A 56,283-nucleotide genomic window follows, 5' to 3' on the forward strand; every position below is an offset into this window, starting at 1 on the left:
TGATCCAGCGTCTGCGCGATGCCGGGCGCGGCGACGAAACCCAGGTCACCCGTTCGCAGACCCAATTCAAATCCCTGCGCGCCGACATGCCGCGCTATGAGGCGGCGCGGCAGGCCGGGTTGTTCCGTCTGTCGATGCTGCTGGCCAAGCCTGTCGATCAATTGCCGGCCGGCACCGCGACCTGCGCCGAACTGCCGAAAATCGCCCAGTTGGTGCCGGTGGGCGATGGCGCTGCGCTGCTCAAGCGTCGGCCGGACATCCGTCAGGCCGAGCGGCGTCTGGCGGCTGCGACGGCTGGTATCGGTATCGCCACCGGCGAGCTGTACCCGGACATCAGCTTCGGCGCGACGATCGGCACTGTCGGCATTCTGGACAACCTTGGCAAACCGTCCACCAACCGCTGGGGCTTCGGCCCGTCGCTGAGCTGGAGCGTGCCGACCAACGGCGCCCGGGCCCGAATCCGCGAAGCCGAAGCCACGACCCAGGGCGCGCTGGCGCATTTCGACGGCGTGGTGCTCAACGCCATCCGCGAAACCCAGACCGGCCTGTCCCAGTACTCCGCGCTGCTGCAACGCCGCGATGCGCTGGCCGATGCCGAGCAGTCGGCGAAGCTGGCGGCCGACCAGACGCACCGCTTCTTCCAGGCCGGCCGCGAGTCGTTCCTCGCCGACCTGCAGGCCACCCGCACCTACACCGATGTCACCGCGCAACTGGCCGCCGCCAACACCCAGGTTGCCATGAGCCAGATCGATTTGTTCCTCGCCCTGGGCGGCGGTTGGGAAAGCGGACGAACGCAAGCCTCGAGCGCCAGCAAACCCTGAGGCCGTTGCTATGCTTTGAAGTATTGAAAGGGCGCCCCGAACCAGGCGCCTTTTCAGTGCACATCGCTAGCGCAGGTCTAGGGGAAACCAATAATGAAAAACCCTTACGCTCTCGGCTTCTGGTGCGCCCTGGTAGCCCTGGTGCTGCTGTCGGCCACCTATTTCTACGGCATCATGCTGGCCCACCAGATCGACAAGGCAATGGTCTTCCTCGACAGCACCGTGGCGCTGATCGCGGTCATGGCGATCGTGGTCGTGGCGTCGGCGCTGGTGCAGACCCAGCGACTCAAGAAACGCCAGCTCGAGCAAAGTAAGACATTGCTGCTGATCTGGGACACCAAGGTCGCGCTGCGCAAAGTCGAAACCGTATTCGACCGCTACTTCTGGGGCGGCTACTGGCAACCGGGGCGGACCTTCGCCGAAGTCATGGGCGAGCTCACCGGCACGCCGCTGGAAAAAAGCCTCGAAGCCCTGAAAAAACAATGTCTGGCCCTCGACCGACAAGTCGCCGGCGACGGCTGGCACTGGCTCAACAACGCCCGCGAACTGTCGGACGTCGCAACCGCCATGGCCCGTGAGCGTTATCAACTGGATTTCTGCGACCCGCGCAGCGACGGGCCGGGCGGAGCGGTGATCGACCGGGATTTCGAAGTGCTGGTGTACACCTGGACCGCACGGCTGAAAAGCTTCGACCATCAGCTCGATGAGATCGAGGTGCAATATTCCTGATCATTAAAAGATCGCCGAACCCGGCGATCTTTTTGTTTGTCCATGTCTCGTGGACATTCTTTAACCTTTAAACATTGGGCCGCGTCGCACTGCCAGTGCTAATCTCCACCGCTAAATTCAGCGGAGTCGCGCCACGGCCCGGTCACGGGTTCAGGGAAGACGACCACACTTTCAGCCACGGAAATCGATCAGGTCATTCATGAATAAATCAGCAGGCGTGCTTCTCGGAATTGTTGTGGCCATTGGCGCCATCAGCGTAGGCGGGGCCTGGTACACGGGCACCAAAATCGAAGGCGTGCTGAACAACGCCGTCGCCAACGCCAACAGCGAGTTGCAGACCGCCATGGCCGGCTCCAACGGCAGTGCATCGCTGGAGCTGGTATCGCTTGAGCGCAACACCTTCAGCAGCACCGCGCACTATCGCCTCAAGGGCGAGGGTGAAATGTTCGGCGAAGCGCCGGTCGAGTTGCTGTTCGTCGATCACATCGAACACGGTCCGTTGCCGTTCTCGCGACTGGTGTCGCTGAAATGGCTGCCGGTCATGGCCACCAGTCACTACGAGCTGGAAAAGACCCCGATCACCGAAAAATGGTTTGCCGCCACCAAGGGCGCGGCGCCGCTCAAAGGTGTGGTCAACATCGGTTACGACCAGTCCACCACCGGTAACCTCGAACTGCTGCCACTGGAAACTGCGCTGGATGACAAGTCGAACCTGAAGTTTTCCGGCCTGAACATGGACATTTCCGCCAGCGCTCAGGCCCAGAAGGTCAAGGCCGACGGCTACATGGACAGCCTGCGCCTGACCACGGTCGCCGAAGACCAGACCCCGGTGCAGATCGAACTCAACGGCCTGACCCTGGCCAGCAACCTCGCCAAGAGCACCTACGGCTACTACACCGGCGAGAACACCCTGGAGCTGACCAGCAGCAAGACCACCTTCGGCGCCAAACAGTCGGTACTGGGCGTGAAGAACTTCGAGATGAAGAACCGCACTGAAGAGAACGGCAGCAACGCCTCCGGCCGTGCCGACTACAAGGTTGCTGAAGTAACCCTCAACGACAAGAAGATCGGTTCGGCCAACCTGGCCATGAGCCTGAAAAATCTCGACATCCCGTCGGCCATGTCGCTGATGCAGATCTACCAGACCAAGCTGCAGCCATACGAAAAAGCCGCTGCCGAAGCCACCGCCGCCGGCCTGCCGGCACCGGAGCTGAACCTGACCGAAGCCGAGTCCACCCAGGTCAAGGCCGACCTGCAGAAACTGCTGGCGGTCGGGCCGCAATTGGCGCTGGAAGACCTGTCGCTGAAAACCGCCAACGGCGAAAGCCGGGCGAATCTGGTGCTTGATCTGACCAAGCCTGCGTCGATGGACCTGCCACCGGATCAACTGGGCAAACAGTTGATCGCGCTGCTGGACATCAATGTGTTGGTGTCCAAGCCGATGCTGGTCGATCTGCTCAGCGTCCAGGCGCAAATCGATGGCCAGACCGATGCCAAGGCCATCGTCGACCAGGCCAGCGCTGGCGCCGACATGTTCGCCGGCATGGCCGTTGGTTCGCAGTTGGCGACACTGGATGGCACCAACGTTGTCACCAAGCTGCATTACGCCGCCAATCAGGTTGAATTCAACGGCCAGAAGATGACCGTCGAGCAGTTCGTGGGCTTCCTGATGAGCAAGTTCGGCAGTATCGAACAGCCTCAGTAAACGCCTCGCGCGTCACCGAAACGCCCGGCCTCTGCACCCGCAGACGCCGGGCGTTTTGCTGTCTGGCATCCGGGTTAACGGTTAGCCGGGGCCAGTCATCGTCACGAATCTGAACAATTATTGTGTTCTGAATATTGATCTACGCTTGCGTGCAAGACTGCTTGGATAAGCTTGGCTGAGCGTTTTTTGCTTGGCCTCCGTTACGAAATGGGCAAGGGGGGGCGTTGCTACCCGGCTGGCCATGTAAGGATGCTGACGAATGCCGCGTATTGATGTTCCTGTATTACATCGTGGTTTACGCCCTTTGTTTCGAGTCGCGCTGTGCAGCCAGTTGCTCTGGCCGGCGTTCGCGTTCGCCGACACGGCCTACGATCAAATGGTGCTCGACGCCCGGGCCGGGCATTACACGCCCGCGCTGACCGTTTTGCGTCAGGTACCGCCGGCCCAGGCCACCACCGGCCAGGTCAGCGATCACCTGCAAATTGCCGGTTGGGCCGGGCTCGACGCCGAAGTGGTGCAGGTCTACGAGACTCAGGGTCGTGGCCGGGCACTGCCGGTTCAGGCGCTGACCGCCACCGCCCGGGCCTACCGCAACCTCAAACGCTGGGATCAGGCGATCGAGGTCTACAACAAGGCCCTGACGCTGGAGCCGGACAACGCCGACCTGCAACTCGGTCTGGCGCTGACCCAGGCCGACTCCGGCAAGCCCGACGAAGGGGTGATCCGCGCCCGTTCGCTGGTCGCCGCCAAACCCGATGATCCTTCCCGCCGACTGGCGCTGGGCTACGCCCTGAATCGCGCCGGCAAGCCGTACGACGCGCTGTTCGAATACGACCAGGCTTTCGTTCGCGCCGGCAACAAACCCGAGGTCGCTCGCGAATACGTGGTCGCCCTGCAAAAGGCGCGTCTGCCGGAGCCGGCACTGCGGCTGGCCAAACAGCGTCCAGGGCTGATCGATCCCGTCACCTTGCGCCGTCTTGAAGGCGATCTGGCTGCGGAACGCGTGCGACTCGCCGAATTGGCCACCCGCAGCGAAAAAGAACGCTACGTGATCGCCGACCGCGCCCTGGCCGACTACGACCAATTGCTCGCCACCTGGACCCCGGACTCTACGGCCCACGACGACGTGACCCGCTGGCGCATCGACCGCATGGGCGCGCTCAAGGCCCGGGCGCGCACCGCCGAAGTCATCAGCGAATACCAGAAGCTGCAAGCCGAAGGCGTGAAGATCCCGACCTACGCCCTGCGCTGGGTGGCGGCGTCCTATCTGGATCAGCGCCAGCCGGAAATCGCCACCGATCTTTACCGTCAGGTGCTGGCAGCGCCGGACGCCGATGTCGGCGACCGACTCGAAGACACCACGGCTCTGTATTACGCGCTGCTGGAAAGCGACCGCGCCGAAGAGGCGCGCAAAGTCGCTGAAGATCAGGCCAGGGCGCAGAAGCCGCGCGTCGAACTCAAGGGCCTGCCGATCGGCAACCCCAACGACGAATGGATGGACGCCCAGCAACTGGCGGCGCAGGCCGGAACTTACGGTTCCGACCTGCCCCACGGCGAAGAACGTTTGCAGACCCTGGTGGATCAGGCGCCGGGCAACATCGGCCTGCGCCTGGCCCAGGCCGATCTGTACCTGGCCCGTAACTGGCCGCGCCGCGCGGAAAACCAGCTCAAGGAAACCGAGAGCATCGCGCCGCGCGACATGGGCCTCGAAGTCGCGCAGGCCCGCACCGCCATGGACTTGCAGGAATGGCGGCAGATGGATGCGCTGACCGATGACGTGGTGGCGCGCTTTCCTGACAACCGTCAGGTCCAGCGTCTGGCCCGTGAACGCGAAGTGCACGACATGTCCGAGCTGCGCGTCGAAGCCTATGGCGGCAAGGCCAACGGAGGCAGCGGTGGCGATGCAGGCGCGGTCACCGGCAGCCGGGATTTCGGCATCCAGACTACCCTTTACAGCCCGCCGATCGATGAAGACTGGCGGGTGTTCGCCGGGGCCGGATACGCCACCGGCGATTTTGCCGAAGGCACCGGCCACCACCGCTTCCAGCGTGTCGGTCTGGAGCGTCGCACCCGCGACATGACCCTTGAAGCCGAGGTGTCGAATCATTCCTATGGTTTCGGTGACAAGCAGGGCGCGCGTCTGGCGATTGCCCGCGACATCGACGATCACTGGCAATACGGCGGCAGCCTCGAATACCTGTCGGCCGAGACCCCGCTGCGGGCTCTCAACAGCGACATCAAGGCCAACGGCGGCAGCGGTTTCATCCGCTGGCGCGGCAACGAGAGCCGCGAGTGGCGGCTGGCGGTCAGCCCGTCGCACTTCAGCGACGGCAACAACCGTGTCGAAGCCTTGCTGACCGGAAAAGAGGGCGTCTACAGCGCGCCGAACCTGCAAGTCGATGCGGGCCTGGAAGTGGGCACCAGCCACAACTCCAAGTCCGATGACGTGCCGTACTTCAACCCGAAGTCGGACTTCAGCGTCATGCCGTTGCTGAACGTCAATCACGTGCTGTACCACCGCTACGAAACCGTCTGGAGCCAGCAGTTCCAGGCCGGTGCGGGTACTTACAGCCAGCGTGATCACGGCACCGGCGGCATGGCATTGCTCGGTTACGGCCAGCGCTACGCCTGGAACGACGTGTTCGAGGTGGGCGGTTTGTTCAGCGTGATCAACCGGCCCTACGACGGTGACCGGGAAACCGATCTGCGTCTGCTCGTCGACCTCACTTTCCGCTTCTAGAAGAGTTTGAAGATGCCTTTGATTTCGCGTTTCATCCTTCTGCTGGGAGTGCTGCTGGTCAGCGCCTGCGCCCAGCAAGCCCCGGCCTTTGTGCCGCCGTCCGAGCGACCGGTGGCAGCCAATGAAAAGCCCTGGCCGAAAAACCACGTGCTGGGCATTGCCTACCACGACGTCGAAGACCGTGATCCCGATCAGGCAGTGGTGGCGGTGCGCACCGAGCGGCTGCTCGAACAGCTCGCCTGGCTGCGGGAAAACAACTACCAACCGGTGACGGTCGACCAGATCATGGCCGCGCGCAAGGGCGGGCCGGAACTGCCGCCCAAGGCGATCCTGCTCAGCTTCGACGACGGTTACTCAAGCTTCTACACCCGCGTACTGCCGGTGTTGCGCGCCTACAACTGGCATGCGCTGCTGGCGCCGGTCGGCACCTGGATCGATACGCCGCTGAACCAACCGGTGGACTTCGCTGGCACGCCGCGTCCGCGCTCGGACTTCCTGACCTGGGCTCAGGTGCGGGAAATCTCGCAATCGGGCCTGGTGGAAATCGCCGCCCACACCGACGCCAGCCACAAAGGCATCCTCGCCAACCCGCAAGGCAACCTGCAGCCGGCGGCCGCGACCCGGCGCTACGATCCGGTGAGCAAACGCTACGAATCCGAAGCCGATTTCCAGGCGCGGATCCGCGCCGACGTGCAGGCGATCTCGGAGAAAATCCGCAAGAACACCGGTAAAAAACCGCGTATCTGGGTCTGGCCTTACGGGACGGCGGACGGCACGTCGCTGACCGTGGTGAGCGAAGAGGGCTATGAAATGGCCCTGACCCTGGATGACGGTCTCGATGCTCTCGACAACCTGATGAGCGGGCCGCGTTTCCTGGTCGCCTCCGACCCTGACGGCGAGCACTTCGCCAACAGTGTGGTCGGCGTGCAATCGGATTTCACCATGCGCGTCGTGCATGTGGATCTGGACAACGTCTACGACCCGGATCCCGCGCAGCAGGAAATCAACCTCGGCAAACTGATCCAGCGCATGGCCGACATGGGCGCCAACACCGTGTTCCTGCAAGCCTTCGCCGATCCGAAGGGCGATGGGCTGGTGCATTCGTTGTACTTCCCCAACCGTCATCTGCCGATGCGCGCCGACCTGTTCGACCGCGTCGCCTGGCAATTGCGCACACGGGCTCACGTGAAGGTCTTTGCGTGGATGCCGGTGCTGAGTTTCGAACTGGATTCGAAGCTGCCACGGGTGACTCGCTGGGATCCGAAGACCGGCACGACCGCTGTCGACCCGGATCAGTACAAACGCCTGTCGCCGTTCGACCCCGAGGTGCGGCGGATCATCGGCGAGATATACGAAGACGTGGCACGCCTGACTTCGGTCGACGGCATTCTCTATCACGACGACGCGGTGCTTTCGGATTTCGAAGATGCCGGCCCTCAGGCGCTAAAGGCCTATGTCGCGAACGGCTTGCCGGGCTCGATCGCCGCTCTGCGTGACGATCCGGCAGCCATGCAGCGCTGGACGCGCTTCAAGAGCCGTTACCTGATCGACTTCACCAACGAACTGACCGCCAAGGTGCGCGCGATTCGTGGCCCGCAAGTGCTCACCGCGCGCAACATCTTCGCCGAGCCGGTGCTCAATCCGCACAGCGAAGCGTGGTTCGCGCAGAACCTCGACGACTTCCTCGGGACTTACGACTGGACGGCGCCGATGGCCATGCCGCTCATGGAAAAACAGACCCAGGCGCAATCCGGCCCGTGGCTCGAAGCGCTGGTGGCGAAGATCAAACAGCGCCCCGGTGCGCTGGATCGCACGGTGTTCGAACTGCAGGCCCGGGACTGGACGAAAAAAGACCAGGCCGACATCGACGGCGCACAACTGGCCGACTGGATGAGCCGCCTCAAGCGTCAGGGCGCCACCAGTTTCGGCTACTACCCGGACAACTTCCTCGAGAATCTGCCGGACCTGAAAACCGTGCGGCCTGCACTCTCCAACAAATGGAACCCATGACATGCTGGATAGACTGCTGGCCCTGCTTGTTCTGGCGATCGTCCTCGGCGTCCCGCTGGGGCTGATCTTCCTGGTCACCGGGCAATTCCTGATGGACTTCGTGTTCTTCTACCCGCTGTTCATGTCCGGGTTGTGGATTTCCGGTGGCCTGTATTTCTGGCTGCACTGGGAGCGGCACTGGCCGTGGAAGGACGACACCCTGCCGCCACCGCTGGAAGGCGAACCGCTGATTTCGATCCTGATCCCTTGCTACAACGAGGGCGACAACGCCGCCGACACCATCCACGCGGCGCTGGCGCAGCACTACCCGAACATCGAAGTCATCGCGATCAACGACGGCTCCAAGGACAACACCGCCGAAGTGCTGGATGCGCTGGCCAAGGAAGATCCACGGCTGCGTGTGCTGCACCTGGCGGAAAACCAGGGCAAGGCCGTGGCCCTGCGCATGGGCGCCATCGCTGCGCGCAGCGAATATCTGGTGTGCATCGACGGTGACGCGCTGCTGGCGCCGAACACCGCCGCTTACCTTGTGGCGCCGATGCTGGACAACGCACGACTGGGCGCGGTGACCGGTAACCCACGGATCCGCACGCGTTCGACTCTGGTCGGGCGGGTTCAGGTCGGCGAGTTCTCGTCGATCATCGGGCTGATCAAGCGTACCCAGCGGGTGTTCGGGCGAATCTTCACCGTGTCGGGTGTGATCGTCGCGTTCCGCCGCACCGCGCTGAACCGGGTCGGCTACTGGAGCCCGGACATGATCACCGAAGACATCGACATCAGCTGGAAGCTGCAATTGGATCACTGGAGCATCTTCTACGAGCCCCGTGCCCTGTGCTGGATCCTGATGCCGGAAACCCTGCGCGGTCTGTGGAAGCAGCGCCTGCGCTGGGCCCAGGGCGGTGCCGAAGTGCTGTTCAAGAACATCCGCGGGATCTGGCAGTACCGTCACCGTTACCTGTGGCCGCTGCTGTTCGAATACTGCCTGTCGACCGGTTGGGCGTTCACCTTCCTGTTGTCGGTGATCTTCTGGGCCGTCGGCAAGTTCGTGGTCATGCCTGAAGCCATTGCCGTCGATCACCTGATGCCCCCGGCGTTTACCGGTCTGCTGCTGGCGTTTGTCTGCCTGGTGCAGTTCGCGGTCAGCATCATCATTGACCGTCGTTACGAACCGGGCCTGGGCAAGACCATGTTCTGGGTGGTCTGGTATCCGATCGCGTTCTGGTTCGTCAGCCTGCTGACCACGCTGGTCAGTTTCCCCAAAGTCTTGTTCGGCCAACACCAGAAGCGTGCGCGCTGGGTCAGTCCCGATCGGGGTATCAAGCCGCTCGGGGACGATGAAGAGGAGGTTATCAAATGAAAATCATCCGGACCCGCCAACGGCCGTTTCTGGTGGTGGTCGATGCGTTCTTCACGGTGCTGGCCTGGATCGGTCTGCTGTATCTGCTGGCGCGCGGTTTATGGCCGCTGATCGAGACCCACGAAGGCGGGCCGCGCATCGACAATTCGGCGTTCGAAGCCCTCGGCACTTTGCAGATTTATCTGTGGGTGGCGCTGGTCAACGCAGTTATCCTGATCGGCTGGGCGCGCTATCAGCAACGCAAGAGCCGAAGCTTCGCTCAACGCCGCCTGCCGTCCCCGGTGGTCGACGATGAGGGGCTGAGCCGCAGCTTCAAACTGTGCGACGAGCGCTTTCAGAAGCTGCGCGGGCCGGGCGTGATGACCATCCACAACGATCAGGACGGCGATGTCAGTCATGTGGTGCCGCATCTGTGGCCGGTTCAGCCGCAGGAGCTCCCGCCACCGCTGGCCCCGCTGGAGCATCCTCGGGTGATCTTTCTGCACGCCGAGGACGACGACAACCGCGAGCCGCTGAACCGGATCACCTGACGGCGCGAATCAGCCGCCAGGCTTCATCCATCGGCAGCGGTTGTTTCATGCGTTCGGCCAGCAACGCCATCGCCCGTTCCTGCTCACAGGCCACCGCCGCCACCACCACCCCCTTGCTCCCGAACAGCCCGATAAACGGCGGCTGTTCGGGTTCACCGATAAATTCGACCGCATCCCACGCCTCGGCGTGACCGAGATAGTCGTAGTTGCGGCCGAAATGCCAGGTCCAGAAATACGGCACGTCGAGGTAATGCTCATCGCCACCGAGCAGGTTCGCGGCGGCGATCCGCGCGTGCTGCTGGGCCAGGCGCCAGTGTTCGATGCGTTGTGGTTTGCCGTTCAGCGGGAAGGTGGCGATATCGCCAATCGCCCACAGACTGTCCGCGACGCGCAGGCTGGCATCGACCAACAGTGATTGATCGTCCTCGCGCGGCAAATCGCCGAACGCTTCGGTGGCCGGATGCACGCCGATTCCCGCCAACACCAGATCCGCCGACAGGCGCAGGCCGTTGTCGAGCAACACCGCCTCGACCTTGCCGTCGCCGGTGATCTCCCTGGCTTCGTGATCAGTGATGAATTTCACGCCGTTTTCTTCGTGCAGCGCACGGATCGCCTTGCCGACGGCTTCACCGAATTGCGCCGCGAAGGGAATCGCATGGCGCGCCAGCACCGTCACCTCGAGCCCGTGCTGGCGCAGGGCCGAAGCGCATTCGAGCGCAATGAAACTGTCACCGATGATCACCGCGCGCTGACCGGGTTGGGCGGCGTCCATGATGGATTGCGCCTGGGCTTTGGAGCGCAGGACAAACACCTGGGGCAGGTCGGCACCGGGCAGTTTCAGCGCGTTGGGCGCTGCGCCGGTGGCCAGCACCGCCGCGCTGTAATGCAGTGTGCGGCCATCGCTCAGGTGAAGGGTTTTGGTATCGGCATCGAGCCCGGTGACCTCGCCTGAAACCCGGTTGATGTGCTGTTCGCGGTAAAAATCGTCATCGCGCAGGGGCGGGGTTTCCGGCGGCGGCATTTCCCCGGACAGCACGAATTTGCTCAGCACCGTGCGGTCGTAGCCGGCGTCCGGCTCGCGGTCGATCAGCACGATCCGCCCGCCGAAGCCTTTTTCCCGCAGGGCGGCGGCGCAGGCCGTTCCCCCGGCACCGGCGCCGACGATGACAAAGGTGCGCGGATCGTCCTGCGGCGGAGTGTGCGGATCCGGCAGCGGCTGGTCATCGACCCATACTTCGTCGCCGCGCAGTTCCAGCGGATAGCGCTTGAGACTGTCCAGCGCCGGAGGCTCGCACAACGCGCCATCTTCGGCGCGAAAAGCTGCCTTGTGCCACGGGCAGATCAGCCGGCCGTGGCACAACGCACTTTCCGCCAGCGGCGCGCCGGCATGCGGGCATTGCCCCTGAAAGGCGCGCAACTGGCCGGCGGCGCGCAGCAGGACGATCTTGCAGTCGCCGATCTGTACCTCCAGCCCACGGTCTTCAGGCACATCGGCGAAACGGGCGACACGGTGCAGGGTCATGGTCGTGCTCCTCACAGGCATTTCTCTTACGAGTTTGGGCCGCATTGCGAGGTTCAGCCATTTCCCACTGCCACGGCACGAACGGTACGGCTATAGTTTGCAGGCCGACGAAGGCCCAACTGCACAAGGTGCTCCCGGAATGACCCGATTGACCTCTCTCAACCCTTGGCTGGCGGCCGTTGCCGTCGCCCTTTGCGTGCAGTTTCCGGCGCAGGCCCAGGAGCGTTTCACCCTCAGCATTCCCGGTGTGTCGGATAACCGCCTGTTCACCTCGGCGGCGGCCAGCGATGCGGCCGGTTGCGGCGGCAAGAACCAGTCGCCGGCCCTGAGCTGGAATGCCGGCCCCAGCGGAACCCTGAGCTACGCCATCGTCATGCACGATCCGGACGGCCAGAAAGGTTCGGGTGTCGATCACTGGATTCACTACGGGATCAAGGCCACGACCCGGCAGATTCCGGCGGGTGTCGGCGCCAAATCGGCCCTTGAAGGCGTCGGTGGCACCAACAGCAAAGGCACCACCAGCTACATCGGCCCGTGCCCGCCGGTTGGCGACAGCGCGCACCACTACATCATCCAGATCTACGCCCTGGATCTGGCCCCGGACGCCTTGCCGGCCGGCCTGACCCGCGCCCAGCTGATGGAAAAGATCAAAGGCCACGTGCTGCGCAACAGCAGTGCGGTGCGGCGTTATCACCGCTGAAAAAATTTCGGCGAGGTTTAACCCGAACTGACAGGGCTGCCCGTCTCAGGGGATGAATGGATCAATTCTTCCCCGAGGTCAGCCCCCATGTCCCTTCCTTCCACGCTTCTGCGCCCCCTTGCTGCCAGTGTGTTGCTGGTGGTTGCCGGTTGCGGTGTTTCCTCCAGCCCGGAGACCACCGTCGCGCCGCCTCCGGCGCAGACCGAACTGAAATCCTCCGTGCAGCCCGAATTGGTCATGGCCGATAGCGCGATGGCCAAGCGCAGTGCACTGGCGGCGCCGATCGCCAGTTTTGCACCGATGCCGGCCAGTGAAAGTTATCCACAAGGCTATCGTGACGAACAACGCGAGCAGTACGCCAAGCTGGCCGACAACCCGATCCACAGCGTCGCCGAAACCCCGGTCTCGACCTTCAGCGCCGACGTCGACACCGGCGCCTACGCCAATGTGCGGCGCCTGCTCAATCAGGGTCGACTGCCGCCGGAAGGCGCGGTGCGGCTGGAAGAAATGGTCAATTACTTTCCCTACGACTACGCGCTGCCGAGCGATGGCTCGCCCTTCGGCGTGACCACCGAACTGGCCGCTTCGCCGTGGAACCCACACACACGCTTGCTGCGCATCGGCATCAAGGCCTCCGACCGCGCGGTGGCGGAACTGGCCCCGGCCAATCTGGTATTTCTGGTGGACGTGTCCGGCTCGATGGACCGTCGAGAAGGCTTGCCGCGGGTCAAAAGCACCTTGAAGTTGCTGGTCGATCAATTGCGCGAGCAGGATCGGGTATCGCTGGTGGTGTATGCCGGCGAATCCAGAGTGGTACTGGAGCCGACTTCCGGACGGGAAAAGGCGAAAATTCGCACAGCCATCGAGCAATTGACCGCCGGTGGCTCGACCGCTGGCGCTTCAGGCATCGAGTTGGCTTATCAGATGGCGCAGCAGGCGTTCATCCCCAAAGGGATCAACCGCATCCTGTTGGCCACCGACGGTGACTTCAACGTCGGCATCAGCGACTTCGATAGCCTGAAACAAATGGCTGTGGATAAACGCAAGACCGGGATTTCCCTGACCACCCTGGGTTTCGGTGTGGATAACTACAATGAACACCTGATGGAACAACTGGCCGATGCCGGTGACGGCAATTACGCCTACATCGACAACCTGCGCGAAGCGCGCAAGGTGCTGGTGGATCAACTCGGTTCGACCCTCGCCGTGGTAGCGAAAAACGTCAAGTTGCAGGTCGAGTTCAACCCGGCGCAGGTCAGCGAATACCGCCTGCTCGGTTACGAGAACCGCGCGTTGAAGCGTGAGGATTTCAGCAACGACAAGGTCGATGCCGGTGAAATCGGTGCAGGCCATACGGTGACGGCGTTGTATGAAATCGTCCCGACAGGCGAGAAGGGCTGGCTGGAACCGCTGCGTTACGGAAAAACCGATGCAGTGGTTTCCGAAAAGAAAGGAGAATTGGCAATGCTGCGTGTGCGATATCAAAAGCCTGAGGGTGGGAAAAGTCTGCTGATCGAGCGGCCGATTGCCAGTCAGGTTGCTCCGGCCAGTGAAGACCTGCGCTTTGCTGCCGCCGTCGCCGCGTTTTCCCAGCAACTCAAGGACGGCCGCTACACTGGCGAATTCAGCTTGAAGGACACCGAAGCCCTGGCGCGAGGTGCCCGTGGTGATGACCGCTTCGGCCTGCGCAACGAATTCGTGCAGCTGGTTGAACTGGCGCAGAGCCTGCGTACTTCTACTGCCTCCAGCGCGATGTCCACTGAGCGACGGATTGAATAGTGAGCCGCCTCAAAGGCTTCATCACACAGCTGTTTGCCTCCGCCGACAGCCTTGAGGCCAGCAGCGACGAATCGCTGCTGGCCCGTTATCGCGAGGGTGACGGCAAGGCGTTCGAGATCCTGTACGCCCGTCATCGGCAAAGTCTTTATCGGTTTCTGCTCGGTTTGAGCGGCAAACCTGAACTGGCCGACGAGGTTTTCCAGGAGACCTGGCTGAGCCTGATCCGCAGTGCCAGTCAGCCACAAGGCCGGGCGACCTTTCGTACGTGGTTGTTCCAGATTGCCCGCAATCGCCTGATCGACCACTGGCGCAAACACGGCGCCCGGCAACCGTTGCATGACAGCTACGACGAACAGACCCACGCCGTCAGCGACGACGCCTCCGATCCCGAACAACTGCTCAACCTCAGCCGCGACAGCCAGCGCTTGGAGAGCGCTCTGCAATCCTTGCCCGCCGACCAGCGCGAAGTGTTCATGCTGCGCGCCCACGGCGACCTCGATCTGGCGCAAATCGCCAGCCTCACCGAAACACCGCTGGAAACCGTCAAGAGCCGCTTGCGCTACGCCCAGCAAAAACTGCGTCGGCTGCTGGCCGAGGAGGTACTGACATGACGGACGCCCGCCCGACACCCGAAGAGCAAGTGCTCAAGCACGTGCGCGAACAGCACAACGCCGAGCCGCCGGCGCATCTCGATGCGCTGATCCTCAACGCCGCCCACCGTGAAACCCCGGCACCACGGCAAAACCTGTGGCAACGCTGGCTCAAGGCCTGCCAGCAACCGCGCTATCAGGTGGTTTTTGCCAGTCTGGTCGGCATCGCGCTGATGCTGTCGCTGGTGCAACGCGCGCCGGAACCCGTGGCTCAATACGATTTCGCCCCCGCCGCGAAACCGGCTGCGCCAGTGGCCCGCCAGGAGGCCCGATCATTGTCGGCGCCCGCCGGCGCGCTTTCTGCGCCTGCACCCGCAATGGCTCCCGCGCCAATGGCGGAAATGGCCGCACCGATGCAGAGCGAATCGATCAGCGCCGACACGGCGGACGAAGCCAAGGTCAGCAAGCGCGCCGCCGCCCCGGTCAACGGTCTTGACGCGCAACTGCGTGAAGTCCTGCGCCTGCGCGAGTCCGGCCAGTCGCAAGCGGCCGACAGCCTGTTCAACAACCTGCACATGCGCTACCCGAACGTGAATCTCGACCTGCGACTGGAAAAAATCCGCAAGAACTGACCGTATCAGCCATCCGCCATTTGGCATTGACCCGCAAAAACGCGCACTATCGGGTCATTGCCGATGCGCTGGAGGATGCCGTGGCCCAAAAAATCGACCGCATCGCCCAAATGCTCAACTGCCCGGTGAAGGGTGAGGAACTGCGGCGGGCAGTGACGGAGAGTCGCAAGGAGTTTCTTCTGGCCAAGCAGGCCGAAGAGGATCTGGAGGAAGACGTTCTCGATGATGACTTGATCGAGGACGAAGAAGACGATGATGAATACGACGAGTTTGACTGGACGACGGAGTGAGTCGCCAGCCAGCAGGCACAAAAAAGCCCCGGACCTTGCAGTCCGGGGCTTTTTCGTTTTGTTCATGGCGCACCAGGCGGGATTCGAACCCACGACCCCTGCCTTCGGAGGGCAGTACTCTATCCAGCTGAGCTACTGGTGCAGCGGGCGACATCATACCTAGGTCGGCTCGGGGCGTCCATGCCGGGTTTTGGTGCGTATTGTCAGTGCGCATGTCGGTTGAAAAGCACTGCATTCCATAAAGCTGTAACGTCCTGCAAAAGGCTCGCTTGGCGCTTTTGAGAGGCTGTTCTATGGTTTCCCTGCGACCCGAGCTGTTGGTACGTTGATCTGAAATGTTCAGCAATTGCGGCGTTTTTGTTCTTTTTTTCGAACGCCCTATTGTCCTTCAACCCCTTTGAACCTAGGATTCGTTTGAGATTTCAAACGCTCCTTATCCAGGTGCTGAGCCGCACGCGTTTTGAGTCGTGCGCTATTGATGTGCCAGCCCGGTGAATGATTTCCCTGACGGCAGCCTTGCGAGGCGCCTTTCTACAATCATAATTTTGCTCCGCGCCTTGCGCGGTGCTGTTAAGGAAAGCCGACATGCAGCTTAAAGACACCCAGTTGTTCCGCCAGCAAGCCTTCATCGATGGCGCATGGGTCGACGCGGACAGCGGTCAGACGATCAAGGTCAACAACCCGGCCACCGGCGAGATTCTGGGCACCGTGCCGAAGATGGGCGCTGCCGAAACCCGCCGCGCCATCGAAGCCGCCGACAAGGCGTTGCCGGCCTGGCGTGCACTGACCGCCAAGGAGCGTGCAGGCAAGCTGCGTCGCTGGTTCGAACTGATGATCGAGCACCAGGACGACCTCGCTCGCCTGATGACCCTCGAGCAGGGCAAACCACTGGCCGAAGCCAAGGGCGAAATCGTTTACGCCGCTTCGTTCATCGAGTGGTTCGCCGAAGAAGCCAAGCGCATCTACGGTGACGTGATTCCGGGCCACCAGCCGGACAAGCGCCTGATCGTGATCAAACAACCGATCGGCGTTACCGCTGCCATCACCCCGTGGAACTTCCCGGCGGCGATGATCACTCGTAAAGCAGGTCCGGCGCTGGCCGCCGGTTGCACCATGGTGCTCAAGCCTGCTTCGCAAACTCCGTTCTCCGCATTCGCTCTGGCCGAACTGGCCCAGCGCGCCGGCATCCCTAAAGGTGTGTTCAGCGTGGTGTCCGGCAGCGCCGGCGACATCGGCAGCGAGCTGACCAGCAACCCGATCGTGCGCAAACTGTCCTTCACCGGCTCGACCGAAATCGGTCGTCAGCTGATGTCGGAATGCGCCAAGGACATCAAGAAAGTCTCCCTGGAACTGGGCGGCAACGCGCCATTCATCGTGTTCGACGACGCGGACCTGGATAAGGCCGTCGAAGGCGCGATCATTTCCAAGTACCGCAACAACGGCCAGACCTGCGTCTGCGCCAACCGTCTGTACATTCAAGATTCGGTCTACGATGCGTTCGCCGAGAAGCTGAAAGTGGCAGTCGCCAAGCTGAAAATCGGCAACGGTCTGGAAGAGGGCACCACCACTGGCCCGCTGATCGACGAGAAAGCCGTGGCCAAGGTGCAAGAGCACATCGCTGACGCGGTGAGCAAAGGCGCAACCGTTCTGGCCGGTGGCAAGCCGATGGAAGGCAACTTCTTCGAGCCGACCATCCTGACCAACGTGCCGAAAGACGCTGCCGTGGCCAAGGAAGAAACCTTCGGTCCGCTGGCGCCGCTGTTCCGCTTCAAAGACGAAGCCGACGTGATCGCAATGTCGAACGACACCGAGTTCGGTCTGGCTTCGTACTTCTACGCTCGCGACCTGGGCCGTGTGTTCCGTGTGGCTGAAGCCCTGGAATACGGCATGGTCGGCGTCAACACCGGGCTGATCTCCAACGAAGTCGCGCCGTTCGGCGGCATCAAGGCCTCGGGCCTGGGCCGTGAAGGCTCCAAGTACGGCATCGAAGATTACCTGGAAATCAAATACCTCTGCCTGGGCATCTAAGCCTCGGTAGAAGATCGCTGTAAACGCAAAGGGCACGAGAGCGCTGTCCCTTTGCGTCGTTTCAAACCGGAATTTTCTCTGCGGCCGGGAACGCCGTGGCAGTCGATCATCGCATGCTGCCACCGCCGATTCCTCCCGCTTTATCCTTGAACCACGCCGCCCGATGAGCGGCGAATGAGGACTGTAATGAGCAAGACTAACGCTGAACTGATGGCCCGTCGTACCGCAGCTGTTCCACGTGGTGTTGGCCAGATTCACCCGATCTTCGCCGAGTCCGCGAAAAACGCGACCGTGACCGACGTTGAAGGTCGTGAATTCATCGACTTCGCTGGCGGTATCGCTGTACTGAACACCGGCCACGTGCACCCGAAAATCATCGCCGCCGTGACCGAGCAGCTGAACAAGCTGACTCACACCTGCTTCCAGGTTCTGGCTTATGAGCCGTACGTTGAGCTGTGCGAGAAAATCAACGCTCGCGTACCGGGCGACTTCGCCAAGAAAACCCTGCTGGTGACCACCGGTTCCGAAGCCGTTGAAAACGCCGTGAAGATCGCTCGTGCCGCCACTGGCCGCGCTGGCGTGATCGCCTTCACCGGCGCTTACCACGGTCGCACCATGATGACCCTGGGCCTGACCGGTAAAGTCGTGCCTTACTCGGCCGGCATGGGCCTGATGCCAGGCGGCATCTTCCGCGCGCTGTACCCGAACGAACTGCACGGCGTGAGCATCGACGACTCGATCGCTTCCATCGAACGCATCTTCAAGAACGACGCCGAGCCGAAAGACATCGCCGCGATCATCATCGAGCCTGTACAGGGTGAAGGTGGTTTCTACGTCGCACCGAAAGAATTCATGAAGCGTCTGCGTGCCCTGTGCGACCAGCACGGCATCCTGCTGATCGCTGACGAAGTGCAGACCGGCGCTGGCCGTACCGGCACGTTCTTCGCCATGGAACAGATGGGTGTTGCTGCCGACCTGACCACCTTCGCCAAATCCATCGCTGGCGGCTTCCCGCTGGCCGGTGTGTGCGGCAAGGCCGAGTACATGGACGCCATCGCTCCAGGCGGCCTGGGCGGCACCTACGCCGGTAGCCCGATCGCTTGCGCCGCGGCCCTGGCCGTGATGGAAGTGTTCGAAGAAGAAAAACTGCTGGACCGCTGCAAGGCTGTCGGCGAGCGTCTGGTCACCGGCCTGAAAGCCATCCAGGCCAAGTACCCGGTGATCGGCGAAGTCCGTGCCCTGGGCGCCATGATCGCGGTCGAGCTGTTCGAAAACGGCGACAGCCACAAGCCAAACCCGACCGCAGTCGCTGCCGTCGTGGCCAAGGCGCGTGACAAGGGCCTGATCCTGCTGTCCTGCGGCACCTACGGCAACGTGCTGCGCGTCCTGGTACCGCTGACCTCGCCGGACGAGCAACTGGACAAAGGTCTGGCGATCATCGAAGAGTGCTTCTCGGAGCTGTAATCCGTAGCACCGCGTGATCGGATCGACAAAAAACCCGCTTCGGCGGGTTTTTTCATGCCTGGAGAATCACGGGCGCGGTTTTCAGGTTGTACCGAATCGCCAGCATTGGCTAAGGTTCAAGCATTGCAAGGGAGGGCGAGCATGACGGCCGTCGATTTACCCGCTGTACCAAGAGTCCTGATTGCCGAGGCCGACCCGTGGTCTCGTGACCTGCTCAAACAAGTGTTGCTGAATGTGCGCTGCGATGCGCGGCTGGACCTGTGCGCTGATGGCCAGGAGGCGATGACGCTGCTCAGCGAAGTCCCCTATGACCTGGCGATCGTCGACTGGGAGTTGCCCGGCGTCGATGGCTTGAGCGTGTTGCGCAGTGTCCGCCAGCGCAAACGCAATCCGCCGCTGCCGTTCATTCTGATGAGCAGTCGCAACGACAGCGCCAGCGTGCGCGAAGCCCTGCCGCTGGCGCCGACCGCCTACCTGGCCAAACCCCTGAACATGGAAAGCCTGACCGAGCGTTTGCAGGGATTGCTGCTGAATGCCGGCGAAGAAGTGTTCTGTGAAGTACCGGCGCTGGCGCCGGGCATGACCCTCTCGGTTTTCCTCGAACGTCGCCGCGAGCAGGCCGACGGCGCACCGCTGATGACTGACGTGCAGGTGGCGGTCAAACGCAGCCTCAACCCCAACGGCCTGGACCTGAAGCTGCTGGAAGAGGAAATCCGCACCGATCCGCAGATCACCGCCGTGTTGATTGCAGCGTCGAACAGCGCCGCTCAGCATCATGGCGCGCCGGTGCAGACCCTGGCGCAGGCGCTGCATCGCCTGGGCACCGGGCAAAGCATGAATCTGATTCTTGGCCTTGCACTCAAACGCAGCGCCCGACTTAGCGACCCGTGCCTGGCGGATTACGCCGAGCGCTATTGGGGCTTGTCGCTGCACACCGCCGAGTACGCCCGCACCTTGGCGCGTCTGCTCGATCTGGATCAGGAACGCTGCTACTGCGCCGGGATGCTCCATCGCCTCGGCGATCTGGCGTTGCTGCGTTGTCTTCAAGAGTGGAAGCAGGCCGGCGGCGAGCTGGATGAACTGGAAGAAGTCGGCGATGCGCTGGCGGAATTCGGTGCGGCGTACGGTTCGGCGTTGCGCACTCGCTGGCGCCTGCCGCTGGAACTGCGCGAGCTGATTGCCTCGGTCTACCAGCTCGGTGGCGGGGTGTATTCCCGCGAGGCACTGGTGATGAACATGGCGGCGCAGATGGCGCGGCTGACCGAGCATGAGGGCGTTGAGGAGCTGGCGAAGAGCCGCACGGCGCGCTTGCTCAAAATCGGCTTGCCGGAGCTGATGCGGATGCGCAAATAGCGGCTTGATTGCGCATCCGCTCTTGAATCAGGCGGAAATGATCCGGTTCTTGCCCTGCCGTTTGGCCTCGTACATCGCCGCGTCTGCGCGGGCGAACAGGGTGTCGAGGCTTTCATCTTCCGGGGTAAGGCTGGTCAGGCCCTGGCTGACGGTGATGCCGAACGTCTGATCACCGTGGTTGAAGTTCAAGCGCTGAATTTCCCGTTGCAGCCGCTCGGCCACCTGCATCGCCATGTCCGGCGCACAGCCAGGGAAAACCGCAGCAAACTCTTCACCGCCAATCCGCCCGAACAGGTCTCCCCGGCGTAACGACGCACGACCGCATTCGGCGATTCGTTGCAGCACGTTGTCGCCTTCCGGGTGGCCGTAGGTGTCGTTGATCACTTTGAAGTCATCGATGTCCAGCAGCAGGAACGCCATTTGCGCACCTTGCAGGCGGGCTTGTTCAAATTCCCGGTGGGCGCATTCGAAGAAGTGCCGGCGATTGCTGCTCTGGGTCAGCACGTCGGTGGTGGCCAGTCGCTGGAGCTCGGTTTCCATCTGCTTCTTGTCGGTGATGTCTTCGGCGATGCCGACGATGATCACCGGTTGCCCTGGTTCCTCCTGACGGTTTATGAAGCACTTGTCGCTGATCCAGCGCACCTGGCCGTCGGCGGCGATGATCCGGTATTCGCGGTCTTCCACGGCGCCTTTGTGCAGCACTTCGGCGAGGCTGCGTTCGGCGTATTCCAGATCGTCCGGGTAGATGCTGTCGCGCCACTGGTTGTAGTCGGCCAGCAGCAGGGCGGCGGAGCGGCCGAAAATCCGTTCGTAGGCGGGGCTGACGTACAGCACCTGACGGGTTTCCCAGTTGAAGGCCCAAAGCACGGCGTTGACGCTAACCAGCAGCGAACTGAACAGCTGCTCGCGTTCGCTAAGCCGGGCGACTTCGCCCTGGGCGTGCATCAATGCCATCAGGGTTTGCGCGGCCTCGGGCCACTGGGGAGGGGATGAGTCTTTTTGATTGTTGTTGACCATCGACACGAATCTCAAAGGGCGTGCCGGGAAGTCGACAACGGCCACGGGAAAGCCCGCCGGGGGTGGCGAAGTGTCTTTGAGATAGGGGAACGGGGGTGAAGTTCCGAAGGGTGCGCCCGGGAATGGGGCGCACCGATCAACGGCATCAGACGGCTGTTGGGCGCAGCGAGTAGGTTTTCAACTGGTCGGCGAATTCACGCAAGGACTGGATGCCACTGGCCTCGGCCTCGTGTACCCATTCCTTGATGGCGGCGAGCATGTCGTGGCCATTTGCGCTGGTCTTGACCCAGATCTGCTGCAGGGCCAGACGTTTCTCGTAGATTACCTTCAGCGCCTGGCTGTGCTCGAGCATGTTCTGGATGCGCGCGTGGTGGCGATCTTCCAGCAGGCTGGTTTCTCGCGACAGCAGGCGTTTGGCCCGGTGGAACTGGTGGCGTACGGAATGATCGACCTTGGCCAGTTCCTGTTTGACCAGCGGGCCGATCACCAGCTTGCGGTACTGGGCCATGATCTGGAAGCGGTTGTTGAGGATCGCCATGGCGGTGTCCATGTCCAGGCTGCCCTTGCCTTCGACGCGGTGGGCGATCGGGGCGACCCGTTGCACCTTGGCCAGACGCAGGAAGCTGAAGACCTGGATCCACGCCCAGCCGAGGTCGAACTCCCACTTCTTGACCGACAGCTTGGCCGAGTTGGGGTAGGTGTGATGGTTGTTGTGCAGTTCTTCGCCGCCGATCAGGATGCCCCATGGCACCAGATTGGTCGCCGCGTCGCGGCATTCGAAGTTGCGGTAGCCGACGGCATGGCCGAGACCGTTGACCACGCCGGCCGCCCAGACCGGAATCCACATCATCTGGATCGCCCAGATGGTGATGCCGATGGTGCCGAACAGCAACAGGTCGACGACGGCCATGATCGCCACGCCCAGCAGCCGGTAGCGGCTGTAGAGGTTGCGCTCGATCCAGTCTTCGGGGCAGTTCTTGCCGTAGATGCGCAGGGTTTCCGGGTTCTGCGCTTCTTCGCGGTACAGCTCGGCACCTTTGCGCAGGACCGTGGACAGACCCTTGACGACCGGACTGTGCGGGTCATCTTCGGTTTCGCATTTGGCGTGGTGTTTGCGGTGGATGGCGGTCCACTCGCGGGTGTTCTGCGCCGTGGTCAGCCACAGCCAGAAACGGAAGAAATGCTTCAGCCCGGCATTCAGCTCCAGGGAGCGATGGGCCGAGTAGCGGTGCAAGTAGACCGTGACGGCAACGATCGTCACGTGGGTCATCACCAGGGTGACGGCGACCAGCGACCAGGCCGACAAGCCAAGAAAACCTTCGTACCACATAGGCTATAGGGCCCTCGATAAAGAAAAAACAGCCGTTGCATTATCACCAAGCACACAGATAAAACCAGTCGCCCTTTCAGATAAGAGATGGCTGGATGTTTCTTGACCTATAATCCCGACATTTTTGTAGGGACATGGACGGCCGAATGTCTGCCACTTACCGCGATGCCTTGCGTGCAGCGCTGCTTTACCTGGTCCTTGCCGTGGTCTGGCTGCAAGGTACTGGTTATTTATTGAACAGTTTCTTCGATAGCTCTGACGAGTTGCTGCGCTGGCAACTGATCAACGGCTACCTGTTCGTGGCGCTCAGCGCCGGGTTGATCTTCCTGGCCCGGGCGCGGCTGTTCGAATGCCTGGGCATCGGCGCCCGATTGCGTGAACGCCAGGCGGATCGCGAACGCCTGCGTCAGGCCGCTGCGGTATTCGATTGCACCCGCGAAGGCGTGCTGGTCACGGACCGGCAGGGGCTGATCGTGCACGTCAATCGCGCCTTCATGGAAATCACCGGTTATCAGCGCGAGGAAGTCATTGGCCAGCAGCCCAGCCTGTTCAAGTCCGGGCACCATCCGCCGGGGTTCTATCAGGCGATGTTCGCTTCTTTACAGGCGCGGGACGAATGGAGCGGCGAGATCTGGAACCGGCGCAAGAGTGGTGAAATCTACCCGCAATGGCAGACGATCCGGGTGATCCGCGATGAAGACGGTCGGCTCAGCCACTACGTCGCGGTGTTCTCAGACATCAGCGCGATCAAAGATTCCGAGCATGAACTCAAGCACCTGGCCCACCACGATCCGCTGACCGACCTGCCCAACCGCCTGCTGTTCAGCGATCGCGCCGAACAGGCGCTGGCATCGGCGCAGACCCACAAGCGCGGTTGCGCGCTGCTGATGATCGATCTGGACCATTTCAAACTGATCAACGACAGCCTCGGCCACAATATCGGTGACCGTCTGCTCAAAGCGGTCGCCGCACGTTTGCAGGCATTGTTCGGGCCGGGCATCACCCTGGCGCGGCTGGGCGGCGACGAGTTCGCGGTCCTGCTGGAAAGTTGTCCACAGCCGGCGCAGGCGGCGGCGCTGGCTCAGCGCATTCTCGATGCGCTCAAGGAGCCGTTCTGCCTCGACGGACATGAGCTGTTCATCAACGCCAGTCTCGGTATCAGCCTGTTTCCCAGCGATGCACTAAGCGCCGAACAGCTGTTGCGCAACGCCGATGCGGCGCTGTTCAAGGCCAAGAGCAGTGGCCGTAACGGTTACGCGCTGTACACCGAAGAACTCACGGCCCACGCCCAGCAGCGGGTCGAAATCGCCTTCGAATTACGCCGCGCGCTGGAACAGCAGGAGCTGCGGGTCTACTACCAACCGGTACACGACCTGAAAACCAGTCGCCTGATCGGCGTCGAAGCGTTGGTGCGCTGGGAGCATCCGCAGCGGGGGTTGGTATCGCCGGCGGAGTTCATCCCGATTGCCGAGCGCACCGGGCTGATCTCGGAAATCGACGCATGGGTCATGCAGCAGGCCTGCCGGCAGATGTGCCAATGGCAGCAGGCCGGGGTGGTGCTGTCGTTTGTCGCGGTGAACGTGTCGTCACGCTTGTTCGCCCGCCGCGAGTTGTACGAGCAGGTTGCACAGGTGCTGCACGAAACCGGTCTGGATCCGGCCTATCTGGAACTGGAGGTCACCGAAAGCGCGGTGATGGACGATCCGGAGGTCGCGCTGGAGCAGATGCATCGTCTGCGCGAGCTGGGCATTCGTCTGGCCATCGACGACTTCGGCACCGGTTATTCGTCGTTGCTGCGGCTCAAGCGCCTGCCGGTGCAAAAGCTCAAGATCGATCAGGGATTCGTCGCCGGCCTGCCGTGGGACGAGGACGACGCGGCGATCGTCCGGGTGATCATCGCCCTGGCCCGCAGCATGGGCATGCAGGTGCACGCCGAGGGCATCGAGCAGGCGGAACAGGCGGCGTTCCTGCTGGGCCAGGCCTGTGATCTGGGGCAGGGCTACTGGTTCGGGCGGCCGGTTCCGGAAGCGCAAATCGACTGGAATCGGGCGCCCTTGATCGGTTAAGGGCGGCCTGCGGCGGGTTTGTAGGCGGGCAAATCCGCCGCAAACCCTTGCTGCATCACATAATGTTTTCCAGTTATATAAACATTCTTAAATAGTCTTTTTAAGAATATCCAAAGCTCTCTTATATTGCTTCCACGCCGAACGCAGTGCCGCCCACTGCCAGGCATATCCCATACAAAGGAGCAGCACCATGAGCGCATCCCTGCGTAGCGTTGACGGTCAGGACGAAAGCACCATTTTGCGCGAAATCCAGAGCGCCTTGCGCGACCTGCGTTTCGGCGCGGTGGAAATCACTGTGCATAACGCCCAGGTGGTCCAGATCGAACGCAAAGAGAAATTCCGTCTGCAGCAACCGGGTAACAAACCGGCCTGATTCGTAGTCTGCGGCAGCTCCTGCGGGGAGCTGTTGGCAGAAGCTGCCACAGGCTGCGGTCGTTGAATGAGCAACCCGATTCCAGCAATCCATAAGAAAAAGCCACCACCAAGAATTCCAGGAGCTTTCACCATGTCGTCGATTCGCCGTTACGCTTTGGCCGCCCTGGCCAGTGCTGTGTTTGCCGGTTCCGCGGTTGCCAAGGATTACGAACTGCTCAACGTGTCGTATGACCCGACGCGCGAGCTGTATCAGGACTACAACGCCGAGTTCGTGAAGTACTGGCAGTCGGAGCACGCCGGCGACACCGTGAAAATCCAGCAATCCCACGGCGGTTCGGGCAAGCAGGGCCGTGCGGTGATCGATGGTCTGCGCGCCGATGTCGTGACCCTGGCCCTGGCCGGCGACATCGACGAAATCGCCAAACTCGGCAAGACCCTGCCGGCTGACTGGCAGAAGCGTCTGCCGGAAGCCAGCACCCCGTACACCTCGACCATCGTATTCCTGGTGCGCAAGGGCAACCCGAAAGGCATCAAGGACTGGGGCGATCTGATCAAGAACGACGTCTCGGTGATTACCCCGAACCCGAAAACCTCCGGCGGTGCGCGCTGGAACTTCCTCGCGGCGTGGGCCTACGGCCTGAAAGCCAACGGCGGCAACGAAGCCAAAGCCAAGGAATACGTACAGACCCTGTTCAAGCACGTTCCGGTTCTGGACACCGGTGCCCGTGGCTCGACCATCACCTTCGTCAACAACGGTCAGGGTGACGTGTTGCTGGCCTGGGAAAACGAAGCCTTCCTGGCGCTGAAAGAAGACGGCGGCAAGGACAAGTTCGACATCGTCGTGCCTTCGCTGTCGATCCTCGCCGAACCACCGGTGGCGGTGGTCGACAAGAACGCCGAGAAGAAGGGCAACGAGCAGATCGCCGAAGCCTACCTCAAGCACCTGTACAGCCCGGCCGGCCAGGAAATCGCGGCGAAGAACTTCTACCGTCCGCGTGACAAGGACGTGGCCGCCAAGTACGCCCAGCAGTTCCCGAAACTGGAGCTGGTGACCATCGACAAGGACTTCGGCGGCTGGAAAACCGCACAGCCGAAATTCTTCAACGACGGAGGCGTGTTCGACCAGATCTATCAGGCGCAGTAAGTTTCAATAGCCTAAAACGAGCCCCGGATTTATGTTCGGGGCTTTGCGCGTTCTCAAACCAAGGACTTTTATGTCGCGTCGTATCTCCCCCGTCATACCCGGCTTCGGGCTGACGCTGGGCTACACCTTGGTGTACCTCAGCCTGATTGTGCTTATCCCGCTGGCGGCGATGTTCGTCCACGCCGCCCAACTCACCTGGGATCAGTTCTGGACGATCATCTCCGCGCCCCGCGTTCTCGCCGCATTGAAGCTGAGCTTCGGCACCGCGCTGTGCGCCGCGATCATCAACGGCATCATCGGCACGTTGCTGGCCTGGGTGCTGGTGCGCTACACGTTCCCGGGACGCAAGGTGATCGACGCGATGATCGATCTGCCGTTCGCCCTGCCGACCGCCGTGGCCGGTATTGCGCTGACGGCGCTGTACACGCCGACCGGGCTGGTCGGGCAGTTCGCCGCTGACCTCGGTTTCAAGATCGCCTACACCCCGCTTGGGATCACGTTGGCGCTAACCTTCGTGACCCTGCCGTTCGTGGTGCGCACGGTGCAGCCGGTGCTGGCCGACATCCCGCGTGAAGTCGAAGAAGCCGCGGCGTGCCTCGGTGCCAAACCATTGCAGGTGTTCCGTCACATCCTGCTGCCGGCGCTGTTGCCGGCCTGGCTGACCGGTTTTGCACTGGCGTTTGCCCGTGGCGTCGGCGAGTACGGTTCGGTGATTTTCATCGCCGGCAACATGCCGATGAAAACCGAGATCCTGCCGCTGCTGATCATGGTCAAGCTCGACCAGTACGATTACACCGGCGCTACCTCCATCGGCGTGTTGATGCTGGTGGTTTCCTTCGTCCTGTTGCTGCTGATCAACTTGCTGCAGCGGCGCATCGAAACCCCATAAGGAGGCGCGAACCATGTCCCAATCGTCTATTGCGGCCGCTTCCTCGGCCAACGCCGCCCGCCGTGGCAGTGCCACTTCGCGGCGGATCCTGATCGGCCTCGGCTGGCTGATTTTCTTCCTGTTTCTGCTGCTGCCGCTGTTCATCGTGGTGTCCCAGGGATTGAAGAACGGCCTCGGCGCGTTCTTCACTGCGATCTTTGAACCGGATGCCTTGTCGGCGTTGAAACTCACCGTGATCGCGGTGCTGGTGTCGGTGCCGCTGAACCTGGTGTTCGGTGTCAGCGCCGCGTGGTGCGTGAGCAAGTACTCGTTCCGCGGCAAGAGCATGCTGGTAACGCTGATCGACCTGCCGTTTTCGGTATCGCCGGTGATCGCCGGTCTGGTCTACGTGTTGATGTTCGGCGCCCAGGGCCTGTTCGGGCCGTGGCTGCAGGATCACGACATCCAGATCGTCTTCGCCCTGCCGGGCATCGTGCTGGCGACGATCTTCGTCACTGTGCCGTTCGTGGCCCGTGAGCTGATCCCGCTGATGCAGGAACAAGGCACTCAGGAGGAGGAAGCCGCGCGTCTGCTCGGCGCCAATGGCTGGCAGATGTTCTGGCACGTGACCGTCCCCAACATCAAATGGGGCCTGATCTATGGCGTGGTGCTGTGTACTGCGCGGGCCATGGGTGAGTTCGGTGCGGTGTCGGTGGTCTCCGGGCACATTCGCGGGGTGACCAACACCTTGCCGCTGCACGTCGAGATCCTCTACAACGAATACAACCACGTGGCCGCGTTCGCCGTGGCGAGCCTGTTGCTGATCCTGGCGCTCTTCATCCTGCTGCTCAAGCAGTGGAGCGAAAACCGTATCAACCGCCTGCGCGCCAGCGCCGCGGAGGAATAATTCATGTCGATCGAAGTGCGTAACGTCAGCAAGAATTTCAATGCGTTCAAGGCGCTGGACAACATCAGCCTGGACATCCACAGCGGTGAACTGGTAGCGCTGCTCGGCCCGTCGGGCTGCGGCAAGACCACGTTGCTGCGCATTATTGCCGGTCTGGAAACTCCGGATAACGGCAACATCGTGTTCCACGGCGAAGACGTGTCCGGCCACGACGTGCGGGATCGCAATGTCGGTTTCGTGTTCCAGCACTACGCTTTGTTCCGCCACATGACGGTGTTCGACAACGTCGCGTTCGGCCTGCGCATGAAGCCGAAGAACCAGCGCCCGAGCGAAAGCCAGATCGCAACCAAGGTTCACGAGCTGCTGAACATGGTGCAACTGGACTGGCTGTCGGATCGTTATCCGGAGCAACTGTCCGGCGGCCAGCGTCAGCGTATCGCCCTGGCCCGCGCCTTGGCGGTGGAGCCGAAAGTGCTGCTGCTCGATGAGCCGTTCGGCGCCCTCGACGCCAAGGTGCGTAAAGAGCTGCGCCGCTGGCTGGCGCGCCTGCACGAAGACATCAACCTGACCTCGGTGTTCGTGACCCACGACCAGGAAGAGGCGATGGAAGTGGCCGACCGCATCGTGGTGATGAACAAGGGTGTGATCGAGCAGATCGGTTCACCGGGCGATGTCTACGAAAACCCGGCCAGCGATTTCGTCTATCACTTCCTCGGCGATTCGAACCGCCTGCATCTGGGCGATGACAATCACGTGCTGTTCCGTCCGCACGAAGTATCGCTGTCGCGGCATGAGCTGGAGGATCACCACGCCGCTGAAGTCCGCGATATCCGGCCGCTGGGCGCGACCACGCGGGTGACGTTGAAGGTTGAGGGGCAGAGCGATCTGATCGAGGCGGAGGTGGTGAAGGACCACGACAGCCTGACCGGTTTGGCGAAAGGTGAGACGTTGTTCTTCAAGCCGAAGGTCTGGCAGAAAATCGCCAGCCTTTGATCTCGCTCGTTCCCACGCTCTGCGTGGGAACGCCGCTATGGACGCTCCGCGTCCACTGTGACGCGGAGCGTCACGGGATTCATTCCCACGCAGAGCGTGGCAACGAGCGAGCCGGGCAGTGGTTCAGACAGCCGCACGATTCGGATTGACCCGCACCACACCCGCCCGCGCCTCGATCTGCTCTTTCAGCTCATGCCGCATCCCGAGCATGAACGCCAGCTCGGCCACCACAAACAGCGGCCCGACAATCAACCCGCTCAAGTCATCCACAAACGCCGGTTTGCGCCCTTCATAGTGGTGCCCGACAAACTGGATCACCCAACCAATCACGAACATCGCCAGACCGCTGCTGAGCCAGACCATGGTGCTCTGCTGCGCGAGGGCATGCCCGGCCCAGACCGACAGCCCCATCAGTACGGTCATCAGAACCCCGAGCTTCAGCTCCAGACGCAGGTAAAACCACGCCGAAGCAAGGGCAGCGATCACCGCCGGGGAAATCCACAATCCGCCCACCGACCATTCCGGCCGCGACAACAGCACGGCTACCGCCACCACAATCAGCGGAATCCCGATAAAGTGGCTGGCGATGTTGCGCGGGTCACGGTGGTAAGCGGCGTATTGACTCAAATGATCGACGAGGCTTTTCATTGTTGTTCCTCCTGTAGGGTGATCGAATCATGCCCCGGGTTCACGGCTCGCTCTGTCAGGCAGGCGACAATCTTTAGGAGAACGCATGGATAAGGTCTGGCGCGAGCGCCTGCTGACCGGGCAATGGTTCAGTCATCTGCCTTCGTCCTTTCAGGATAGTCTGCTGGCAGCGGCCCGGGAGCGGCGGCTGGCGGCGGGGCAGCGCTTGTTCCAGCGCGGCGATGCGCCGTGCGGGCTGTACGCGGTGCTCGATGGTGCGGTGCGCATCAGCGCGGTCAGCGAGCAGGGCAAGGAGGCGTTGCTGAGCCTGGTGGAGGCGCCGCACTGGTTCGGTGAAATCTGCCTGTTCGACGGCCAGCCCCGCACCCACGATGCCTACGCGGTCGGGCCTTGCACCCTGCTGAACATTCCCCAGGCCACGCTGCTTAAACTGCTCGACGAACAGCCCGTCTACTGGCGCCATCTGGCCTTGCTGATGAGCCACAAATTGCGCCTGACCTTCATCAACCTCGAACAGCTGAGCCTGCTGCCGGCCCCGGCGCGTCTGGCTCATCGCCTGCTGATGATCGCCGAAGGCTACGGCGAACTGGATCCGCCACGCCGGGTGCTGCAACTGCCCCAGGAGCAGTTGGCGTCGATGCTGTCGCTGTCGCGGCAGACCACCAACCAGATCCTCAAGGACCTGAAAGATCAGGGAATTATTGGTCTCGGCTATGGGGAAATCGAGATTCTGGACATGGAAAAACTGCGTGCCACCTGTCAGATCTGACAGTGGTGGGCTCCTATTGGGCGGTGTACAACAAGTGTGTCAAATACGACCGCCCAAGGAGTTGGAACCGATGAACAGTAAAGCTACCGGCACCGCTGATTACTCTAACCTCCCTATCAATAAAAGCGTCCCGGCACCAGTCGTTGTCAAACCCCAAGGTGACGTCAACAACCCGGTTGAATTTTCGGGTACTGGTCTGGCTGGGTGGTGGGTATGGATCATGAAAGTTCCGATTGATGGTGACTCGTTTGCTTCAACTCAAGTCGGCCCGGATGGTATTTGGTCTGTGAAAGAGAAACTGCTTGCAGCTGAATATGAGGCTTTCGCTGTGCAGACGGATAATCGTGAAAGGTCTGATTGGAGCCCGTTTTTCAAGTTCAAGGTCGAATAAGGACGCACCAGCCGCAAGCTGATTTCCAACCCTGCCGCACTGGGACGGTTAGTGAAGTAGAAAGCCCCTGAACATTCAACATTGCTGTCGATGGGCAGGGGCTTTTTTGAGGAGTCTGTTTGAGTTACGAACCGCGATAAGTGGAGAAACCATACGGGCTCAGCAGCAACGGAATGTGATAGTGCTGATCCGTCTGCTTCACTTGAAAGATCACCGGAATCTCCGGAAAAAACGTCTCGTGCTTCGTCTTCTCGAAGTACTCGCCTGTCTTGAATACCACCCGATATTCACCCGCCTCGAACGTTTTGTTCGCCGGGAACAGTTCGGCGATCCGCCCCTGTTCATTGGTGGTGCCCTGCGCCAGCGGCTGCCAGTCCTGGCCGACATGGCGCTCCAGCGTCACGTTGATGCCCGGCGATGGCAGGCCGTTTTCCAGATTGAGTACATGCACGCTCAGCGGATTGCCGGCGGCCAGCGCCAGGCTCGAAAAAGCGCTCAGGCCGAGCGCGGCAAAAGTCATGCGCAGTGGGGTCATGGTGATGCTCCTGGGTTCAAATACGGTTGATGGAAAGGCCGACGATGTCGGCAGCCTTGATCGCGCAGTTCTCGTCTTGCTCGCCGCCGCCGGAACCGGCCACGCCCATGGCGCCGACCAGTTCCTTGCCAGCGAACAGAGGGATGCCGCCGCCGAGCAAAAGCAGCTCGTCGAGGGTGTTGAGGTTGGCGGTTTCCGGGTTGCTGCGGGCGCGCTCGGCGAACAACCGGGTCGGAGTTTTCGTCGACAGCGCGGTGTAGGCCTTGCGTTGGCTGGCGACGGTGTTGTGCGGGCCGATACCGTCGCCGCGCAAGGTCACCAACAGGTTGCCGCCACGGTCGAGCACCGATACCGTGCCGGTGCAGCTTTCCAGCGCTGTGTCGGCCAGCAGCCGTGCGGTTTTCAGATCGAGATCGGCGTGACGGGGTAGCTCAGGCGCGGCGATTGCGGCAGTGCCGAGGCCGATTGCCAGGCTGGCAACCAAGTATTTAGCGGACATGGGCAGGCTCCAGAAGCGAAGGCCGCCACCTTATCCGCCGGTCCCCGTCGAAACCTCGTCAGCCGGATTACAAGTTTGTAATGGGCAACGGCGGCGAAGGGGCCTAGCCTGTGCCTCTGATCAATCGAGGTGTGCCATGCGTTTGCTGGTCGTAGAAGATGAAGCCAAAACTGCGAATTTCCTCGCCAAAGGGCTGGGCGAGTCGGGTTTTGCCGTGGATGTGGCGCTCAATGGTCTCGACGGGCGCTACTTCATCGAGCAGCAGGAATATGACCTGATCATCCTCGACGTGATGTTGCCGGGCCTCAACGGCTGGCAATTGCTGCAGTTGATCCGCCAGCGCGGCGCCACGCCGGTGCTGTTCCTGACGGCGAAGGACGCTATCGAAGACCGCGTGCGTGGCCTCGAACTGGGGGCGGATGACTATTTGCTCAAGCCATTCGCCTTCGCCGAACTGCTGGCGCGGGTGCGCACGTTGTTGCGGCGCGGGCCGATGCGCGAGGCCGAGTCGTACAGCATCGCCGACCTGGAAATCGACGTGCTGCGCCGCCGGGTCAGCCGTGGCGGCCAGCGCATCGCCCTGACCAACAAGGAATTCGCCCTCCTGCATTTGCTCGCCAGCCGACAGGGTGAAGTGCTGTCGCGCACGCTGATTGCTTCGCAGGTGTGGAACCTGAATTTCGACAGCGACACCAACATGGTCGAAGTCGCGGTGCGCCGGCTGCGTTCGAAAGTCGATGATCCGTACATGCCCAAACTGATCCACACCGTGCGCGGGGTCGGCTATCAACTCGAAGCGCCCGACGATGCGCGCTAGATCCATCGCTTGGCGCCTGGCCCTGGCGTTCGCCGCCGTCTGTGCGTTGGTGCTCAGCGCGATTGGCGTGTTCCTGTATCGCTCGCTGGCCTCGGAAATCGCCTGGCGCGACGACATGGCGTTGCTCGGTCGTTTGGAACAGGTGCGCGCGCTGCTCGCCGACAGCGACAGCCTCGACGCCTTGCAGGCGCGGCCACGGCTGTACCAGAACATGCTCGGCAATCTCGACAGTCTGCTGCTGGTGCAACGCGCGGACGGCTCGAATGTGATCACGATCAACCCTCGCCAACGCGCACTGCCGTCCGTGCAGGCCATCCCCCGGGATCAACCGCCGCAACGCCGCGATGTGCTGACCTGGCAGGCAACGGACGGTGTCGAGCTGGCCTTGTTGTCAGGTCAGGCCCAAGGCCCGAACGGCGAAGCGCTGACCGTGATCGCCGGCAAGGTTCTGAGCGAGCGCGAGCAGATGCTCGGCAGCTATCGCCTGCGCTTGTATCTGGCCGTCGGCCTGGGTGCCGTGCTCGCCTTCACGCTGGGCCTGGTGCTGTTGCGCCGTGGTTTGCGGCCTCTGCGCAAGCTGAGTGAAGCGCTGCGCGGCATCGACCTGCGCAGCCTCGACCAACGCGTCCCCACCGCCGGCACGCCAGCGGAATTGCTGGAGCCGGTGCACGCGCTGAACGGCATGCTGGTGCGGCTGGACGACGGCTTCCAGCGCCTCTCACAGTTTTCCGCCGACCTCGCCCATGAAATCCGCACGCCGCTGCACACCTTGCTCGCAAGCAACGGCCAGGCACTGAATTATCCGCGCAGCAGCACCGAGTATCAGGAAGTGCTGGCGTCGAACATGGAAGAGTTCGAACGGCTCAAGCGCATGGCCGAAAACCTGATGTTTCTCGCCCGCGCAGAGCAGGCTGAGCGGGCGCTCGATCTGCGCACGCTGGAACTGCACGAAATCGGCGATGAGTTGTGCGACTACTTCGAAGCCCTGGCCGATGACCGGGAAATCCGCCTCGAAAACACGTTCAGCGGAGAGTTGCTGGCGGATCAGCAACTGCTGCAACGCGCCTTGGGCAATCTGTTGGCCAACGCCGTACGCCATGCCGATGCCGGCTCGGTCATCAGCCTGCGCCGACGCGATGAGCCAGGCCTGTGCTGGCTGCAAGTGCACAACCTCGGCCCGGTCATCGCGGGTGAGCATCTGGGCAAACTGTTCGACCGCTTCTACCGCGTCGACCCGTCCCGCGCGGAGCCGGGAGATTCCGGCGGATTGGGACTGGCGATCGTGCAGTCGATCATGCAGTTGCATGGGGGCCGGGTGCGGGTCAGCAGTGATGCAACGGGTACGGTTTTTGAGCTTGGATTTGCAGCGATCTGAATGGCTTCTTCGCGGGCAAGCCCGCTCCCACAGTAGTCGAGGTGTGACGCGGATTTTTGTACGCCCCAATCCTTGTGGGAGCGGGCTTGCCCGCGAAGAGGCTGGTCGATTCAGAACAAATTCCAACCCCTTCAGCGCAACTGATCCCGAAACTGCCCCGGCGTCATCCCGGTCCAGCGTTTGAACGCGCGGCTGAAGCTGCTGGTATCGGCAAATCCCAACAGATAACTGACCTCGCTCAGCGAGCATTGCGGATCGCGCAGGTGCAGCAGCGCGAGGTTCTCGCGGCTTTCATTCAGCAGGGTGTCGAAGCGACAACCCTCGTCCGCCAGGTGCCGTTGCAGGCTGCGCAGGCTCAGGTGCAGGGCCTGGGCGATGCGTTCAGCGCTGGGTTCGCCTTCGGGCAGTTGTTCTTCGATGGCGTCGCGCACCTTGCGCTCCCAGGTCAGCGGCTTGAGTTGGGCGAGGGTGCGTTTGAGCACTGCTTCGTTGTGCTCGGCCAGTTCAGGGTTGGCGTCGTCGAGGTGACTGTCGAAGTCGGCGAGGGCGAATTCGATGCGGTCTTCTTCGGCGGAAAAATGCACCGGCGAGCGGAACACCTTGTGCCACTGATGCGCATCGGCCGGCTCCGGGCGGCGCAGGTACACCGCCAGTGGTGCGTAGTCGCGACCCAGGCGATTGCGGCAGGTGCGCACGTAGATCGCGGCAAACGCGTCGATGGCCTCGAAGGCGGGCGCCGGGTTGTCGGCCGGAATTTTCAGGCGAAACCGATAGCGGTCTTCGGTGCGGGTCAGCTCCAGTTCCAGCGCGTCGCTGACCACCTGGTGATAACGCACGATCCGCTCGAACACTTCCCGCAGGCTGCCGCTGGCCACTAACGCATAGCCCAGTGCGTGAAAGGTGGTGGGGCTGACGAACCGCGACACCCGCAAGCCGATTGCCGGATCGCCGCTGACCTGCACCGCGATTTCCCACAGACGCGTGGTGGCGGACAACGGATAGCGGGCGTTCGGGTCGTCCATCAGTTGCGGATCGAGCCCGGCCTGCTGACACAGGGCAGTGCTGTCCAGCCCCAGCGCGTCGAGTTGCTTGCGCAGGGCACGGGTCCAGCTAGCGAGAGAAGTCGGTTCCTTCATGCTGATTGGCGCTTCCGGTCAACAGGTTGGCGTTCTCGGCTACCGCGTTTGGAGTCCGCGCGGGGCAGGATGCGAACATCAATAACCAGAGGATGGAAGCATGGACCGTACTTCTGCAAGTCCCCAGCGACACAATGCTGCCCAGCGATCAGCGCATATTCGCGAAGTGGTGCTGGCCAAGGGCGTGGAACTGCGCGAGCGCTACCCGATTCTCAAGCATCAGGATGCACTCGGCGCCGGGATTCTCGCCTTTGCTCTGGCCGGAATGATCGGTTCGGCGGCGCTGTATATCAGCGGGCACCTGGCGTGGTGGGTATGCCTGTTGCTCAACGCGTTTTTCGCTTCGCTGACCCACGAACTCGAACACGACCTGATCCACAGCATGTATTTCCGCAAACAGCGCGTGCCGCACAACCTGATGATGGGCCTGGTATGGCTGGCGCGGCCGAGCACGATCAACCCGTGGATCCGCCGCCATCTGCACCTCAATCATCACAAGGTGTCCGGTACCGAAACCGACATGGAAGAACGGGCGATCACCAATGGCGAGCCTTGGGGTTTCGCGCGGTTGCTGATGGTCGGCGACAACGTGATGTCGGCGTTCATCCGCATGCTGCGGGCCAAGACCTGGGCGCACAAGTTCAGCATCATCAAACGCACTTTGAAGGTCTACGCGCCGCTGGCGCTGGTGCATTGGGGGGCGTGGTATGTGTTTCTCGGGTTCCATGGGGCCAATGGCATCGCCTACCTGATGGGCTCGCCGATCGAATGGTCGGCGACCACGTTGTCGGTGATGCAGGTGATCGACATCGCCGCCGTGGTGATCATTGGCCCGAACGTATTGCGCACTTTCTGCCTGCACTTCATCAGTTCGAACATGCATTACTACGGGGATGTGGAGCCGGGTAATGTGCTTCAGCAATGTCAGGTGCTGAATCCTTGGTGGCTGTGGCCTTTGCAGGCGTTCTGCTTCAATTTCGGCAGCAGTCACGGGATTCATCATTTCGTGGTGAGGGAGCCGTTTTACATTCGCCAGTTGACGGTGCCGGTGGCGCATAAGGTGATGCGGGAGATGGGGGTTCGGTTCAACGATTTCGGGACGTTTGGGCGGGCGAACAGGTTTGTTCGCAAGGAAAATGAAGGGTTGGCGGGTAAGGCGATCGAGGTGAACTGACTTTGTGTTTTCGGCTGGAGATCCAGCCCTCACCCTAACCCTCTCCCGGGGGGAGAGGGGACTGATTGGGGGATATTGGGGAAGTACGCCGACGTGAACGAACTGTTCTGAATCCATAGTCGACTGGTTTTTTCAGGTCGATGTATAGCGAAAGACACCTCGGTAGGCTCCCTCTCCCTCCGGGAGAGGGCTGGGGTGAGGGCAGCTCTTGATCTTGCCACCTCAATCCGGCTGAAACGGCGACTCACTCAAAATCACCCCGGTCTCCTCCACATACCGCTGCCAATGCTCGATCAGCGCCTCAAGCTTCTGCGGCTGACTCGACGCCAGGTCATGAATCTCCCCCGGATCACTCCCCAGGTCGTAAAGCTGCCAGGTCGCCGGCCCGACTGGACCGGGGATCCACACCGCCTTCCACTGCCCCTGCCGAATCGCCCGGCGCCCGAACAATTCCCAACCGGTAACGGTGTGTTCGTCATGCACCTGCGCCGTCTCGCCAGACAAAAAGCCCAGCCACGATTTACCACGCAACTGTGCCACCGGTTTGCCGTGCCATTGCTTGCCGGGATGGCGCACGCCAGCCAGATCGAGGATGGTCGGCGTGATGTCCATCACCGTGCCGAAACCATGGCTGATCTGCCCCTTCAGCGGCAGTTGCGGATAGTGCAACAGTGCCGGAACGCGAATCCCGCCCTCGGTGGTGAACGCCTTGAACAGGCGCGACGGCGCGGTGGCCACCTGCGCCCAGTTCGGCCCGTACCAGACGTAGGAGTTGGCGCGTCCGATGTTGTCGAGGCTGTTGTCGTAATGCTGGCTCAGATAGGTCACCAGCTCCGGGCCGAATTTCGGGAAGGCCTCCAGCAGCGCGCCTTCGGCACCGTTGTCGGACATGAACAGGATGAAGGTGTTGTCGAGCTGGCCCTGCTGGCGCAGATAGTCGACGACGCGGCCGATGTTCCAGTCCATGCGCTCGACCATCGCCGCGTAGACCTCCATCGCCCGGGCGGAAATGCGTTTTTGTTCATCGCTCAGCGCGTCCCATTGCGCGGTCAGCTGGATCAGCGGATGCGGCTCGACATCCGGCTCGATCAGCCCCAGCGATTTGAGTTTTTCCAGACGCTCGAGGCGCAGCACTTCCGGCCCCGCGTCGTAGCGGCCGCGATATTTTTCGACGATGTCGGCGGGCGCCTGCAACGGCCAGTGCGGCGCGGAAAACGGCAGATAGGCGAAGAACGGCCGGCTCTGGTCACGCTCCTTGAGGTACTGCAACAGCTTGTCGCCGAAGGCGTCGGAGGAATAGAAATCCTTGGGCAATTCGTCGATGAACGTGTCGTCCTCGATGTACAGCGCCGGGGTGGATTTCAGCAGGCCGGGCGTGTGTTCATCGTAGGTCGGTTCGAATCCGTAGTGGTTGGCCGCGCCGGGCAGCAGCGAGAACGAGCGCTCGAAACCACGGGCGTGGGGCGCCAGTTCGGCAGTCAGGCCCAAGTGCCATTTGCCGCTCATCAAGGTCTGGTAACCGGCCTCGCGCAGCAACTCCGGCAACGCGACGACACGATCGTTGAGATAGCCTTCGTAACCCGGTTTGCCGATAAGCTCCGGGGTCAGCGCTTCGGCCATGGTGCCGATGCCGGCGATGTGGTGATCGGTGCCGGTGAGCAGCATCGAGCGGGTCGGCGAGCAGGTTGGTGCAGTGTGAAAATCGGTCAGGCGCAGGCCATTGTTGGCCAGGGCATCGAGGTTCGGCGTGGTGATTTCGCCGCCGAACGCGCCGATGTCGGAGAAGCCGAGGTCATCGGCCAGAATCACCAGAAAGTTGGGACGTTGCGGCATCAACAGGCTCCTGTTCAGCAGGCAATGAACGACAACGGCAGATCACGGATCTGTACCGGCACGCTCGGTTGGTAATGGTCGTCACTGGTCAGCTCGTGCAGCAGTTCTTCGCGCAACTGATGGAAGTCGAAACTGCTGCGTTGGCGCGGATGGGGCAGGGCGATGTCCACCACTTGTTTGATCCGGCCGGGGCGCGGTTCCATCACCACCACGCGGTCGGCGAGGAAAATCGCTTCCTCGACATCGTGGGTGACCAGAATCGTGGTGATCTTTGCCCGCTCGCGAATCGCCAGCAGTTCGTCCTGCATCTGCTGGCGGGTCAGCGCATCGAGGGCGCCGAAGGGTTCGTCGAGCAACAGGATCCGTGGGCTCGCCACCAGACCGCGAGCAATCGCCACGCGCTGGGCCATGCCGCCGGAGAGTTGATGCGGGTAGGCGCGGGTGAAGTCGCGCAGGCCCACCAGTTCGATGAAATCGTTGACGCGTTGCTGCTTTTCAGCGGCGCTCAGCGGCTCGTTGACCAGGCCCAGGCCGATGTTGTCGGCTACGGTCAGCCACGGGAACAAACGGTGCTCCTGAAACACGATGCCGCGCTCGCCGCCGATGCCGCTGACGGCTTTGCCATCGACCGTGATCTGCCCGCGAAACTGCGTGTCGAGGCCCACCAGCAAACGCAGCAGGGTGGATTTGCCGCAGCCGCTGGAGCCGACGATGGCGACGAATTCGCCCTCGGCGATGTCGAGGTTGAATTCGCGAATCGCCTCCAGTTCGAAACCGTCGACGTCAAAGGATTTGCCTACATGGTTGAAGCTGACAATCGGTGCGTTCATGCGTGTCTCCAGCGGGTGGCGCGGATTTCCAGGCGTTGGCCAATGAGGTTGAGCAGGGCGCCGGTGAGGCCGACCAGGAGCATCCCGGCCATGATCAGGTCCATGCGCAGCAGTTGTTGGGCGCCGATCATCTGGCTGCCGATGCCGCCGTTGGACGGCATGAAGTATTCGGCGCCGATGGTGCCGAGCCAGGCGTAGATCAGGCTCAGGCGCAAGCCGGCGAAAATCCCCGGCGCGGCGCCCGGCAATACCAGTCGACGCAGGCGCTGGCCGAGGCTCAGGCGCAGGACCTGCGCGGCTTCGTTGAGTTGTGGCGAGAGGTTGGCGACGCTGCGTTGAGTCGCGACAAACAATGGAAAGAAAGCGGCGAGGGCGACGAACACCCACTTCGCCAGTTCGCCTAGACCGAACCAGGCGGTGAGCAGCGGCACCCAGGCGAAAATCGCGATCTGGCGCAGGGCGGCGAGGGTCGGGCCGAGCACGCGTTCGCTGGTGCGCGACAGACCCAGCAGCAAACCCAGCACGAGGCCGAGGCCGCCGCCAATCAACAGACCACCTAGTGTGCGGCCCAGGCTCAGGGCCATGCCCGAGATCAACGTGCCGTCGAGCAATCCGTTTTTCGTCGCCTCAAGCACCACCCACGGACTGACCAGAATGTTGGCATCGATCCATTGCTGATCGACCGCCAGTTGCCACAGCGCAAACAGCGCCAGCGGCAGCAGCCACGGCTGTACGCGTTGCCAGCCTTCGTAGCGTGGGCCGCGACGGATTTCTGCCGTGGCCGGGTGCGGCCAGTGCACCAGTTTTTTGTCCAGCAGACCGATGCCGCGATCCATCGCCACGCCGATCAGGCCGATTACGACGATGCACACGAAGACGATGTCGAGCATGAACAGCTGTCGCGCCCAGACCATCAGGTAACCGATGCCTTCGCTGGAGGCCAGCAGCTCGACGGCAAGCAATGAAGTCCAGCCAGCGGCGAGCGCCAAGCGTACGCCGGCCATGAATGCGGGGAGGGCGGCGGGCAGCACCAGACGACGGATCAACAGTCGTGGCGGCAAACGTAAAACAGCGGCGGCTTCACGCAATTTGGGTTGCGCATCACGCACGCCGACCAGCGTGTGCAGGGTTACCGGCACCACGATGGCCTTGACCAGCACCACCAGTTTCAGCGTTTCGCCGATGCCGAAAAACACCATGAACAACGGAATCCACGCCAGCGTCGGCACCTGGGCCAGGCCGGCGAATGTCGGGAAGATCAGGCGCTCGAGGCGGCGGCTGAAGCCCAGCGCCGCACCGAGCACTGCGCCGGCGCTAACACCCGCCAGCAGTCCCCAGAACAACCGTTGCAGGCTGATCCACAAATGACTCCACAACTCGCCCTGGGACAGTTCGATCGCGCTGCTCCACACCAGTGACGGCGCGGGCAGGATCTGTTCGCTCATCCATTGATTGCGCGCCGCCAGCCACCACAGGGCGAACAGTCCGAGCGGTAATATCCAGGGTAAAACGCGGTGGCTCAGGCTTGGCCAGGTGCGCCGGCTTTTCAACGGCGGTGCGGCCAGTGGCAGGCTGAGCAGGGATTCACGGGCCATGGGTGACCTCCGTTGTCGGGTTGGATCGAGTCAGCGGAATTAGCTAAAAACCAATTGTTATAAGTGAGTTAGAAAATAATCATTTTGGAGATAAGCAGCGCCATTTAAGGCCTCCAGCCCTGCGCGCATCCAATGCATTCGAAGAATATTTTCGATGCTCTCCATGCATACGGCTCTGCATGTCCCGACTTTGCTGGCTTAGCTTGAAAAGCTATAAAAATGTGCTTTTTAAGTATTTAAGCGCTGATACGGATTGCGCCTACTTTCGGCTCCTCAATGCCCGCCGTGATCAGGAGCCGCACCCATGAACCTTCCCTTCAAACGTGTCATCAGTCTGTTTGCCGCGCCGGCGCTGGCGGGTCTGCTGGCGTTCTCTGCCCAGGCCGACGAGCTCAAGGAAATCAGGATTGCCGTGCCTGATCTGAGCGCGGGTACTCAACACAGCGGCGGGGGCATCGTGGACGTGCTGCGTGATCAGCAGATTTTCGAAAAGGCTTTCGCCGATCAGGGCATCAAGATTCAGTGGAGCTTCTTCAAGGGCGCCGGACCTGTGATCAACGAGGCGTTCGCCAACGGTCAGGTGGATCTGGCCTATCTCGGAGATCTGGCGGCCATCATCGGCAAGTCCAACGGTCTCGATACGCGCCTGCTCAGCGCCAGCGCCCGGGGTGTGAAGCAATACCTCGGCGTGGTGCCGGGTTCGGGGATCAAGACGCTGCAGGATCTCAAAGGCAAGCGCGTGGCGATCTTTCGCGGCACCGCGACCCAGTTGTCGTTCGATGCGGCGCTGGCCAGCGTGGGCCTGAGCGAGAAGGACGTGAAGGTGATCAACCTCGATTTCAACGCAGCGGTTGCGGCGCTGGCGGCGAAGCAGATCGATGCGTCGTGGGGCAGTTCCGGGTTGACTGCATTGCAGGCCAAAGGCTTGGCCGAGTTGCCGCTTAACACCAAGGATCTCGGTGGCGCCGGCAGTGTGCAGTCGGTGCTGGTGGGCACCGGCAAGTTTGTCGACGGGCATCCGGAAGCCGTGGCGAAGCTGCTCAAGGCGCAGCAGCAGGCGGTGGAGTGGTTGACTCAGGACAGCAACAAGGACGCTTACGTGCAGCTTGTGTCGGGACTGGCTAGTTATCCGCCAGTGATCCTCACCCAGGATCTGAAGGATCAGAATCTGAGCGAAGTGTTCCCGTCGACACTGGATCCGCTGTTCCTCGAAAACCTGCAGGGCAAGGTGGATCTGGCGGCGCAGCAGAAGCTGATCCGCAAGCCGTTCAAGGTGAACGAGTGGGTGGCGCCTGAGCTGGCGGCTGCGAAGCTCTGAATCTTGCGGTCATTCCCGCGCAGAGCGTGGGAATGACCCTCAAACCGCGACGCTGATCGCCTGTTTATCCACTGCCACCAGCGTCTCGATCATCGCCCGCGCCGCCGGTGACAGCCGGAATCCCGTGCGGCTGACGATCCCGCACCGTGCATTCATGCTCTCCAGGTTCTGCGGCAGATTGCGCCAGTGCAGCAGCGCCAGCGAGCCTTGGGCGATGTCCTCGACAAACGCCTCTTCAGTGCCGACACCAATCGCGTTGGATTGCAGCACCACTTTCACCAGCGCCGGAAAGTGCTCGGTCTCGATGGTCGGCGAAAAGTCGATCCGGCCGCTGAGATTCGCCAGCAGTTTGCGAATGCCCGGCGGGATCAGCGTGGTCGCCAGCGGGTAGTCGAACATGTCGTTGGTCGACAGGCTTTCCTTGGCCAGCAGCGGATGCCCCGGCCGGCAGAAAAACACCCCGCGCTTGGGCGTCAGCGGCTGGGTCTGGAAGTTCGGGTCGGACTCGAAATGGCGGATGTCGGCAATGAAGAATTCGATCTCCTCGCGGCTCAGGGCGCGGCTGAGTTTTTCCCAGTTATCCACCTGAAAACAGGTGCGCACTTTCGGGTGCGCATTGATGAATTGCGCCACCGCGTCCGGCACCAGTTTCACCGCCGGCGCCGGGCCGCAACCGAAATGCAGTTCGCCGGCGTCGAGCTTGGTCATCTGCGTCACTTCGGCGCTGAGCAACGCCGCGCCCTGCACCAGGGTCAGGGCGTGTTGCAGCACCACTTGGCCTTCGGGTGTCGGGCGCAGATCCTTGTTGCCGCGATCCACCAGCACGCAGCCGAACTCCTGCTCCAGCCCTTGGATGCTGCGGCTGAATGCCGGTTGAGTGATGCCCATGGCGTCGGCTGCGCGGACAAAACTGCGGTGTTCGTTGAGGGCGATGAAGTAGCGCAACTGGCGAAGATCCATATGCTTTTCCGGCATCCTAAAAATAGCTCGAAGGCATTTGCGACGAGGTTGCTTGAGGTTTTAAATGCAAGCTCTTATTCCGTCAACGAAGCATGTGAATATCTATTAGATGTAAATGGAATATAGATAGAGCGTTGTTTCGCTGCCGTCCAACCGCAAGCAGTCGATGAGGGTCTACCTATGAGCAATGCCGCACTCGCTGTAAAACCCGCTGTCCACACGCTGGACATTCATCCGGTGGCCGGCCGTATCGGCGCCGAAATCCGTGGCGTGCAGCTGTCCGGTGAGCTGGATGCCGCGACGGTTGAAGCCATTCAACAGGCGCTGATCCAGTACAAGGTGGTGTTCTTTCGCGAGCAGACCCAGCTCGACGATCAACGTCAGGAAGCCTTCGCGCATCTGCTCGGCGAGCCCGTAGCGCACCCGACCGTGCCATCCCGCGAGGGCACCCGCTATCTGCTGGAACTGGACGGCGCCGAAGGGCAGCGCGCCAACTCGTGGCACACCGACGTGACCTTCGTCGATGCCTACCCGAAAGCCTCGATCCTGCGCTCGGTGGTGGCCCCGGCGTTCGGTGGCGACACGCTGTGGGCGAACACCGCGACCGCGTACAACGAACTGCCGACTGAATTGCGTGAGCTGGCAGACAAACTGGTGGCCGTGCACAGCAACGAATATGACTACGCCGCCGTGAAGCCGGACGTGTCGGCGGAAAAGCTTGAGCGCTATCGCAAGATCTTCACCTCGACCGTCTACGAGACCGAGCACCCGGTGGTGCGTGTGCACCCGATCAGCGGCGAAAAGAGCCTGCTGCTGGGGCATTTCGTCAAGCGCATCAAGGGTTATTCCCAGGCCGATTCGGCGCACCTGTTCGGCTTGCTGCAAAGTCATGTGATCCGCCAGGAGAACGTCGTGCGCTGGCGCTGGAAGGCCGGTGATGTGGCGATCTGGGATAACCGTTCGACGCAGCATTATGCGATTGATGATTACGGCACTCAGGATCGGGTGGTGCGTCGGGTGACGCTCAAAGGGGAAGTGCCGGTCGGGGCGAATGGGCAGCGTAGCCAGACCATCAAAGGGCGCGAGTAAGAGCAGAAGATGATCGTTCCCACGCGGAGCGTGGGAACGATCAGCACCTCGGCGGGGGGAGCGATCACTGTCACCAAACGCCGATCTGCACCATCTTCTCGGTCTCCGGCTCCCCATAACGAAACCGCTGCCCGCGCAAATCAATCTCCTGATGACTGATCGTCGTGCGCCGCTTCAGCCCGCGCACCCACTCGAACAGATACCCCGCATGCTCCTCGCGCACCGCCGCATACGCCGGGTCCGCGCCCAGATCCTGCAGCTCCTGCGGATCATTCAACAGATCGAAAAGCTGCGGCCGGAAGCCGTCATACGCCAGGTATTTCCAGCGCTCGCTGCGCACCATGGTCATGCGGCAACGGTCGATCGGCTGGCCCAGTCGCTCCCGCGCCGGGGCCTGGAAGGCGTAGTCGTATTCGCTGATCGCATAGCGGCGCCAGTCCGGGTTTTCACCGTGCAGCAGCGGAATCAGCGAGCGACCTTCCAGGCGATGCTCGGCGCCCGTCACGCCCAGCGCTTCGAGAAAGGTCGGCACGCCGTCGATGGTTTCCGCCAGGCGTTCATCCACCGTGCCCCGGGTGACATCCGCCGCTGCGCGCGGGTCGCGCACGATCAATGGCACACCCACCGCCTGCTCCAGCAAAAACTCCTTCTCGCCCAGCCAGTGATCGCCCAGGAAGTCGCCGTGATCGCTGGTGAACACGATCAGCGTGTCCTCCCAGCGGCCGTTGCTTTGCAGGAAATCGAAGAGCCGCCCCAACTGATCATCGACCTGTTTGACCAGGCCCATGTACGTCGGGACCACGTTCAGTCGTACCGGATCTTTGGAGAAATTCAGGCTTTCCTCATGCTGGCGAAAGGCCTGATAGACGGGGTGGTCGCTGGTAGAGGCATTACGTACCGGTTCGAGAATCGATTTCGTACTGTACAAAGTGTGGTACGGCGCCGGTACGATGTAGGGCCAGTGGGGTTTGATAAAGGACAGGTGTAAAAACCATGGTTTTTCACCTTGCTCACCGATGAAGTCGATGGCTCGATTTGTAGTGTAGACAGTCTCTGAATGTTGCTCGGGAATTCGCGCCGGCAAATGGGCATTGCGCATTTTCCAGCCGCTGAGGATTTCGCCGTTGTCGCCTTCGGCCGCGTTGGCCCAGTCGTGCCAGGGGTTACGCCCTTCGAAACCCTGCTCGCGCAAGTAATGGGTGTATGGCGCGGATTCGCGTTTGTCATCGAACAGCGGGTCGTCGGGGAAGATGCCGTCGTGACGAAAGTACGGCTCGAAGCCGACTTCGTTCAGCACTTCGGCCTGGGCGCTTTCAGGGTTGATCGCCAACCGCTGCAAGGCATCCACGTTGGCCGTGGCGTGGGTCTTGCCGACCAGCGCAGTACGAATGCCGTGGGGTCTCAGGTAATCGCCGATGGTCAGTTCTTCCAGCGGCAGCGGCACGGCGTTCCACGCCACCTGATGGCTGCTGACATAGCGCCCGGTGTAGGCCGACATCCGCGACGGTCCGCAGATCGTGCCCTGTGTATAGGCGCGGCTGAAGCGCACGCCGGCGGCGGCCAGGCGATCAATGTTCGGGGTGTGCAGGTGCGGGTGGCCGTAGCACGACAGGTAATCGCGGCGCAGCTGATCGCACATGATGTACAGCACGTTGCGCACGGGGTTTTGCGGGTTGGACATGGGGTTCACCAGTCAGAAAGACAGGCGAGGTTTTTCGCTTTCGGCGAGGGTGTTCGGCAAGTGCATTCGGGGAATGCTTGCCATGCATGAAACGCATGGGCTCAGACGGCGAGGTTCGCCAGTGAGCACACCTCCTCATCCACCGCATCGATCGCCTTGATCTGCTCGATCATCGCCTCGGCCAACGGCGACAGCCGATACCCGGCGCGGCTGACAATTCCGTAACGGGTGTAAAGCTCCTCCAGATCATCCGCCAACCCTTCGACCTTCAAGCACACCAGTTCACCCCGCGCTTGATGCAGTGCATCCGAATAGGCACCGACGATGCCGATCGCATCGGAGCGCAGCACCACGCCGAGCAGGCTGGCGCTGTTCTCGCACTCCACGTTCGGAACGAAATCCGGGCGACCACTGAGGTCGACGATGACCTTGCGCAGATTCGGCGGGCGAATGCTCACGGCCAGCGGATAACTCATCAATTGCTCGGCGGTGACCCGATCCGATGCGGCCAGCGGATGCCCGGCGCGACAGCAGAAATGCCATTTGCGCGGTCGCAACCGGTGGGTCAGATAATCCGGATCTGCCTCGAAGTGCCGAGTGTCGGCAACGAAGAATTCGAACTCTTCGCTCAGCAGCCTTTTGCTCAGGCTTTGCCAGTCATCGACCTGGTAATGCACCCGTGCTTTCGGGTAGCGGCCGATGAAGCTGCCGATCGCTCGCGGGATCAATCCTGCCGCCGGCGCCGGGCCGCAACCGAAGCGCAATTCCCCCGCCTCCAGCCCGTTGAACTGGCTGATCTCGTTGGCCATCTGCTGCGCACCGCTGACCAGTCGCCGCGCATGTTCAAGCAGCACCTGGCCCTGTTTGGTCGGCGGCAATTCCTTGCGCCCGCGATCCACCAATTGGCAACCGACGCTGTGCTCCAGCGCCTGAATGCTGCGGCTGAACGCTGACTGCGACAGGTTCACCGCCTGCGCGCCGGCGACGAAGCTGCGTTGTTCGGCGAGGGCGATGAAGTGTCTGAGTTGGCGCAAGTCGATATGCATTTTTCACATAAAAAATATCCGGGAAATGCATTGGATATGCATTAGGTCGACTCCTTATAAAGGCAATCTCTTATGCAGTAAATCTTTGTAAAAACATAAATAAATAACTTAAAAGAATATGCGACATGGAAGATGTCTGCGTGTTTTTTGACCAGGAGCAGCCCCATGAGTCCGTTGAACCTCGCTTCACCGCCGCCGCCACGACGGCTCAAACGTCTGCCTCTGGCCCTGTTGCTGGCGGGGAGTGCCAGCTGGACCCACGGCTACGCCGCTGAAACGCAAACCCCTGTGCCGGCACCGGCCGGCAAGACCGCGACCGCCACTTCGCAACTGGAAACCGTGACCGTCACCACCCGCCGTCGAGAAGAAAGTTCTCAGGACGTGCCGACGCCCATGAGCGTGGTCAGCGGCCAGACTCTGGAGACGCAAAGGGTCTACCGGATTCAGGATCTGCAGCAACTGGTGCCCAGCGTCAACGTCGCCTACATGCATGCGCGCCAGTCCAGCGTGTCGATCCGGGGCCTGGGCAACAACCCGGCCAGCGATGGTCTGGAAGGCAGCGTCGGGCTGTACATCGACAACGTTTATCTGGGCCGTCCGGGGATGGCGGTGTTCGATCTGATGGACATCGAGCAGCTCGAAGTCCTGCGCGGGCCGCAGGGGACGTTGTTCGGCAAGAACACCACCGCCGGCGTGATCAACATCAGCACCCGCGCGCCGAGTTTCACCCCGGAGCGCAGCATCGAAACCTCGGTCGGCGAGGACGGTTATTTCCAGACCAAGGGCACGATTTCCGGGCCGCTCAACGATGTGCTGGCCGGGCGTTTGTCGGCCTATCGCACTCGTAGCGACGGCGACATCAAGAACGAATTCAACGGCCATGATCTGAACGGCGGTTCCCGCGACGGCTTCCGTGCGCAGTTGCTGTTCAAGCCCAACGAAAACTTCAACCTGCGCTGGATCGGTGATTACAACGAAGAGGATTCCAGCGCCGGCACCCGCGTGCTGTACAACACCGGGCCGACCATCAATGGCGTCAATCTCTACTCGGCCCGCGCCGCCGCTGCCGGCGCGACGCTGGTCAACGGCTCGCACCGCAAGGTCAATCTGGACAATGACCAGCACGTCACCGTGCATCAGGGCGGCACGTCGGTGGAGGCCAACTGGACCCTGCCGAGCGACTTCACCCTGACCTCGGTCAGCTCCTACCGCTTCTGGAATTTCACCCCGCGCAACGATGATGGCCTCAACGTGCCGGCAACCTACAACGCCGGGGTGTCGGTGGAGGACAAACAGTATTCCCAGGAATTTCGTCTCGCCTCGCCCAAGGGCGAGTTCTTCGATTACGTCCTCGGTGCCTACTATTTCGGCTCGGACCTGGACAACAAATCCTTCGCCTATTACGGCCCGCAGGCAGACATCTGGAACGGCACGCCACGGGGCGCGCTGGCCAACGTCAACAGCGTCGGCCGTGGCCATATCAAGACCGACAGCTTCGCTCTGTTCGCCCAAGGCACCTGGCATCTGACCCCGCGTCTGGATTTCACCGCCGGGGTGCGTGGCACCTATGAAGAGAAGAACGCCTGGGTCAATCGCGACGCGCCGGTTGGTGGTGCTGCTGTCACGGGTGCCGCCGCCACCGCGCGACGCGGCCGGACTGGCGCCTACGATTCCGGCGACCTGAACCAGTACAGCTCCAGCCCATCCGGATTGCTCAACCTCAGCTATCGCTTCACCGATGATCTGCTCGGCTACGCCACCTTGTCTCACGGTGAAAAATCCGGTGGGGTCAACCTTGTGGTCGGCTCGGCCCCGACCGCTGGTGCCGACTCGTTGCTTATCGGTACCGAGCGCGCCAACAACGCCGAACTCGGTTTCAAGAGCACGCTGTGGGATCGCCGTTTGCAGCTCAACGCCAACGTGTTCTGGACTCAGGTCAACGCTTACCAGACCAACGCCTACGACGACGTCAACCGTGTGCAATACCTGACCAACGCCGGTTCGGTGCGCTCGCGCGGCGTGGAGTTCGAGAGCACCGTGATCCCGTTGCGCGGCCTGACGCTGAACTTCAACGGCTCGTACAACGACGTCAGTTACCTCTCGTACAAGGACGCGCCGTGCCCGCCGGAAGTCAGCCAGGCACCGGGTGCTCCGGCCTCTTGCGACCTCAGCGGCCATCAGGTGGTCGGCGCCTCGAAGTGGATCGGCAACGCCAACGGCAAGTACGAATGGAATCTGGATAACGGCCTGCAGCCTTACGTCACCGGCAGCTACGCGTTCCGCTCCAAAGCGGTGGGCACGGTCGAAGATTCCGACTATGGCCAGATCCCGAGCTATGCGGTGGTCAATCTCTCCACCGGCCTGCGCGGCGATTTCAACCAGGGTCAGTGGGACATCTCGCTGTGGCTGAAAAACGCCTTCGACAAAACCTACTACACGACCCTGTGGACCGGCGGCAACGGCGGCTATGAAGGTTTGCTCGGAACGCCGCGCACCCTCGGCGTCACCGGTCGCTACGACTTCTGATCGATCCTTCAAGGAGCTGCATCATGTTGCGCATCAAAATCGCTTTACCGGCGTTGTTGTCCGGCGCAGTGCTCAGTGTCGGGGCGCTCGCCGCACCCAGCGTCTACCCCACCGGCGTCACCCGTTACGACCCGGCCAAGGCCTTCAATCAATATGTGATCTTCAGCGGTGCCGACAAGCAGACGCACCTGATCGACATGAACGGCAACGAGGTCAAGAACTGGCCTCAGGCCGGTTTCCCGTCGGCGATCATCGACCCGCAACTGGTGGGTGGCGAGCGTGGCCATGTGTTGCTGCAACTGAGCGAAAAGGATCCGGGCAAGCTCGGTTCCGCCGGCAACGGCCTCGGCAATCAGAGCGTCGGCGAGCTGGACTGGAATGGCAAAGTCGTCTGGCAATGGGGCGACAAGGCCCCCGGTGGTGCGGCGCAACAGCATCACGATCAGCGTCGCCTGAGCAACGGCAACACCGTGGTGCTGGCGAACAAGGTGCACAAGGTCAAAGGCTTCAAAGTGCCCGAGGTGATTGACGATGCGATCTATGAAGTCAGCCCCGCCGGCGAGGTGAAATGGCAGTGGCTGGCGTCGGATCACTTGAACGAATTCGGCTTCACCACCGAGCAGTTGAAGCTGGTTCGCGCCAGTGAAAATCCGGATTATCTGCACATCAACAACCTCAGCCTGGTCGGGCCGAACAAGTGGTTCGATGCCGGCGACAAGCGCTTCAACCCGGACAACCTGCTGATCGATTCGCGCAACGCCAACTTCATCGCGATCATCGACAAACACAGCGGCAAGGTGGTCTGGCGCCTGGGGCCGAATCTGCCGCTGGCCAATCCGAAAACCGCGCAGAAAATCCCGCGCCCGGTGGACCAGTTCGTCGGCCAGCATGACGCGCACATCATCCCGGCCGGACTGCCCGGCGCGGGCAATCTGCTGGTGTTCGACAACCAGGGTTCGGCGGGTTACCCGAACGTCACGCTGGGGCTGATTTCCGGTTCGCGGGTGCTGGAGATCGACCCGGTGAAAAATGAAATCGTCTGGCAGTACAGCGCGGCGAATTCGAAGCAGCCGGGGTGGGCGTTCTACAGCTCGTTCATCAGCAGCGCGAGGCGCTTGCCCAACAGCAACACGCTGATCGACGAAGGCATGAACGGGCGGTTTTTCCAGGTGACCGCCAGTGGTGAAAACGTCTGGGAATACGTCAGCCCTTATCTGGGCAAGGCACCGGGCAGTGACGCGATCAGCAACTGGGTCTATCGAGCCCTTCCTGTGAGTTATGACTGGGTGCCGGCAGGAACGCCGCGTTCGGAGACGGCAGTGATTGCGCCGGCCATTGGTGTGCAACAAACTAACGCCAGTCGTTAGTTATTAAGAGTCTTCCGAATCGAAATAAGTTATGAGCGACATGAATAGTACATATAGCAATTTCGTTGAAAAGTCGCGTGGACAATAAATGAATGTCCAACCATCCTGAGTGTCGTGAGTTTCCAGGAGGAAACTTGCTCTCATCGGAAGACACTTATCCAACGATAAAGGAAATCTCGTTATGTCGAGCATTAATGGCACTTATGTGAATGCCAACTCTGGCGCCAAGCTGGTTATCACCGACGGTAATGATTCCAATGGCAGCTTCAGCGGCACCCTCAGCCAGGGTGGCGTGAATTACGACATCCGTTACGGGAACTACCACTTCCAGAACAGCACCGGCAACCCGACCACAATCGCGGTGCTGGCTCAGAACGGAAATAGTGGTTATCAGACCTGGACGCTGTTTTCGCCTGATCACAACTACGCGAAACTCCGGGCTACCGGCTCCCGCGTGAACTTCGATGGTGAAGTTGTGAACTTGGGTGGTGAGTTTCTGAAGCAATAAGAAATTCCGTAAATCGAAGGCCGATGCATTAAACATGCATCGGCCTTTTTGTTTGCCTTTTAAAAAGTTCGTCAACTATCAACTTGGTATTAGTTGTCACTGAATCCCGGGTCACCGATAACCCGATGCCTTGGATGAATACTTTTTATGCCGGGAAAGCATGTCGATTCCGGCGAATCGCTGAAAGCCTTGCAGGCCGTGGCCTTGGCGGAAATGACTGTTTCGTATATTCCATAAACATCTATTCATAACATGAAAGATTACTTTCGGAGATAAGCGTCTAGCCCAATGATTGACCCATCGATCACGCCGTGGGGGATTCAACAAGCGGCGAATCGGCTACGCGAAAAAACGCAAAGAGACCGCAGGGAGTAAATCAATGGGCAATGTCCAGACCGCCGCCAGTGCACAGGAGGTGCTGTGGCGCCAGGCGCCGAGCGGCGAGTTGGTCGATCTCGGCCGGCCCCATCGCGTGCCGTTGGGGCAGCTGCGTTTGCAGCGCGCGCCCAAGGGCATTCTGAGCCGCCGCGAAACGATTCTGCTCGGCGTTCTGGCGCTGGTGGTGCATGGCGCGGTGATCTACTGGATCAACCAGCATCCGACACCGGCGCTGCCGATCGTGCCGCCGGAAATTCCACCGATGACCATCGAGTTTTCGCGCCCGGCACCCCCGGCACCACCTGTGGTTGTACCGCCGCCACCGGCACCTGTGGTCGAGCCACCGCCGCCAGTGGAAGACGAACTGGCAACCAAGCCGCCACCAAAACCGAAGCCGATTCCCAAACCGAAACCGGTCGCCAAACCCGTACCGAAACCGGCGCCAAAAGCCGTCGAGCAACCACCGGCTCCGCCACAACCGGCAGCCCCGGTCGCCGCGCCCGCGCCACCTGCACCACCGGCGCCTGCTCCGGTGACGCCGGCCTCGGCCAACGCCGCGTACCTGAAGAACCCGGCGCCGGAGTATCCGTCGCTGGCCCAGCGTCGCGGTTGGGAAGGCACGGTGTTGTTGCGGGTGCACGTGTTGGCCAGCGGCAAACCGGGCGAGATCCAGATTCAGAAAAGCAGTGGCCGGCAACAGCTCGACGACGCGGCGCTGGACGCCGTGAAGCGCTGGAGCTTCGTGCCGGCGAAGCAGGGTGATGTCGCCCAGGACGGCTGGGTCAGCGTACCCATCGATTTCAAGATTCATTAATTGGTAATCAGCCGGCTTTATTCTCGCGGTGTGTCTGTAACCGTCATCGCGAGCAAGCTCGGCTCCCACACACGAGGGAACACATCATGACGTTACTGGCATCTCCACTGGAATCCATCGAAAGCGCGGTGATCTGGCTGCTGGTGGTCTTCTCTGTCGCCACTTGGGGCCTGGCATTGCTCAAGGCTTTGCAGTTCGGCCGGTTGAAGGCGCAGGACCGAAAATTTCACAAACGCTTCTGGGCGGCGTCGAGTCTGGACTCCGCCGCCGAGTTGAGCGAAACCCAGCCCGGCGCGGCAGCGCGGGTGGCACAGGCCGGTTATGCGGCGATACAAGTGGGCGAGGCGCCGCAGGCCAATGACCTGAGCCAGGCGATCAATCATCAGGATCGCCTCGAACGTGCCTTGCGCCAGCAGATCGTCCGCGAGCGCCGTTCGCTGGAAACCGGTCTGGCGGTGGTCGCGAGTATTGGCAGCACCTCGCCGTTCATTGGTCTGTTCGGCACGGTGTGGGGAATCATGGAAGCGTTGAAAGGCATCAGCGCGGCAGGTTCGGCGAGCCTGGAAACGGTCGCAGGGCCCATCGGTGCAGCGCTGGTCGCCACCGGGGTGGGGATCGCGGTCGCGGTGCCGGCGGTGCTGGTTTACAACTACTTTTTGCGTCGTCTGAAACTGACGGCGGCGGACCTGGACGACTTTGCCCACGACTTCTACAGCCTGGCGCAAAAGAGCTCGTTCCGCGTACTGATCCACCCGACCGCGCACAAGGCTGCGGCCCAGGGCAACGCAACAAAAGTGAAGGAGGCGTCCTGATATGGCCTTCTCCACGCAAGACAGCGACGAGGTGCTGAGCGAGATCAACGTGACGCCGCTGGTGGACGTGATGCTGGTGCTGTTGGTGGTGTTCATCGTCACCGCGCCGCTTTTGACCAACGCGATACCGATCAACCTGCCGAAAACCGAAGCGGTGGCGCCGGTCGAGCAGAAAGACCCGTTGGTGGTGAGCATCGACGGTGCTGGAAAACTGTTTATCAACAAGGACGAAATCCAGCCGGACCTGCTGGAGTTCAACCTCAAGTCGGCCAAGGCCAAGGACCCGGAAGTGCGCGTGCAATTGCAGGCCGACGACGGGGTGAATTACGGCGAAGTGGCGCGAGCCATGGCTTCGATTGAGCGGGCGGGCATCACCAAGCTGTCGGTGATCACTGCACGATAAGGGTTTCACGTTTTTCCGGGGCCGTCTCCTTGGCAGGGTGCGGCCCCTTTTTTTGCCGAATGCTTAATATGCTTTTCAGGTCTTAATAAATAGCTTCTTATTCCTTAACGAATATATATCCCGTCCCTATACTCGTTCAGGAACAGACACGACGCAGGAGAGCTCCCCCATGCGCAACGAATCAATCCGTTATCTGATTGTGCCGGGCTGGCAAGGATCGCCAGAAGATCATTGGCAAACCCACTGGCAGAACAGCCTGCCCAACAGCGCGCGGGTGGAGCAGGCCGACTGGCTGACGCCGCGTCGTGAAGACTGGGTCGCGGCGCTGGCCGAGGCGATTGCCGCCGACAGCTCGCCGGTGATTCTCATTGCTCACAGCCTGGGCTGCATCACCGTGGCGCACTGGGCGGCCACCGCGCCACTGCATCATTTGCGTCAGGTGCGGGGGGCGCTGCTGGTTGCGCCGGCAGATGTCGAGCGTCCGGCGTGCGTGCCGGCACTGCGCAATTTCGCACCGATCCCGACCGATCTGCTGCCGTTCCCGAGCCAGGTCGTCAGCTCCGACAACGACGCCGCCGTCAGTGCGCCGCGTGCGCTGGAACTGGCGCGCAACTGGGGCGCCGAGGCGGGGATTCTCGCAGGTGCCGGCCATATCAACGTGAAGTCCGGGCATCAACGCTGGGAGCAGGGATTCGCTTATCTGTATCGCCTGCAAAACCGCATGGAACACCACGCCCGGCGCCGTGCCTGACCACTTTTATTTTTTCAACGCCCCCGTCTCCCGGCGATTTGGGGCGGGAGTCTGCCATGAGTTTTGAAACCTTCGGCCAGCCGTTGCTGACCTTTCCCGATGCGGAAAAAAGTCCCCTGAGTATTCGCGCCAAGGCGCTGGTGTTCGTCGATCCACGCTCGCGCCAGTTGCGCGAGGAAATGGCGCAGCTCGCACCGCGCTCGATCTCGGTGTTGATTCGCGGCGAGACCGGCACCGGCAAGGAATTGCTCGCCCGCCACATCCACCGCGCCAGTGATCGCAGCGGCTTGTTTGTCTCGGTCAATTGCGGGGCGATCAGCCCGACCTACGCCGATGCCGAATTGTTCGGCTACGCCGCCGGCAGCTACAGCGGATCGGCCAGCAGTCGCGCCGGCTGGTTCGGTTCGGCCAACGGCGGCACCTTGTACCTGGACGAGATCGGCGACCTGCCGCTGCCGATCCAGATCAAGTTGCTATCCGCACTGGAAAATCACGAAGTCACCCGCGTCGGTGCGCATCAACCGAGTCCGGTGGACGTGCGGCTGGTCGCTGCGACCAGCATCGATCTGGCGCAAGCGGTGGCGGCGGGGAAATTCCACGAGCGGCTTTATCACTATCTCAGCGAAGGACATCTGGAACTTCCGGCATTGCGCGCGCGGGTCGGCGACATTCTGTCGTTGGCCGAGTACTTCCTCGGCATTTACAGCCAGCGTCTGGATCTGCCGGTGCCTTTAATCAGCGAAGCGGCGCAGCAGGTGCTGGAACAGCACAGTTGGCCGGGCAACACCCGGGAGCTGGAAAACGTCATTCATTTTGCGCTGCTGGTGAGCACCGGCGACGAAATCCTGCCGGAGCACCTGAACCTGCCCGAGGTGTCTGGGCCGCAGGTTCAGATCGAGCGTCAGGTGGCGAGCGTCAGCCTCAACGGCACCGTCGACGAACGTAAGGCATTGAAAGAATTGCTGTTGAGCCTGAGCGAGGCGTTGTAACCATTTTGTTCAACATGAACAAAATGGAATATGAAGCTGAATAAACGTTATTGTCCGGGAATAAAAAATCCCGGTATTGTCCGCTTCACGCCAGCAGTAGCACATCGCTGGCACACGTATTAATGCCGTCGTCGATGACGACCGTGATTTTCGATAAGGACACTGCATGAAAAAGGTTCTGTTGTTTACCGCATTGGCGGCTGCTCTGACTGCTTCCCTGGCCCAGGCCGGCGAGAAACTGGTGGTTGCTGCGACGCCCGTACCGCACGCCGAGATCCTCGAACTGATCAAGCCGACCCTCGCCAAAGAAGGCGTGGATCTGGAAATCAAGGTCTTCACCGACTACGTACAGCCGAACGTACAGGTTGGCGAGAAGCGTCTGGACGCCAACTACTTCCAGACCAAGCCTTACCTGGACAGCTTCAACGCCGGCAAATACAAGGACGACAAGGCCAAGTACCTGGTGACCGTGCAAGGCGTTCACGTTGAACCGTTCGGTGGCTACTCGAGCAAGCACAAGACCCTGGCCGAACTGCCGGACGGCGCCACCATCGCCATTCCGAACGAAGGCAGCAACAGCGGTCGTGCACTGATCCTGCTGCAGAAGGCTGGCCTGATCGAGCTGAAAGATCCGAAGAATGCCTTGGCCACGCCAAAAGACATCGCCAAGAACCCGCACAACTTCAAGTTCAAGGAACTGGAGTCGGCCCTGCTGCCGCGCGTTCTGAAAGAAGTCGATCTGGACATGATCAACACCAACTACGCGCTGGAAGCCAAGCTGAACCCGACCAAGGACGCCCTGGTGATCGAAGGTGCTGATTCGCCTTACGTGAACTTCCTGGTTGCCCGTGAAGACAACAAGAACAGCGACGCCATCAAGAAACTGGCCGCTGCCCTGACCAGCCCTGAAGTCAAAGCGTTCATCGAGAAGAAGTACAACGGCGCGGTACTGCCGGCGTTCTGATCCGACGCAACAGCAACCCCCTTCAAGGTTGAAAAAAAACGCCGATGATTAGCGATGGTCATCGGCGTTTTTTTTGCGTGTGGATAACTCAGGCAGCGCTGGTTTTCAGCGCCCTGCGCAAAGCC

50 protein-coding genes and 1 tRNA gene (1 of these 51 cut by a window edge) are annotated in these 56,283 nt (G+C 61.6%); 37 read left to right on the plus strand and 14 right to left on the minus strand.

What is annotated here, in order from left to right; translation table 11 throughout:
• The 7 genes from GQX66_RS03675 to pgaD form a co-directional block, all read left to right on the plus strand.
• Positions 1-821, plus strand: the 3' portion of a protein-coding gene (locus GQX66_RS03675; protein WP_064382679.1) for a TolC family protein. Its footprint begins 622 nt before the window's first position; only the last 821 of its 1,443 coding nucleotides appear in the window; its start codon lies beyond the left edge, outside the window; it ends in the stop codon at positions 819-821.
• 93 nt (positions 822-914) lie between these two features.
• Positions 915-1,550, plus strand: a complete 636-nt coding sequence (locus GQX66_RS03680) for a hypothetical protein (protein ID WP_011331886.1) — start codon at positions 915-917, stop codon at positions 1,548-1,550.
• A 199-nt stretch (positions 1,551-1,749) separates the two neighbouring features.
• Complete coding sequence (locus GQX66_RS03685; RefSeq protein WP_240866537.1) at positions 1,750-3,255, plus strand: YdgA family protein; 1,506 nt, start codon at positions 1,750-1,752, stop codon at positions 3,253-3,255.
• A gap of 259 nt (positions 3,256-3,514) precedes the next feature.
• Complete coding sequence (gene pgaA / locus GQX66_RS03690; protein ID WP_240866540.1) at positions 3,515-5,995, plus strand: poly-beta-1,6 N-acetyl-D-glucosamine export porin PgaA; 2,481 nt, start codon at positions 3,515-3,517, stop codon at positions 5,993-5,995.
• Between the two features lie 12 nt (positions 5,996-6,007).
• Positions 6,008-8,005 (plus strand): poly-beta-1,6-N-acetyl-D-glucosamine N-deacetylase PgaB, encoded by a 1,998-nt coding sequence (gene pgaB, locus GQX66_RS03695; protein ID WP_240866543.1) that lies wholly within the window; start codon positions 6,008-6,010, stop codon positions 8,003-8,005.
• A 1-nt stretch (position 8,006) separates the two neighbouring features.
• Positions 8,007-9,362, plus strand: coding sequence for a poly-beta-1,6-N-acetyl-D-glucosamine synthase (pgaC, locus tag GQX66_RS03700; protein ID WP_236188851.1), 1,356 nt, complete (start codon positions 8,007-8,009; stop codon positions 9,360-9,362).
• Positions 9,359-9,892 (plus strand): poly-beta-1,6-N-acetyl-D-glucosamine biosynthesis protein PgaD, encoded by a 534-nt coding sequence (gene pgaD / locus GQX66_RS03705; protein WP_074689361.1) that lies wholly within the window; start codon positions 9,359-9,361, stop codon positions 9,890-9,892. The genes pgaC and pgaD overlap by 4 nt, the downstream gene beginning before the upstream one ends.
• On the opposite strand, the gene GQX66_RS03710 is transcribed toward pgaD, so the two are convergent.
• Positions 9,885-11,414 (minus strand): FAD-dependent oxidoreductase, encoded by a 1,530-nt coding sequence (locus GQX66_RS03710; RefSeq protein WP_240866545.1) that lies wholly within the window; start codon positions 11,412-11,414, stop codon positions 9,885-9,887. The genes pgaD and GQX66_RS03710 overlap by 8 nt on opposite strands.
• 139 nt (positions 11,415-11,553) lie before the next feature.
• Here GQX66_RS03710 and GQX66_RS03715 point away from each other — a divergent pair, with 139 nt between their 5' ends.
• From GQX66_RS03715 to GQX66_RS03735, 5 genes are all read left to right on the plus strand, one after another.
• On the plus strand, positions 11,554-12,114 hold the full coding sequence (locus tag GQX66_RS03715) for a YbhB/YbcL family Raf kinase inhibitor-like protein (RefSeq protein WP_102687455.1): 561 nt from the start codon (positions 11,554-11,556) through the stop codon (positions 12,112-12,114).
• Between the two features lie 87 nt (positions 12,115-12,201).
• A complete protein-coding gene (locus GQX66_RS03720; RefSeq protein WP_240866548.1) occupies positions 12,202-13,893 on the plus strand; it encodes a VWA domain-containing protein in 1,692 nt (563 codons plus the stop codon).
• A gap of 29 nt (positions 13,894-13,922) precedes the next feature.
• Complete coding sequence (locus GQX66_RS03725) at positions 13,923-14,504, plus strand: RNA polymerase sigma factor (protein WP_240866618.1); 582 nt, start codon at positions 13,923-13,925, stop codon at positions 14,502-14,504.
• On the plus strand, positions 14,501-15,115 hold the full coding sequence (locus GQX66_RS03730) for a hypothetical protein (RefSeq protein ID WP_240866551.1): 615 nt from the start codon (positions 14,501-14,503) through the stop codon (positions 15,113-15,115). The genes GQX66_RS03725 and GQX66_RS03730 overlap by 4 nt, the downstream gene beginning before the upstream one ends.
• Before the next feature lie 20 nt (positions 15,116-15,135).
• Complete coding sequence (locus GQX66_RS03735) at positions 15,136-15,405, plus strand: hypothetical protein (protein WP_011331897.1); 270 nt, start codon at positions 15,136-15,138, stop codon at positions 15,403-15,405.
• A 65-nt stretch (positions 15,406-15,470) separates the two neighbouring features.
• On the opposite strand, the gene GQX66_RS03740 is transcribed toward GQX66_RS03735, so the two are convergent.
• Positions 15,471-15,547: transfer RNA gene (locus GQX66_RS03740), tRNA-Arg, on the minus strand.
• 443 nt (positions 15,548-15,990) lie between these two features.
• Between GQX66_RS03740 and gabD the strand changes: the two genes are divergently transcribed.
• The 3 genes from gabD (at position 15,991) to GQX66_RS03755 (ending at position 20,250) form a co-directional block, all read left to right on the plus strand.
• A complete protein-coding gene (gene gabD, locus GQX66_RS03745; protein ID WP_102717905.1) occupies positions 15,991-17,433 on the plus strand; it encodes an NADP-dependent succinate-semialdehyde dehydrogenase in 1,443 nt (480 codons plus the stop codon).
• Between the two features lie 186 nt (positions 17,434-17,619).
• Complete coding sequence (gabT, locus tag GQX66_RS03750; protein WP_007957613.1) at positions 17,620-18,897, plus strand: 4-aminobutyrate--2-oxoglutarate transaminase; 1,278 nt, start codon at positions 17,620-17,622, stop codon at positions 18,895-18,897.
• Between the two features lie 141 nt (positions 18,898-19,038).
• The gene (locus GQX66_RS03755; protein ID WP_102687459.1) at positions 19,039-20,250 is read left to right on the plus strand and encodes a response regulator; all 1,212 of its coding nucleotides are present in this window, start codon (positions 19,039-19,041) and stop codon (positions 20,248-20,250) included.
• Between the two features lie 27 nt (positions 20,251-20,277).
• Here GQX66_RS03755 and GQX66_RS03760 read toward each other — a convergent pair whose 3' ends face one another.
• Positions 20,278-21,267: a sensor domain-containing diguanylate cyclase gene (locus tag GQX66_RS03760; RefSeq protein WP_085746294.1), complete on the minus strand. Its 990-nt coding sequence runs from the start codon at positions 21,265-21,267 to the stop codon at positions 20,278-20,280.
• Positions 21,268-21,412: 145 nt separating this feature from the next.
• A complete protein-coding gene (gene desA / locus GQX66_RS03765) occupies positions 21,413-22,597 on the minus strand; it encodes a delta-9 fatty acid desaturase DesA (RefSeq protein WP_134021910.1) in 1,185 nt (394 codons plus the stop codon).
• A 146-nt stretch (positions 22,598-22,743) separates the two neighbouring features.
• On the opposite strand from desA, the gene dibA reads away from it, so the two are divergent.
• The 6 genes from dibA (at position 22,744) to GQX66_RS03795 (ending at position 28,950) form a co-directional block, all read left to right on the plus strand.
• Positions 22,744-24,663, plus strand: a complete 1,920-nt coding sequence (gene dibA, locus GQX66_RS03770) for a phosphodiesterase DibA (protein ID WP_240866566.1) — start codon at positions 22,744-22,746, stop codon at positions 24,661-24,663.
• A 190-nt stretch (positions 24,664-24,853) separates the two neighbouring features.
• Positions 24,854-25,036 carry a sulfur starvation response protein OscA gene (gene oscA, locus GQX66_RS03775; RefSeq protein ID WP_007952821.1) on the plus strand — a complete coding sequence of 61 codons (183 nt, stop codon included), beginning with the start codon at positions 24,854-24,856 and terminating at the stop codon, positions 25,034-25,036.
• Between the two features lie 132 nt (positions 25,037-25,168).
• Entirely contained in the window at positions 25,169-26,182 is a 1,014-nt protein-coding gene (locus GQX66_RS03780; protein ID WP_085746296.1) for a sulfate ABC transporter substrate-binding protein, read from the plus strand.
• A gap of 70 nt (positions 26,183-26,252) precedes the next feature.
• Positions 26,253-27,071: a sulfate ABC transporter permease subunit CysT gene (gene cysT / locus GQX66_RS03785; RefSeq protein WP_007952818.1), complete on the plus strand. Its 819-nt coding sequence runs from the start codon at positions 26,253-26,255 to the stop codon at positions 27,069-27,071.
• Positions 27,072-27,084: 13 nt separating this feature from the next.
• On the plus strand, positions 27,085-27,957 hold the full coding sequence (gene cysW / locus GQX66_RS03790) for a sulfate ABC transporter permease subunit CysW (protein WP_011331905.1): 873 nt from the start codon (positions 27,085-27,087) through the stop codon (positions 27,955-27,957).
• 3 nt (positions 27,958-27,960) lie between these two features.
• Entirely contained in the window at positions 27,961-28,950 is a 990-nt protein-coding gene (locus tag GQX66_RS03795; protein ID WP_085746297.1) for a sulfate ABC transporter ATP-binding protein, read from the plus strand.
• 123 nt (positions 28,951-29,073) lie between these two features.
• Here GQX66_RS03795 and GQX66_RS03800 read toward each other — a convergent pair whose 3' ends face one another.
• Entirely contained in the window at positions 29,074-29,598 is a 525-nt protein-coding gene (locus GQX66_RS03800) for an Mpo1-like protein (protein WP_085746298.1), read from the minus strand.
• Positions 29,599-29,683: 85 nt separating this feature from the next.
• Here GQX66_RS03800 and GQX66_RS03805 point away from each other — a divergent pair, with 85 nt between their 5' ends.
• Positions 29,684-30,367: a Crp/Fnr family transcriptional regulator gene (locus GQX66_RS03805; protein ID WP_085746299.1), complete on the plus strand. Its 684-nt coding sequence runs from the start codon at positions 29,684-29,686 to the stop codon at positions 30,365-30,367.
• A gap of 70 nt (positions 30,368-30,437) precedes the next feature.
• Positions 30,438-30,758: a hypothetical protein gene (locus GQX66_RS03810; protein WP_085746300.1), complete on the plus strand. Its 321-nt coding sequence runs from the start codon at positions 30,438-30,440 to the stop codon at positions 30,756-30,758.
• Positions 30,759-30,882: 124 nt separating this feature from the next.
• Here the strand turns inward: GQX66_RS03810 and uraH are convergent, their stop codons facing one another.
• Positions 30,883-31,293, minus strand: coding sequence for a hydroxyisourate hydrolase (gene uraH, locus GQX66_RS03815; protein ID WP_085746301.1), 411 nt, complete (start codon positions 31,291-31,293; stop codon positions 30,883-30,885).
• 16 nt (positions 31,294-31,309) lie between these two features.
• Positions 31,310-31,792, minus strand: coding sequence for a heme-binding protein (locus GQX66_RS03820; protein WP_085746302.1), 483 nt, complete (start codon positions 31,790-31,792; stop codon positions 31,310-31,312).
• Positions 31,793-31,928: 136 nt separating this feature from the next.
• On the opposite strand from GQX66_RS03820, the gene GQX66_RS03825 reads away from it, so the two are divergent.
• Entirely contained in the window at positions 31,929-32,609 is a 681-nt protein-coding gene (locus tag GQX66_RS03825) for a heavy metal response regulator transcription factor (protein ID WP_085697973.1), read from the plus strand.
• On the plus strand, positions 32,599-33,984 hold the full coding sequence (locus GQX66_RS03830; RefSeq protein ID WP_240866579.1) for a heavy metal sensor histidine kinase: 1,386 nt from the start codon (positions 32,599-32,601) through the stop codon (positions 33,982-33,984). Before GQX66_RS03825 ends, GQX66_RS03830 begins: the two co-directional genes overlap by 11 nt.
• A gap of 131 nt (positions 33,985-34,115) precedes the next feature.
• Here GQX66_RS03830 and GQX66_RS03835 read toward each other — a convergent pair whose 3' ends face one another.
• Positions 34,116-35,120, minus strand: a complete 1,005-nt coding sequence (locus GQX66_RS03835; protein ID WP_129973824.1) for an AraC family transcriptional regulator — start codon at positions 35,118-35,120, stop codon at positions 34,116-34,118.
• A 100-nt stretch (positions 35,121-35,220) separates the two neighbouring features.
• Between GQX66_RS03835 and GQX66_RS03840 the strand changes: the two genes are divergently transcribed.
• Positions 35,221-36,294, plus strand: a complete 1,074-nt coding sequence (locus tag GQX66_RS03840; protein WP_129973823.1) for a fatty acid desaturase — start codon at positions 35,221-35,223, stop codon at positions 36,292-36,294.
• A gap of 222 nt (positions 36,295-36,516) precedes the next feature.
• Here the strand turns inward: GQX66_RS03840 and GQX66_RS03845 are convergent, their stop codons facing one another.
• From GQX66_RS03845 to GQX66_RS03855, 3 genes are read right to left on the minus strand one after another with little or no spacing between them, the layout of a single operon-like run.
• A complete protein-coding gene (locus GQX66_RS03845; RefSeq protein WP_240866582.1) occupies positions 36,517-38,127 on the minus strand; it encodes an arylsulfatase in 1,611 nt (536 codons plus the stop codon).
• Positions 38,128-38,141: 14 nt separating this feature from the next.
• On the minus strand, positions 38,142-38,957 hold the full coding sequence (locus GQX66_RS03850; protein WP_240866585.1) for an ABC transporter ATP-binding protein: 816 nt from the start codon (positions 38,955-38,957) through the stop codon (positions 38,142-38,144).
• Positions 38,954-40,552: an ABC transporter permease gene (locus GQX66_RS03855; protein ID WP_240866589.1), complete on the minus strand. Its 1,599-nt coding sequence runs from the start codon at positions 40,550-40,552 to the stop codon at positions 38,954-38,956. Before GQX66_RS03855 ends, GQX66_RS03850 begins: the two co-directional genes overlap by 4 nt.
• A gap of 304 nt (positions 40,553-40,856) precedes the next feature.
• Here GQX66_RS03855 and GQX66_RS03860 point away from each other — a divergent pair, with 304 nt between their 5' ends.
• A complete protein-coding gene (locus GQX66_RS03860; protein ID WP_011331920.1) occupies positions 40,857-41,870 on the plus strand; it encodes an ABC transporter substrate-binding protein in 1,014 nt (337 codons plus the stop codon).
• Positions 41,871-41,909: 39 nt separating this feature from the next.
• Here the strand turns inward: GQX66_RS03860 and GQX66_RS03865 are convergent, their stop codons facing one another.
• Complete coding sequence (locus tag GQX66_RS03865; protein ID WP_041475105.1) at positions 41,910-42,830, minus strand: LysR family transcriptional regulator; 921 nt, start codon at positions 42,828-42,830, stop codon at positions 41,910-41,912.
• Positions 42,831-43,010: 180 nt separating this feature from the next.
• Here GQX66_RS03865 and GQX66_RS03870 point away from each other — a divergent pair, with 180 nt between their 5' ends.
• Positions 43,011-43,919: a TauD/TfdA family dioxygenase gene (locus GQX66_RS03870; protein ID WP_074689402.1), complete on the plus strand. Its 909-nt coding sequence runs from the start codon at positions 43,011-43,013 to the stop codon at positions 43,917-43,919.
• Positions 43,920-43,989: 70 nt separating this feature from the next.
• On the opposite strand, the gene GQX66_RS03875 is transcribed toward GQX66_RS03870, so the two are convergent.
• Positions 43,990-45,600, minus strand: a complete 1,611-nt coding sequence (locus GQX66_RS03875; RefSeq protein WP_240866592.1) for an alkaline phosphatase family protein — start codon at positions 45,598-45,600, stop codon at positions 43,990-43,992.
• A gap of 101 nt (positions 45,601-45,701) precedes the next feature.
• Positions 45,702-46,646, minus strand: coding sequence for a LysR family transcriptional regulator (locus GQX66_RS03880; protein WP_039764502.1), 945 nt, complete (start codon positions 46,644-46,646; stop codon positions 45,702-45,704).
• A 165-nt stretch (positions 46,647-46,811) separates the two neighbouring features.
• Here GQX66_RS03880 and GQX66_RS03885 point away from each other — a divergent pair, with 165 nt between their 5' ends.
• The 9 genes from GQX66_RS03885 (at position 46,812) to GQX66_RS03925 (ending at position 56,158) form a co-directional block, all read left to right on the plus strand.
• Positions 46,812-49,172 carry a TonB-dependent receptor gene (locus GQX66_RS03885; RefSeq protein WP_240866594.1) on the plus strand — a complete coding sequence of 787 codons (2,361 nt, stop codon included), beginning with the start codon at positions 46,812-46,814 and terminating at the stop codon, positions 49,170-49,172.
• A gap of 23 nt (positions 49,173-49,195) precedes the next feature.
• A complete protein-coding gene (locus GQX66_RS03890) occupies positions 49,196-50,539 on the plus strand; it encodes an aryl-sulfate sulfotransferase (protein ID WP_240866609.1) in 1,344 nt (447 codons plus the stop codon).
• Between the two features lie 181 nt (positions 50,540-50,720).
• A complete protein-coding gene (locus GQX66_RS03895; RefSeq protein ID WP_039764506.1) occupies positions 50,721-51,047 on the plus strand; it encodes a hypothetical protein in 327 nt (108 codons plus the stop codon).
• Positions 51,048-51,426: 379 nt separating this feature from the next.
• Positions 51,427-52,239: an energy transducer TonB gene (locus GQX66_RS03900; RefSeq protein ID WP_041475106.1), complete on the plus strand. Its 813-nt coding sequence runs from the start codon at positions 51,427-51,429 to the stop codon at positions 52,237-52,239.
• A gap of 86 nt (positions 52,240-52,325) precedes the next feature.
• Positions 52,326-53,051, plus strand: coding sequence for a MotA/TolQ/ExbB proton channel family protein (locus GQX66_RS03905; RefSeq protein WP_007952775.1), 726 nt, complete (start codon positions 52,326-52,328; stop codon positions 53,049-53,051).
• A 1-nt stretch (position 53,052) separates the two neighbouring features.
• On the plus strand, positions 53,053-53,454 hold the full coding sequence (locus tag GQX66_RS03910; RefSeq protein WP_003220570.1) for a biopolymer transporter ExbD: 402 nt from the start codon (positions 53,053-53,055) through the stop codon (positions 53,452-53,454).
• Between the two features lie 169 nt (positions 53,455-53,623).
• On the plus strand, positions 53,624-54,205 hold the full coding sequence (locus GQX66_RS03915) for an alpha/beta hydrolase (protein WP_007952774.1): 582 nt from the start codon (positions 53,624-53,626) through the stop codon (positions 54,203-54,205).
• 56 nt (positions 54,206-54,261) lie between these two features.
• Positions 54,262-55,194: a sigma 54-interacting transcriptional regulator gene (locus GQX66_RS03920; RefSeq protein ID WP_039764514.1), complete on the plus strand. Its 933-nt coding sequence runs from the start codon at positions 54,262-54,264 to the stop codon at positions 55,192-55,194.
• Positions 55,195-55,360: 166 nt separating this feature from the next.
• A complete protein-coding gene (locus GQX66_RS03925; protein ID WP_240866611.1) occupies positions 55,361-56,158 on the plus strand; it encodes a MetQ/NlpA family ABC transporter substrate-binding protein in 798 nt (265 codons plus the stop codon).
• Positions 56,159-56,283: the final 125 nt, after the last annotated feature.

Origin of the sequence: Pseudomonas sp. B707 (assembly GCF_022496685.1) — a bacterium.
Classification (GTDB): domain Bacteria; phylum Pseudomonadota; class Gammaproteobacteria; order Pseudomonadales; family Pseudomonadaceae; genus Aquipseudomonas; species Aquipseudomonas paraglycinae.

What these genes read in the sequence shown, in the direction of transcription:
- GQX66_RS03795 (WP_085746297.1), top strand. Translation starts at nt 27,961, where the DNA reads ATGTCGATCGAAGTGCGTAACGTCAGCAAGAATTTCAATGCGTTCAAG.
- GQX66_RS03845 (WP_240866582.1), bottom strand. Translation starts at nt 38,127, where the DNA reads ATGCCGCAACGTCCCAACTTTCTGGTGATTCTGGCCGATGACCTCGGC.
- gabD (WP_102717905.1), top strand. Translation starts at nt 15,991, where the DNA reads ATGCAGCTTAAAGACACCCAGTTGTTCCGCCAGCAAGCCTTCATCGAT.
- pgaC (WP_236188851.1), top strand. Translation starts at nt 8,007, where the DNA reads ATGCTGGATAGACTGCTGGCCCTGCTTGTTCTGGCGATCGTCCTCGGC.
- GQX66_RS03810 (WP_085746300.1), top strand. Translation starts at nt 30,438, where the DNA reads ATGAACAGTAAAGCTACCGGCACCGCTGATTACTCTAACCTCCCTATC.
- GQX66_RS03900 (WP_041475106.1), top strand. Translation starts at nt 51,427, where the DNA reads ATGGGCAATGTCCAGACCGCCGCCAGTGCACAGGAGGTGCTGTGGCGC.
- GQX66_RS03850 (WP_240866585.1), bottom strand. Translation starts at nt 38,957, where the DNA reads ATGAACGCACCGATTGTCAGCTTCAACCATGTAGGCAAATCCTTTGAC.
- pgaA (WP_240866540.1), top strand. Translation starts at nt 3,515, where the DNA reads ATGCCGCGTATTGATGTTCCTGTATTACATCGTGGTTTACGCCCTTTG.
- GQX66_RS03720 (WP_240866548.1), top strand. Translation starts at nt 12,202, where the DNA reads ATGTCCCTTCCTTCCACGCTTCTGCGCCCCCTTGCTGCCAGTGTGTTG.
- desA (WP_134021910.1), bottom strand. Translation starts at nt 22,597, where the DNA reads ATGTGGTACGAAGGTTTTCTTGGCTTGTCGGCCTGGTCGCTGGTCGCC.
- GQX66_RS03885 (WP_240866594.1), top strand. Translation starts at nt 46,812, where the DNA reads ATGAGTCCGTTGAACCTCGCTTCACCGCCGCCGCCACGACGGCTCAAA.
- GQX66_RS03835 (WP_129973824.1), bottom strand. Translation starts at nt 35,120, where the DNA reads ATGAAGGAACCGACTTCTCTCGCTAGCTGGACCCGTGCCCTGCGCAAG.
- GQX66_RS03710 (WP_240866545.1), bottom strand. Translation starts at nt 11,414, where the DNA reads ATGACCCTGCACCGTGTCGCCCGTTTCGCCGATGTGCCTGAAGACCGT.
- GQX66_RS03920 (WP_039764514.1), top strand. Translation starts at nt 54,262, where the DNA reads ATGAGTTTTGAAACCTTCGGCCAGCCGTTGCTGACCTTTCCCGATGCG.
- cysT (WP_007952818.1), top strand. Translation starts at nt 26,253, where the DNA reads ATGTCGCGTCGTATCTCCCCCGTCATACCCGGCTTCGGGCTGACGCTG.
- GQX66_RS03685 (WP_240866537.1), top strand. Translation starts at nt 1,750, where the DNA reads ATGAATAAATCAGCAGGCGTGCTTCTCGGAATTGTTGTGGCCATTGGC.
- dibA (WP_240866566.1), top strand. Translation starts at nt 22,744, where the DNA reads ATGTCTGCCACTTACCGCGATGCCTTGCGTGCAGCGCTGCTTTACCTG.
- GQX66_RS03865 (WP_041475105.1), bottom strand. Translation starts at nt 42,830, where the DNA reads ATGGATCTTCGCCAGTTGCGCTACTTCATCGCCCTCAACGAACACCGC.
- oscA (WP_007952821.1), top strand. Translation starts at nt 24,854, where the DNA reads ATGAGCGCATCCCTGCGTAGCGTTGACGGTCAGGACGAAAGCACCATT.
- GQX66_RS03915 (WP_007952774.1), top strand. Translation starts at nt 53,624, where the DNA reads ATGCGCAACGAATCAATCCGTTATCTGATTGTGCCGGGCTGGCAAGGA.
- GQX66_RS03730 (WP_240866551.1), top strand. Translation starts at nt 14,501, where the DNA reads ATGACGGACGCCCGCCCGACACCCGAAGAGCAAGTGCTCAAGCACGTG.
- GQX66_RS03860 (WP_011331920.1), top strand. Translation starts at nt 40,857, where the DNA reads ATGAACCTTCCCTTCAAACGTGTCATCAGTCTGTTTGCCGCGCCGGCG.
- GQX66_RS03895 (WP_039764506.1), top strand. Translation starts at nt 50,721, where the DNA reads ATGTCGAGCATTAATGGCACTTATGTGAATGCCAACTCTGGCGCCAAG.
- GQX66_RS03925 (WP_240866611.1), top strand. Translation starts at nt 55,361, where the DNA reads ATGAAAAAGGTTCTGTTGTTTACCGCATTGGCGGCTGCTCTGACTGCT.
- GQX66_RS03755 (WP_102687459.1), top strand. Translation starts at nt 19,039, where the DNA reads ATGACGGCCGTCGATTTACCCGCTGTACCAAGAGTCCTGATTGCCGAG.
- GQX66_RS03855 (WP_240866589.1), bottom strand. Translation starts at nt 40,552, where the DNA reads ATGGCCCGTGAATCCCTGCTCAGCCTGCCACTGGCCGCACCGCCGTTG.
- pgaB (WP_240866543.1), top strand. Translation starts at nt 6,008, where the DNA reads ATGCCTTTGATTTCGCGTTTCATCCTTCTGCTGGGAGTGCTGCTGGTC.
- GQX66_RS03805 (WP_085746299.1), top strand. Translation starts at nt 29,684, where the DNA reads ATGGATAAGGTCTGGCGCGAGCGCCTGCTGACCGGGCAATGGTTCAGT.
- pgaD (WP_074689361.1), top strand. Translation starts at nt 9,359, where the DNA reads ATGAAAATCATCCGGACCCGCCAACGGCCGTTTCTGGTGGTGGTCGAT.
- GQX66_RS03780 (WP_085746296.1), top strand. Translation starts at nt 25,169, where the DNA reads ATGTCGTCGATTCGCCGTTACGCTTTGGCCGCCCTGGCCAGTGCTGTG.
- GQX66_RS03680 (WP_011331886.1), top strand. Translation starts at nt 915, where the DNA reads ATGAAAAACCCTTACGCTCTCGGCTTCTGGTGCGCCCTGGTAGCCCTG.
- GQX66_RS03890 (WP_240866609.1), top strand. Translation starts at nt 49,196, where the DNA reads ATGTTGCGCATCAAAATCGCTTTACCGGCGTTGTTGTCCGGCGCAGTG.
- GQX66_RS03840 (WP_129973823.1), top strand. Translation starts at nt 35,221, where the DNA reads ATGGACCGTACTTCTGCAAGTCCCCAGCGACACAATGCTGCCCAGCGA.
- GQX66_RS03830 (WP_240866579.1), top strand. Translation starts at nt 32,599, where the DNA reads ATGCGCGCTAGATCCATCGCTTGGCGCCTGGCCCTGGCGTTCGCCGCC.
- cysW (WP_011331905.1), top strand. Translation starts at nt 27,085, where the DNA reads ATGTCCCAATCGTCTATTGCGGCCGCTTCCTCGGCCAACGCCGCCCGC.
- GQX66_RS03825 (WP_085697973.1), top strand. Translation starts at nt 31,929, where the DNA reads ATGCGTTTGCTGGTCGTAGAAGATGAAGCCAAAACTGCGAATTTCCTC.
- GQX66_RS03820 (WP_085746302.1), bottom strand. Translation starts at nt 31,792, where the DNA reads ATGTCCGCTAAATACTTGGTTGCCAGCCTGGCAATCGGCCTCGGCACT.
- GQX66_RS03800 (WP_085746298.1), bottom strand. Translation starts at nt 29,598, where the DNA reads ATGAAAAGCCTCGTCGATCATTTGAGTCAATACGCCGCTTACCACCGT.
- GQX66_RS03870 (WP_074689402.1), top strand. Translation starts at nt 43,011, where the DNA reads ATGAGCAATGCCGCACTCGCTGTAAAACCCGCTGTCCACACGCTGGAC.
- gabT (WP_007957613.1), top strand. Translation starts at nt 17,620, where the DNA reads ATGAGCAAGACTAACGCTGAACTGATGGCCCGTCGTACCGCAGCTGTT.
- GQX66_RS03910 (WP_003220570.1), top strand. Translation starts at nt 53,053, where the DNA reads ATGGCCTTCTCCACGCAAGACAGCGACGAGGTGCTGAGCGAGATCAAC.
- GQX66_RS03715 (WP_102687455.1), top strand. Translation starts at nt 11,554, where the DNA reads ATGACCCGATTGACCTCTCTCAACCCTTGGCTGGCGGCCGTTGCCGTC.
- uraH (WP_085746301.1), bottom strand. Translation starts at nt 31,293, where the DNA reads ATGACCCCACTGCGCATGACTTTTGCCGCGCTCGGCCTGAGCGCTTTT.
- GQX66_RS03905 (WP_007952775.1), top strand. Translation starts at nt 52,326, where the DNA reads ATGACGTTACTGGCATCTCCACTGGAATCCATCGAAAGCGCGGTGATC.
- GQX66_RS03880 (WP_039764502.1), bottom strand. Translation starts at nt 46,646, where the DNA reads ATGCATATCGACTTGCGCCAACTCAGACACTTCATCGCCCTCGCCGAA.
- GQX66_RS03875 (WP_240866592.1), bottom strand. Translation starts at nt 45,600, where the DNA reads ATGTCCAACCCGCAAAACCCCGTGCGCAACGTGCTGTACATCATGTGC.
- GQX66_RS03760 (WP_085746294.1), bottom strand. Translation starts at nt 21,267, where the DNA reads ATGGTCAACAACAATCAAAAAGACTCATCCCCTCCCCAGTGGCCCGAG.